Below are 55,771 nucleotides of genomic sequence, written 5' to 3'. Positions count from 1 at the left end.
GTGGACGTGGTCGTGCTGTCCGACCAGCCCGCCGACGTGCGGGCTCTCGTCCCGGCGTTCGCCGGAGAGGCACTTGGAGGAACCCATGGCTGAGCAGCGCGTGATGTCGAGCGGCGGGGCCAAGCGCCCCGGCGGCGCCGGGAGCGGCGGCGGCAAGGACGACGCCGGGGACGACGCCGGTGCGAAGAAGGGCGGGAAGAAGAAGCTGCTGCTCGTCGTCGCGGCGGTGCTCGTCGCGGCCGGTGCGGCGTGGTTCTTCCTCAAGCCCGCGCCGGCCGAGGCCGAGGCCGAGCCGGAGCCCGTGCCGGGGGAGGTGCTGGCCCTGGAGCCGGTGAGCATCAACCTCGCCGACGGGCACTACCTCAAGCTCGGGCTCGCCCTGCAGCTGGTCGAGGGCGCGGGCGCCCACGCCCCGATCGACGGCAGCAAGGCGCTCGACAGCGCGATCACGCTCTTCAGCGGCCGCAGCGTCGAGGAGCTGGCGGACCCGGTGCACCGCGAGGAGCTCAAGACCGAGCTGGGCCACACCCTCGAGGAGGCGTACCACCACGAGGTCATCGACGTGTACCTCACGGAGTACGTGACGCAGTAGCCGCCCCCCTCCCTCTCCGCCTCCCCCGTGGTGATCTTGCACGTCCGGTCGGACGTCGCGACCGGACGTGCAAGATCACGCGGGAGGCGAGGACGCACCTCGCGCCGGACGTGCAAGATCACCGCGGGGAGGGGGGTGAGGGGCGCGGCGCCGGGCGCGACACGCCCGGGCCACCCGATCGGCTCAACCCGCAGGGCCGTCGTGCCGATGGCCTCCTCGTGACCGTCCAGACCTCCGCCCCGCCGGCGCCGCGCAAGCGCCGCCGCGGTGTCGTCACGCCCTACGACTTCCGGCGCCCCACCGCGCTGGCGCGCGAGCACACGCGCGCCCTGGAGGTCGCCTTCGAGACCTTCGCGCGCCAGTGGTCCACGCTGCTGCTGACCCGGCTGCGCACCCCGTGCCAGGTCACCCTCTCGGGCGTGACCTCCCGCACGTACGACGAGTACGTGCGCTCCCTGCCGGGCCACTCCGTGCTGGTCACGTTCACCCCCGCCGAGGGCTCCGGGCCCGGGCTGGTGCAGCTGGACACCGGCACCGCCCTGGACTGCGTCGACTTCATGCTGGGCGGCCGCGGCGGCGGCGCGCACCCCGAGCGCGAGCTGACCGAGATCGAGTTCCGCCTGCTGCGCGACCTCGTCACCCGCAGCCTCGCCGACATGGCCTACGCCCTCGCCGGCGTGCTGCCGCTCGAGCCCGCCGTGACGGGCATCGACTACAACCCCCAGTTCCTGCAGGCCGCCGCGGCCGCCGACGTCGTCGTCATCGCCACCCTCGGCATCGCCCTCGGCGAGGACGCCGAGGCGGTGGAGGCGACGATCATGCTGCCGACCGGGCAGCTGCTCGCCCGCCTGCGCGACGCGGGGGACCGCGCGCGCTCGGTCGAGCAGCTGCGCAAGGAGCGCCAGGCCGCCGACGTCCTCTCCCGCGCCGTGCCGGAGCTGCCCGTGGAGGTCTCCGCCCGCTTCGCCGCGATGACCACCCGCCCCGCCGAGGTGCTCGCCCTCTCCGTCGGCGACGTCCTGCGCCTGCCGCACCCCACCACCCGACCCCTGGACGTCGTCACGGCTGACGTCGTCCTCGCCCGCGCCGTCGCCGGCACGAGCGGACACCGCCTGGCCTGCCTGGTGGTCAGCCCCGAGGAGGAGAAGTCCCGATGACCGCTGCCGTGAACGCCGCCACGACCGCCGCCGCGACCGCCACCGACGCCGCCGGGGCGGCCCCGACCGACCTCCTCGTCGCCGCCGCCTCCGCGGCCGCGGCCCTGCTGCCCTCTCCGTCGCCCCTCGTGCCGGGCCCGACGCAGACGCCGCTGCCGCCGGAGTCCGCGGCCACCGTCGTCCTCGCCGAGTTCACCGGCGACGTCTCCGGCGCCGTCGCGGTCGTCGTCGACCCGGCGCTCGAGGCCGCCCTGGCCGGCGCCCAGGGCGGGCCGCTGCCCGTCGAGGCCGCCGTCGCCCCCGCCCTGGAGGCGGCCGTCGCCGCCCTGGGCGTCGCCGTCCTGTCCCCGGCGCGCACGAGCACCGTCGCCGAGCTGCTCACCGTGCCCGAGCTGCACCTGGTGCCGCTCGTCGCCGACGGGGAGGTCGCCGCCTGGGTCGGCCTGCGCCTGCGCGCCGCCGACGGCAGCCCCGTGCGGGCCGCCGCGCCGGCCGGGGCGCCCGCCCGCCCGCTCGGCGCCGGCTCCGGCCTGCACCTGCTGCGCGACGTGGAGATGACGCTGACCGTCGAGCTCGGCCGCGCCCGCCTGTCGGTGCGCGAGCTGCTCGGGCTCACCCCCGGCTCGGTCGTCGAGCTCGACCGCGCCGCCGGCGCGCCCGCCGACCTGATGGTCAACGGCCGCCTGCTCGCCCGCGGCGAGGTCGTCGTCGTGGACGAGGACTACGGCATCCGCATCACCGAGATCGTCGAGCCCGGCGGGGAGGGCTGACCCGCCGTGGGCACCGGTCTCGACGTCGCGGACCTCCTGCTGCGCGTGGCGGTCTCCCTCGCCGCCGTGCTCGGCCTGGTGTGGCTGCTCGCCCGCGGCGCCCGCCGCACCGGCGCCGGCCGCGTCGCTCCCGCCAGTCGCTTCGCGGTGGTCGGGCGCCAGTCCCTCGGGCGCAGCGCCGGCGTGGCCGTCGTCCGGGTCGGGGACCGCGCGCTCGTGCTCGGCGTCACCGAGCAGTCCGTGCGCCTGCTGGCCGAGACCGACCTGTCCGCCGTGCTCGAGCCCGCCGCGGCGCCCGAGCAGCGCACCGAGGTGGACCTGACCGCCGCCACCACCGCCGCCGTGCGCACCGCCGCGCCCGCGCCCCGCTCGCCGCTGCAGGGCTCGGCGCTCTCGCCGCAGACCTGGAGCCGGGCCCTGGAGGCCCTGCGGGAGAGGACCACCCGAGGATGACCCCCTCCGCCTCCCCGCCCCGGCGCCGTCCCGGCGCCGCGGCGGCGGCCGCCCCTGCCCTCGCGGCCCTCGTGCTCGCCCTCGGCGCGCTGCTCGCCGGCGCTCCCGCGGCGCCCGCCGCCGCGGCGGCCCTGCCGGCGGCGGCCCTGCCGGCGGCCATGCTCACCACCGGCACCGCGCCGGGGCCGACCGCCCCGGTGCCCCCGGCGGCGCCCGACGCCTCCGCCCCGGCGGTCAGCGTCGACGTCAACGGCGTCGACGGGACGCCGAGCTCGGCGGTGACCCTCATCATCGCCGTCACGCTGCTCGCGGTGGCCCCCGCGCTGCTGCTCATGACGACCGCGTTCACCAAGATCATCGTGGTGCTGAGCATCACCCGCAACGCGCTCGGCCTGACCTCGATGCCGCCGAACCAGGTGCTCGCCGGCCTGGCCCTCTTCCTCACCCTCTTCGTCATGGCCCCGGTGATCTCGGAGGTCAACGAGGGCGCCGTGCAGCCCTACCTGGCCGGGGCGATGACCTCGGGCCAGGCGTTCGAGGTGGGCGTGCAGCCGGTGCGCGAGTTCATGCTCGGCCAGACCCGCGGGGAGGACCTGGCGCTGATATCCCGCGCCGCCGACCGGCCCAACCCGGCCAGCCGCGAGGACGTGCCGCTGCTGACCCTCGTGCCGGCCTTCGTCCTCTCCGAGCTGCGCGCCGCGTTCATCATCGGCTTCGTCATCTTCGTGCCGTTCCTCGTCATCGACGTCGTCGTCTCCGCGGCGCTGATGGCGATGGGCATGATGATGCTGCCGCCGGTGACCGTCGCCCTGCCCTTCAAGCTCCTCCTGTTCGTGCTCGTCAACGGCTGGGGCCTGATCATCACCGCCCTCGTGGGGAGCTACGGCTCGTGAGCGACGCCGCCGTCCTCGACATCGGCCTGCAGGCGCTGCTCGTGGCCGCCAAGCTGTCCGCCCCCGTGCTGGTGACCGCCCTCGTGGTCGGCTTCGCGATCTCGCTGCTGCAGTCGGTCACGCAGATCCAGGAGGTCACGCTCAGCTTCGTGCCCAAGGCCCTCGCGGTCGGCGTGGCGCTGCTGGTGACGGGCAACTGGATGCTGCACGAGTGGGTCTCCTTCACCACCGCGCTCTTCGGCCGCATCCCCGACCTGCTCGCCGCCGGCTGAGCCGCCGTGAGCCTGCCCGCGCCGGCGCCCCTGTCGTTCGGGGTGCCCCTGGAGACCGTCGTCGCCACGCTGCTCGCGGTGCTGCGCATCACCACCTGGCTGGTCCTCGCGCCGCCCTTCGCGCACCGCGCGATCCCCGCGCGCGTCAAGGCGCTGCTCGCCCTCGCCCTCGGCCTGGCCGTCGCGCCCGGGCTCGACCTGCCGCCGGCCACCCTGCAGGCGGGCGCGCTCGTCGTCGCCGCCGCGCAGCAGGTGCTGATCGGGGGCGCCCTCGGCTTCGCCTGCTACCTCGTCTTCGCCGCCGTGCAGGCCGCCGGCGACCTGATCGACCTCTTCGGCGGCTTCCAGCTCGCGCAGGCCTTCGACCCGCAGACGCAGAGCGGCTCGTCGATCTTCGGGCGCTTCTACCACTTCACGGCGATCGTGCTGCTGTTCGCCAGCGACGGGCACCTGGTGGTCCTGCACGGGCTGCACCGCAGCTTCGACGTCCTCGGCGTCGACGAGGGCCTGTCGCTGGACGTCGTCGCCCGCGTCGTCACGGACGGCGCCGCGCAGCTGTTCCTCGCCGCGCTGCAGATCGCCGGCCCGCTCATCGCCGTCCTCTTCCTCACCGACGTCGGCCTGGGGCTGCTCACGCGCGTGGCGCCGGCGCTGAACGCGTTCTCCCTCGGCTTCCCGCTGAAGATCTTCATCACCCTCAGCGTCGCCGTCCTCGCCGTCGCCGTCCTGCCCTCCCTCGTCGACTCCCTGGCGCAGGACGCCGTCCGGACCACCACGACGATCGCGCGGGGCGGGAGCGGGTCGTGAGCGGGGGCGAGGACAAGACCGAGAAGCCCACCGCCAAGAAGCTGAAGGAGGCCCGCCAGCAGGGCCAGGTCGCGCGCTCGCCCGACCTCGGCGCCTGGCTCGGGCTCGGCGCGGCCGCGGCGGTGCTCCCGGTGGTGATCGCCGAGGGCCGCGAGCGCACCGAGCGCATGCTCGCCGGGGTCGCCGACGTCGCCCGCGACCCCGAGCCCGCGATGGTGCTCGCCGCCCTCGGGCAGGGCGCCGGGGCGCTGCTGCCCGTGCTGGGGCCGCTGCTGGCCGTCACGGTCGTCGTGGCGATCGCCGCGTCCGCCGGGCAGGGCGGCATCCACGTCGCCACCAAGGCCGCCAAGCCCAGCGCGAAGAACCTGCACCTGCTCAAGGGCCTCAAGCGCCTGTTCGGGCCGGCCGCGTGGTGGCAGGGCGCCAAGGCGCTGCTGAAGACGGTCGCGGTCGCGTTCGTGCTGCAGCTGACGATCCGGGAGCTCGCGCCGCTGCTGCTGACCGCCGGGTCGATGCCGCTGTCGAGCACCCTGGAGGCGGTCTCGGGCGGCACGGCGTCCATGCTGCGCACGGCCGTGGCGGTGGGCCTGGTGCTCGCCGCTGCCGACTACGCCGTCACCCGCCGCCGGATCACCAAGCAGCTGCGGATGACGCGCAAGGAGGTCCAGGACGAGCACAAGCAGTCCGAGGGCGACCCGCAGCTGAAGGGCGCGATCCGCTCCAAGCAGATGGCGATGAGCCGCAACCGCATGATGGCCGAGGTGCAGAAGGCCGACGTCGTGCTCGTCAACCCCACGCACGTCGCCGTGGCGCTGCGCTACGACAAGGACCGCGGGGCCCCGCGCGTGGTGGCCAAGGGCGCCGGGCACGTGGCCGCCCGCATCCGCGAGAGGGCCACCGAGCACCGCGTGCCGATGGTGGCCGACGTCCCGCTGGCGCGCGCCCTGCACGCCGCGTGCGAGCTGGACCAGGAGATCCCGCCGCACCTGTACGCCGCGGTCGCCCGCGTGCTGGCGTTCGTGATGGCGCTGCGCCGGCGCGGCTCGGCCGCCGGCGTGCACCGCGCGCCGTCCGGCAGCGCCCTGCCGGCCTGACCTTCGCGCCGCCCCCTCTCCGCGCTGCTGTTGTGCGCCCAGGTGCGGTTCCAGGCACGCCGTAGGCGCTGTTGTGCGCCCAGTTGCGGTTTCAGGCGGGCCGCGGGCGCTGTTGTGCGCCCAGGTGCGGTCGAGGGGGTCGCTGGGCCGGTCGGGCGACCCGGGCGTCCAGGAGCGCCCGAGAGGGTCCACGGGCGTCCAGCGCGGCGCCGCGGCGGCCGATGTGCCGGGGGAGGAAGGAGATCCCCATGTCCATCGGACCCGTTCCCGCCGTCCCCGCGAGCGGCAGCGGCAGCGCCCGCGACGTCCCGCTCGCCGCGCCCGCCGGCCGCCCCGGCGCGATCGAGCACGCCGCGGCCCGGGTCGGGCTCACCCGCCGCGAGCTGGTCGGCCACCTGACCCCGGACGACGTGCGCGTGGTCGAGGCCGCCTCGGGCGCGGGCGACGCGAGCGCGGTCGCGGCGGTCCTGGCCACGGAGCGCTACCTCGGCCGCCTGGTGAGCGACCTCGGCGTCGACCAGGCGCAGACGCTCTACGAGCGCCACCAGCGCGCGCCGCACCCCATCGAGCCCGCGCACCTGGCCGGGATCATCACCTACCTCGAGGGACGGCGGCACGCGCGCGACGTCGCCGCCCAGACCTCCCCGCGCCCGGCGGTCGCGCGCGTGGACCGCGTCGTCTGAGAGGCCCTCCCCGGGAGCCGCCCCCGGCCGGCCCCCGGGGCCCCGGCTCAAGGTCGCGGCCGCCGCGGCCGATGACACCCGTGCCAGGACGGCGCCGCACGGCCAGGGACGGGCCGCGACCAACGGGGGAGACCCCGGAACAGGACGGACGTTGGGCCCTCGTCGCTGGAGCCAGCTCGCCATGCCGGTCGGCGTGGTCGGCACCGTGCTGCTGCTCGTCATCCCGCTGCCGGCGCTGCTGCTGGATCTGCTGATCGCCGTGAACATCAGCGGCGCGCTGCTGATCCTCATGACCAGCATGTACGTCAAGCGGCCGCTGGACTTCTCCATCTTCCCGTCGCTGCTGCTCGTGGCGACCCTCTTCCGCCTCGGCCTCAACGTCGCCTCCACGCGCCTGGTGCTCGCCGACGGCTACGCCGGCAAGGTCATCGACGCCTTCGGGCACTTCGTCGTCGACGGCTCCCTCGTCATCGGCCTCGTGATCTTCCTGATCCTCGTGGTGATCCAGTTCGTCGTCATCACCAACGGCGCCGGCCGCGTCGCCGAGGTCGGCGCCCGCTTCACCCTCGACGCGATGCCCGGCAAGCAGATGGCGATCGACGCCGACCTCAACGCCGGCCTCATCGACGAGGACGTCGCGCGCACCCGCCGCGCCGAGGTCACCGCCGAGGCCGACTTCTACGGCGCGATGGACGGCGGCTCGAAGTTCGTCAAGGGCGACGCCATCGCCGGCATCATCATCACGCTGATCAACCTCGTCGGCGGGTTCGTGATCGGCGTGGCCCAGCGCGGCATGGCCCCCGGGGAGGCGCTGGCCACCTACAGCCTGCTCACCATCGGCGACGGCCTCGTCACCCAGGTGCCCGCGCTGCTGATGTCCGTGGCGACCGGCCTCATCGTCACCCGCGCCACCACGCAGGGCGACCTCGGCAGCGACGCCGCCTCCCAGCTGCTGCGCTCGCAGCCGGCCCTGCGCATCGCCGGCGCCGGCGCGATCGCCATCGCGCTCATCCCCGGCCTGCCCAAGCTGCCGTTCGTGCTCATCGGCGCCGCGATGATCCTGCTCGCGCAGCGCCTGCCCGCCGAGGCCGACGAGGCCGCCGCCGAGGAGGCCCCCAGCGCCCTCACCGCGCTGCCCGAGACGCCCGAGGCGCTGATGCAGCAGATGCGCGTGGACCCCCTCGAGATCGTCCTGGCGCCCGACCTCGTCGACCTCGTCGACGCCTCCTCCGGCGGCGACCTGCTCGACCGGGTGCGATCCCTGCGCCGCAAGGTGGCCCTCGAGCTGGGGGTCGTCGTCCCGCCGGTGCGCACCCGCGACTCCATCGACCTGCCGCTGTCCACCTACGCCGTGCGGATCTCCGGGGTCCAGGTCGGCGCCGGCCAGGCGCCGTCCGGCAAGGTGCTCGCCCTCGGCGACGCGCTCGACGGCCTGCCCGGGCAGGTGACCACCGAGCCGGTGTTCGGGCTGTCGGGCAAGTGGATCCCCGCCGAGATGCGCCACCAGGCGGAGATGACCGGCGCCACCGTCGTCGACCGCGCGTCCGTGCTCATCACGCACCTGGCCGAGATCGTGCGCACCAACGCCGCGCGACTGCTCTCCCGCGAGGACGTGCGCACCCTCACCGACGCCCTCAAGCAGTCCGACCCCGCCGTGGTCGAGGAGCTCGTGCCCAACCTGCTCTCCCTGGGGGAGGTGCAGCGGGTCCTGCAGGCCCTGCTCGAGGAGGGCGTGGCGATCCGCGACCTCGCGCGCATCTACGAGGGCCTGTCCCTGCGCGCCAAGGGCGGCGCGGACGTCGACGCCCTCGTCGAGGCCGCCCGCACCGCGCTGGGGCCGGCGGTCGCGGCCGCGCACGTGCAGGACGGCGTGCTGCGCGTGCTGACCCTCGACCCCCTCCTGGAGCACCAGCTCGTGGAGTCCCTGCGTGTCACGGACGCCGGCACGCAGGTCGGCATGGATCCTTCCAGGGTCGAGCGACTCGTGGACGAGGTCGGACGCCGCCTGGCGGCCGCCGAGGAGCTCGGGTGGGCTCCGGTGCTCGTGTGCGCCCCGGCGCTGCGCGCCCCGCTGCGCCGCCTGGTGGCGATGGCGGTGCCGCGGGTGACCGCGCTGTCCTACGCCGAGGTCTCCGGGCCCGGCCTGATGATCGAGACCGTGGGGGTGGTGAGCGGTGCTGACGCAGTTGCTGCTTGAGGGTCCGGCCATCGAGCCGCTCCTGCAGCGGGTGCGGGCCGAGCACGGCCCCGCTGCGCGCATCGTCAAGGCCGAGCGCGTGCGCGTCGGCGGCGTCGGCGGGTTCTTCGCCCGCCAGCGCTACGAGGTCACCGTCGAGGTCGACCTGACCGCGTCGGTGCCCACGGTCGTCCTCCCCGCCGTGGCGCCCGGCGTGGTGGCGCCCGGCGTGCCCGCCGACGCCACCGGGCTCGAGGCCCTGCTGGCGGCCGCGGAGAGCGCCGAGGAGCGCACCGAGCAGGTCGTCCTCTCCGGGTCCGCGCCGGCTGCCGCCCCCGTCCGGGCTCCCGTCCGGGCTCCCGTCCAGGTCTCCGTCCCCGCCCCCCGCGTCCCCGTCGTGACCGCCGCTGCCGCGGCTCCTCCGGCGCCCCCGGCCCCTCCGGCGCCCTTGGCACCCCCGGCCCCTCCGGCGCCCGCCGCGGAGGCGCCGGCGCCCGTCTTCGTGCCCGCCGTCCTCCCCGCCGTCCTGCCCAGCGCGACCGCCACCGCGGCCCCGGCGGCCGCGGCGCCCGCGGCCCCGGCGCCGCACCCGCCCACCGCACCGGCCTTCCCCGACGGGCCGCCGCTGTCGACCTACAGCGCGGACTTCGCCGAGCTGCTGGCCGGCGTCCGCCGCGCGCTGCTCGACCCGGCCGCGCCCGCGCCCGCGCCCGCGCCCGCGCCCGCGCCCGTGCCCGCGCCGCAGCCCCGACCCGTCCCCGACCCGGCGCCCGTGCCCGACCCGGCGCCGGTGCCAGCACCGGCGCCCGTGCCCGACCCCGCGCCGGTGCCCCAGCCGGAGCCCGTGGACGCCGTCCCGCCGCCGGCTCGACCGGGCCCGCGGGAGACGGCGCTCGAGCGCCACCGCCTCGCCCGCAGCGCCTCCCGCGTCCGGGTGCCCTCGGTCTCGGAGATCCTGGCCGGCGTCCCCTCCCTGCACGGGGTGCGCCTGCCGGCCGAGCAGGCCCTCCCGGCCACCCCGCCCGCCCCCGCCGCGGCACCCGCCGCGCCCGCTCCTGAGCGGGCGCCCGCCGGCGGCATGCAGGAGCGCCTCGCCGCCCTCGGCCTGCCCGCCGCCCTGCGCGCGGGCCTCCCCGACGACCTGGAGTCCGCCATGCCCGTCCTCGCCACCCGCCTCGCCGCGCTGCCGCAGGCGCCCGACCTGCCCGCCGGCCCGGGCGCCGTCGTCGCCGTCGTCGGCGCCGCCGCCGCGGCCGTCGAGGTCGCCGAGCGCCTGGCCGCCGACCTCGGCCTCGCCGCCCAGGACGTCGTGGTCGTCGGCTGCTTCGGGCACGGCTTGCCCACCTCCCGCCGCCTGCGCGACCAGCAGGCCGCCGCCCGCGCCGCCGCCCGCACCCGCGCCGGCGGCGGCACCCTCGTCGTCGCCGTCGAGGGTGGCGTCGGCGAGGGCACCGTGCTCGCGACGTCCGCGCTCGACGCGCTGGGCGCCGACCAGGTCTGGGCCGTCGTCGACGCCACCTGCAAGACCGCGGACGCCGCCCGGTGGCTGCGCCGCGTCGCGCCGGAGACGGGGGTCGACGCCCTCGCCGTGCGCGCCGTCGACGGCACCGCCGACCCGGCCACCGTCCTGGACCTGCCCGTGCCCGTCGGCCGGCTCGACGGCCGCCGCGCCGACGCCGCCGCCTGGACCGCGCTGGTCGGCCAGCGCCTCGTGACCCAGGTCGTCGACGGCTCCGCCGCCGCGCCCGCCCGGGACGCCGCGTGAGCGCCTCCGCGGCCCGCCCGCACCTGCCGCACCTGCACGACGCCGTCAGCGTCGTCGACGCCGCCGGCCGCACCCGACCCAGCCGGGTCGAGGCTCTGCACGAGGGCTGGCTCGCCGTCGCCGCGCCCGGTTTTCCCGGGGGCGGCGAGCCCGCCGCGCCCGGTGAGGCCTTCGACCTCGTCTGGCCGACCGCGGGCGGCGCGCTCGTGGTCCAGGTGCTGCTGCGCCAGCGCGTCCTCGGCGCCGTGCCCGTGTGGTGGGTGCAGCCCGTGGGCGACGTCGTCGTCCACCAGCGCCGCTCCTTCGTGCGCGCCCCCGCCGTGGTGGCGCGCACGACCCTGACCTGGCTGGTGCCCTTCGAGGGCACCGCGCAGGGCGACGTGCTGGACCTGTCCGAGGGCGGCATGCTCGCCCTCGTGACGGGCTGGGGCGGCGGCGTCGGCAGCGCCGTCGTCGCGGACGTCGTCGTCGGCGGCGAGCGCCAGGGCGACTTCGCCCTCACCGGCACCGTGCTGCGCGCCACCGAGCGGGGCCTGGCCGCCGAGCTCGCCGTCCAGTTCCACCAGCCGGTGCCGGGCGCCGACGAGATCCGCGGCCACGTCTTCGCGTGGGAGCGCCGCTACCGTCGCCGGGCGTGAGCGCGGGGCTGCGCCGCAGCACCGCCTGCTCCTGCTCGTGAGGGGCCCGCCGCGGCGCGGCGGGCCCCTCGGGACGTCCTGCGTCCACTCGGCCCGCGGCGACCTGCGGGCCCGTATCGTGGAGGGATGCTGGTCCTGACGCGCCGTGCCGGAGAGAGCGTCGTGATCGGGTCCGACGTGGTGGTCACGATCGTCGAGGTCCGCGGCGACGTCGTGCGGGTCGGCATCGACGCCCCCCGCGAGGTGCAGGTCCACCGCGAGGAGGTCTTCCGCGCCGTGCGCGAGGCCAACCTCGCCGCGGCGGCCGCCCCGGCGACGCCCGCGGCCCTCGACGCCCTGCGGCAGGGCCTCGCCGGCCGGGGCGCGTCCGCGCGCCCCGGCCGCCGGACGCCGTCCGCCTGAGCCGGCACCGGAACCGCCGCCCGGAACGACCGCCCGGAACGACCGCCCGGAACGACCGCCCGGAACGACCGCCCGCGCCGGGCCGTCCTCAGCCCTCGCGCATCTCCGCGACCAGGCTGTCCACCACCGCCCGCAGGTCACCGCCGTGCGCCGCCGCGACGGCGCGCTGGCGCTGGTAGCTGGCCCCCCGGCGCGGGATCTCCGCCACGCTCGCCAGCTCCTTCGAGCACCCCAGGCGCGCGGCCGTGGGCGCGAGGCGCTCGAGCAGGTCCGCCAGGTCGTCCGTGACGAGGCGCTCGCGGCCCGCGGCGTCGAGGATGACCTCGGCGTCCAGGCCGTAGCGCGCCGAGCGCCACTTGTTCTCCTGCACGTGCCACGGCGGCATGGTCGGCAGCTGCTCGCCGGCCTCCAGGCGGGCGTCGAGGTCGACGACGAGGCACTGCACGAGCGCCGTCAGGGCCGTCAGCTCCCGCAGCGTCGGGATGCCGTCGCACACGCGCACCTCGATGGTGCCGTTGGCGGGGGAGGGGCGGACGTCCCAGCGGATGTCCTTGAACGAGTCGACGACGCCCGTGACGAGCATGTCGTCGACGTAGGACTCCAGCTGAGCCCAGGTGTCGAACTGGAACGGCAGCCCGGCCGTGGGCAGCTGCTGGAACATCAGCGCCCGGTTGCTGGCGTACCCGGTGTCGGTGCCCGCCCAGTACGGCGAGGACGCCGAGAGGGCCTGCAGGTGCGGGAAGGTGTTGAGCAGGGAGTTGAGGATCGGCAGCACCTTGTGCACCGAGGAGACGCCCACGTGCACGTGCACGCCCCAGATCAGCATCTGCCGGCCCCACCACTGCGTGCGCTCGATGAGCTCGGCGTAGCGCGGGCCCTCGGTGACCTGCTGGGCGCTCCACTGGGCGAACGGGTGCGTGCCGGAGCTGACCAGCTCGATGCCGAGCGGCTCCGCGGCCCTGCGCACCAGCTCGCGCGTGGCCCGCAGGTCCTCCACCGCCTCGGCGACGGTCTCGCACACCCCGGTGACGACCTCGACGGTGTTGCGCAGCAGCTCCTTGGTCACGCGGGCCTCGTCGCACCCGCCCTCGTGGACGGCGCGCAGCACCTCGCCCGCGCTGCTGCACAGGTCGCCGGTGCGGCGGTCCACCAGCGCCATCTCCCACTCCACGCCCAGCGTGGGCCGGGGCGAGGGGGTGAAGGGGACGGGCACCGGCGGCTCAGAGGCGGGCGACGAAGAAGGCCAGGATCCCGGCCGCGAACAGCGCGGCGATCATGATCCCGATGATCGCGTTGGTGCGCAGGCTCGGCACCTTCGGCTCCGGCGCCGAGAGCCCGCTCGTCGAGCCGGCTGCCGGCGGGGTGTCCCCGGGCGCGACGCCACCGCCCGGCTCCAGGCCCGGGGTGTTGGCCGGGTCGGCGTTCTGCGGCACGTGGGCCTGGGGGTCGTTGCTCTCACGGCTCATGCCACCACTGTGAGCCGCCCGGCACGGTCCTGCCAGGGGAACGCCGCTGACCAGCCGCCGACCGGTCGTCGATCAGCCGCCGCAGACCTGGGAGGTCTCCACCGCCTGGTTCGGGTCCACCGGGGCCGGCGTCGCGCCGTCCGCGGGCACCGGGGCGCTCGAGGCGCTGGGGGAGGCGCCGGGGGACGGCGCCGCGCTCGGAGCGGGCGGCGGCGGCGGGGCGAGGGCCTCGTCGACGAGCTGGTGGATGCGGTCGTAGTCCGGGTCGCCGGTGTCGATGTTGGCGCTGGTGAAGGACAGGGACCGCAGCGAGGCGTCCTTGACCTTCAGGCCCAGCTCGACGAAGGCGTTCAGCTCGCTGGCGCTGATGTCGGTCTCGACGTTGCGCTCGGCGGAGGCGGCCAGGGCGGGGAAGGCGCGGGCGAGCTGGACGACGTCGAACTGGTGGACAGCGGCGCTGATGACGCAGCGCTGGCGGTCCATGCGCTCGTCGTTGCTCGACCCCTCGCGCGAGCGGGCGAACCACAGGGCCTCGTAGCCGTTGAGGCGGCGGTCCTGGCCCGCCTCGATGTACCCGGTGATCGGGTACTTGCGGCCGGTGGCGAGGTTCGTGCCGCCGCCGATCGGGATGTCGCGCGGGACGTCGAGCACGATGCCGCCCATGGCGTTGACGAGGTCCTCGAACCCCTTCATGTCCACGACGGCCACGTAGTCGATCTGCAGGTCGAGCACCGCCGAGACCGCCGCGCGGGTGGCGGCCAGGCCCGGGTCGGGGGCGCCGGGGAACAGCTCCGGGCGCTGCTCGCCGAACAGCCAGGTGGCGTTGAGCATGCAGCCGCCCTCGCCGTTCTCCTCGCAGGCCTGCGGCCACGCGCTCGCGGCCGGGGAGCCGGCGGGGAACGGGACCTCCTCGAGCTGGCGCGGCAGGTTCAGCAGCACGCTGTCGCCCGTCGCCGTGTCGATGCTCGCCACGATGATCGTGTCGGGGCGGGTGCCCTCGCGGTCCTCCCCGGAGTCCCCGCCGAGCAGGAGCACGTTGATGCGCGGCACGCCGGCCCACGGGTCGGAGCCGGCGGTCGGGGCGGCCAGCCCCTCGCGGCCGCCGGACTCGTCGAAGATGTTCGTCAGCAGCGAGCGCTGCGTCAGCGAGTAGCGCACGGCGGTCGCGGACGGCACGCCCACCACGCCCACGAGGGCGACGACCAGCACGGCGGCGAGGAGGTTCTGGCTCCACGTCAGCCGCTCCCGGCGCAGCGCCAGGTGGCTGACGAGGATGACCAGGCACCACAGCAGCCCCACCCCTGCCGCGACCGCGGCGAGGACCGTCATCGCGGTCGGGCTCGTGGCCAGGCGCAGGCCCAGGTCGAGCGCGCGGCCGCTGGCGAGCAGGGCCGCGGCGGCGGCGACCACGACGACGTCCAGGGCGATCAGGGCCCAGCCGGTGCGGCGGCGTCCGGCCGCCACCAGCCCCGCGCCCGGAACCAGCGCCCCGAGCACGGTCATGCCCATCAGCCGCCCGAAGAAGTCGCCCCGCCCGCTCGCGTGGTGCCCGCGCGAGGCGCCGCCGGGAGCCCCCGCCGGGCCGCCCGCACCGGCGTCCTCGGAGCGCACGTCGACGCGCCCGCCGGAGCGGGCGTCGCGACGGCTCCGGTAGGTCGCCGGCTCAGCGGCCATCAGGGCGTCCTCCTGCCTCGTGCTGGTGGTCGGTGCGGGCCTGGTGCTGGGCGTCGCGCCGGGAGTCGTGCCGGGATGACCATTGCACCACTCCTGCGGACCCGGTAGCGCACACTCGGGCCAGGTGGCGCGATATCCTCGGAGCTGCGCTCTCGATGGCACGGTCCTGCCAGGCCCGACGGAGCGCAGGGGAGGCGTCGCCTAGTCCGGTCTATGGCGCCCGCCTGCTAAGCGGGTTTGGGGCTACAACCCCATCGCGGGTTCAAATCCCGCCGCCTCCGCGCCGAGCGCGCACGGGCCCGGTCGGCCTCGCCCGACCGGGCCCGTGCGCGTGCCTGGATAGCATCGCCGGTCGTCCCCGCCCAGCCGCCCGAGCCGCCCCAGCCGAGAGGTCGCCGCGATGCCCGCAGCACCCGACAGCGCCCGTCGCGCGGCGGAGGCCGTGGCCGCCTTCGCCCGCGGGGAGCTGGTGCTCGTGCAGGACGACGAGGACCGCGAGGACGAGGGCGACCTCGTCTGCGCCGCCGAGACGGTCACGCCCGAGCAGGTGGCCTTCGTCGTGCGGTGGACCACCGGGATCGTCTGCGTCCCGATGACCGGGGCGGACCTCGACCGCCTGGCGCTGCCGCAGATGGTCGAGCAGAACGCCGAGAGCCTGCGCACGGCGTTCGCGGTGTCCGTCGACGCCGCCGCGGGGATCACCACGGGCGTCTCGGCCGCCGAGCGGGCCCTGACGATCCGCACCCTGGCCGACCCGGACACCACCGCCGCCGACCTCGTCCGGCCCGGGCACGTCTTCCCCCTGCGCTACCGCGAGGGCGGCCTGCGGGTGCGCCGCGGCCACACCGAGGCGACCGTCGACCTCGCGCTGGCGGCCGGACGCCGGCCGGTCGGTGTCCTCGCCGAGCTCGTCGCCGAGGACGGCTCGATGATGCGAGGGCCGCAGCTGCGGGCCTTCGCCTCCCGGCACCGCCTGCCGCACGTGACGGTGGGGGAGCTGGCCGAGCATCTGCCACCGCTCGCGGGGGCCGCAGCCGGGTCCGCTCGCGGCGCCGACGTCCGGTAGTGTGCTCCCCGGCGATCGCGCCGAGCGCCCGTAGCTCAACGGATAGAGCATCTGACTACGGATCAGAAGGTTGCAGGTTCGAGTCCTGCCGGGCGCGCTCGTCGAGACAGCGACGACGAAGGCCCCTGACCAGCAGACGTGCTGGCGGGGGTCTTCGGCGTGAGAGCTGCCAGCGACCGGCTGCGGCCCCTCGGAGGCCGACGTGCCACAGATGTGTCACAGGCGTCGACGCGCTGCCGTGGAGCTCGGCGCGCTGACCGCCGGAGGTCACCGGGTGGTCCCGCTCGGTGCGGCACGAGGTCCCTCGTCGACGAGCAGGGCCGCGTGGTGGTCACCGACGGCGGCGACTCCGCCCGCTGCTGCGGGTCCAGGAGCTGACGAGCCGGGTCGGCTCTGCGCGCCCCCTCTAGGTTGGTCGGCGTGGGCAGCCTCCTGGCGACCGCGCTCGGCCTGGGCGTGGCCGGCGTCGATCCCGCCGGCGCGCTGATCGCCGTCGCCGCCCTGGCCGCCGGTGCCCGCGACCGCGTGGTGCTGGGCTACGGCGCGGTGGTGCTGGTCGGGACCGCCGTCCTCGGCGCGGTGCTGTCCCTCACCGTCGGCAGCACCGTGGCCGAGGTCGACTGGTCGGTGCTCGTGCCGAGCGGTCGCGGCGGCGCGGTGCTCGAGCTCGTCGTGGGCGCGCTCGTGCTCGCGTGGGGGATGGTGCGCCTGGTGCGCCGCGGCGCGCGCACGCCGAGGCCGCGCCGCACCGCCACGGGCGCTGCGCGCCTGCTCGGCGTCGGTGCCGTGTTCGCGCTCAGCGCGGTCCTCGACCCCACCTTCCTCGCCCTGACCGTGCTGGCCGGACGAGGACAGGACGTGGTGGCGGTGGTGCTCGCGCACCTGCTGTGGGCCGTGGTCAGCCAGGCACCTCTGGTGCTGCTCCTCGTGGCCGTCGCGCGCGGTGGGCACCAGCGGGCCGTCGAGCGGTTCCGGACCTGGTGGGCGCGCGCCCAGCCGGGCCTGCGCCGCGTCGGGACCGCGGCGCTGCTCCTGATCGGCGCCGTGCTGGTCCTCGACGCCGCGTGGTGGTTCGCCACCGGCGGCTTCCTGCTGCCGGAGCCGTGACCCGGCAGCTGCCCACCGGTCGGGGTGGAGGAGCAGCGGATGAGCCTCGAAGCTGCCTCGACATTCCGTCGAGGGGCTGGTCCTCCTCGGTGCGGTCGCGCTCCTGGCGCACCGCGCCGGCACCTGGCTGCGCCGTCCCCGCGTCTCGCGGAGCCTGGACGGGGTGTGCGCCGCGGTCTTCCTCGGCTTCAGCGCCCGCCTGGCCCTGACCCGCTGACGGACCAGGAGGTTGCGAGTCCGGGTCCTGCCGGTCACGCTCGTCCGGACGGCGGCGCGACGGGCCCCGGTCGCCGACGGCGGCCGGCCGCCCACCTCTGGAGGAGTGCTGTGACGGGAGCCCAGGTCCGGGACGGCGCGGACGGCGCGGACGGCGCGGACGGCGCGGACGGCGCGGACGGCGCCGCGATCCGGACCCGGGTCGAGGAGCTGCTGTCGGCGATGACGCTGGAGGAGAAGGCCGGCCAGCTGACCCAGTACTTCTCCTTCGGCCTGCACGAGGACGACGCGGCGGTCGGGCCGTCGCCGCAGCGGCCGGGCGAGGTCGAGGACGCGCTGGCGCGCGGCGGGGCCGGGTCGCTGCTGTTCGTGACCGACCCGGCCGAGACCAACCGGCTGCAGCGGCGGGCGGTCGAGGGCAGCCGTCACGGGATCCCGCTGCTGTTCGGGTTCGACGTCATCCACGGGCTGCGCACGATCTTCCCGGTGCCGATCGCGATGGCGGCGTCGTGGGACCCCGCGACGATGGAGCGCGGGCAGGCGGTCGCGGCGCGCGAGGCCCGGGCGGTCGGCATCCACTGGACGTTCGCGCCGATGGTGGACGTCGCCCGCGACCCGCGGTGGGGGCGCATCGTGGAGGGGGCGGGGGAGGACCCCCACCTCGGTGCCGCGGTGGCCGCGGCCCAGGTGCGGGGCTTCCAGGGCGAGCGCCTCGGCGCCCCCGAGCGGATCATCGCCGGCCCCAAGCACTTCGCCGGGTACGGCGCCGCCCTGGGCGGGCGCGACTACGACGAGGTCGACCTGTCGGACGCGCAGCTGTGGAACGTCTACCTCCCGCCCTTCGAGGCCGCGGTCGCCGCGGGCGCCGGCAACGTGATGACGGCGTACATGCCCCTCAACGGCGTCCCCGCCACCGCCAACCGCTGGCTGCTCGTCGAGGTCCTCCGCGAGCAGTGGGGGTTCGAGGGGTTCCTCGTCAGCGACGCCAACGCCGTGCGCAACCTGGTCACCCACGGCTTCGCGGCCGACCCGACCGACGCCGCGGCGCGCGCGGCGGGCGCCGGTCTCGACCTCGAGATGGCCATGACGGACCCCGCCTACGCGCACCTGCCCGAGGCCGTGGCGAGCGGCGCGGTCAGCGTCGAGGCGGTCGACGCGTGCGTGCGGCGCGTCCTGGAGGCCAAGCTGCGCCTCGGCCTGTTCGAGTCCCCCTACGTCGACGAGGAGCGGGCCCGCGCCGTCCTGGCCGACCCCGCGCACCGCGAGGCGGCGCGGGAGGCGGCGCAGCGCTCGGCGGTGCTGCTGCGCAACGAGGCGGTGGCCGGCGCCCCGCTGCTGCCCCTGGACCCCGCGCGCCTGGGCTCGGTCGCGGTGCTCGGGCCGCTGGCGGACTCCAGGCGCGACACCCTCGGCCCGTGGGTGTTCGACGTCGACCTCGACGAGACCGTCACGGTGCTGCAGGGCCTGCGGACCAGGCTCGGGGAGGCCGTGCAGGTCCGCTGCGCGCCGGGCGTCCGTCCCGCGCAGCGGCTCTTCCCCTCCATCTTCGACGCGTTCCCCGGCAACACGCCCCCCGACCCCGAGGGCTTCGACGACGAGGCCGAGCTGGCCCGGGCCGTCGACCTGGCCCGCGAGGCCGACGTGGCCGTGGTGGTGCTCGGCGAGTGGCAGCACATGATCGGGGAGGCGGCCTCGCGGTCCTCCCTGGAGCTGCCCGGCCGCCAGCTGGAGCTGCTGCAGGCCGTCGTCGCCACCGGCACGCCCGTCGTGCTGCTGCTCCTGAACGGGCGGCCGCTGGACCTGCGCTGGGCGGTCGAGCACGTGCCGGCGATCCTCGACGTCTGGTACCCGGGCACCCAGGGCGGCACCGCGGTCGCGGACCTGCTGCTCGGGGACGTCTCGCCCGGCGGGAAGCTGCCGTTCTCCTGGCCGCGCTCCGTCGGGCAGGTGCCGGTGGTGCACTCCCACACCGCCTCGCACGAGCCGGAGAACCAGGCGAAGCGCTACTGGGACGAGGCGAGCACGCCCCTGTTCCCCTTCGGCTTCGGCCTGAGCTACGCCCGGTTCGACCACGCCGACCTGACCCTGGACCGGCAGTCGCTGCCCGTGGGCGAGAGCCTCACCGCCTCGGTCACCGTCACCAACGCCGGCGACCGGGACGCCGACGAGGTCGTCCAGCTCTACCTGCACCAGCGGCACGGGACGGCGGCGCGCCCGGTGCGCGAGCTGAAGGGCTTCCAGCGGGTGCACCTGCGGGCCGGCGAGTCGCGGACCGTGGCCTTCACCGTCGGGCCGGAGCACCGGCGCTACTGGAACGCCGCCGTCCGGGACGTCGTCCTCGAGGCCTCTCCCTTCGACGTGTGGGTGGGCGGGGACTCCACCGCGCAGCTGACGGCGACCTTCACCACGACGGACGGGCAGGCCTCCTAGCACGCGCGGTCCGCTCGCCGCGCGTCATCGACGAAAGGCGCACGGCGAGGGGACGGCGTCCCTACCCTGGCCGCCGTGGAGACCCCCGGAACCCGCCCGCTGCCGCGCGAGGGCCGCAGCGCGCTCGCCGCCGCGGCCCTGACCGACCTGACCGCCCTGTCCGCCCTGGCGGCGGCCGCCGCGGCCGGCGCCCCGCCCGCCGACGCCCGGGCCTGACGTCCGCGCCCGCCGGCGCAGCGGTGGCTCAGCCGAGGCTGGCGATCAGGTCGCGGCAGGCCTGCTCGCAGCGGCGGCACGCCTCGGCGCACACGCGGCAGTGCTCGTGCATCTCGGCGTGCTCGGCGCAGTCGTCCCCGCAGGCCCTGCACGCGGCGGCGCAGGCCTGCAGCACGGCGCGGGTGAGGTTCGCGTCGTAGCCGGTGTGCCGCGAGAGCACGCGGCCGGTGGTGACGCAGACGTCGGCGCAGTCGAGGTCGGTGCGGATGCACGTCGTCAGCTCCGCGACCATGTCCTCGCTCAGGCAGGCGTCGGCGCACGCGGTGCAGACCTGGGCGCACTCGAAGCAGGCGTCGATGCAGGCGCGCAGCTTCTCCTGGTCGACGCCGCCGAGGTCCTTGGGGTGGGCCTGCAGCATCCGGGCGGTGGTCGTGCTCATGGGGGTCGGCCTCCGGGCGCCGGGCGGGGAGCGGCGCGCTGCCGCTCGCGGGAACCGCCGACGCCGGTGCCCCTACCCGCGCGAGGAGCGTCCTGCACACCCCCGGCGGCGGCAGCGGGGCGGCGTGGTCTCAAGCCCGCGCGCGCCGCGGCCGATGCAGTGCGGGTGAGGCAGCGGCGGTGCGCGTGGACGGCCTAGCCGGGGTGACGGCGCGGATCGCGGAGATCCAGGGCCGGATCGCCTCCCTGACCTCCTCGAGCGCGACGGGCGCGCCGGCCTTCGCCGGCGCGCTGGACGGTGCGCTGGCGGCGACGGCGCCCCCTGCTGCCCCTGCCGGCAGCACCGCAGCCGTCGCCCTGGGCGCCGAGGACCAGCTGGCGGCGCTGCGCCTGGAGCGCGCGAGCCGCACCTCGACGGCCATGACCGCCGACGGCGTGCCCGTGGCCCTGGCCGGCTACGGCAACGGGCGCGTGCCCGAGCCGGCGCTCGCGCCGATCGGCCGCGGGGACCACCGGCTGTGGGCGCCGGCCGCCGACGCCTTCTCGAGCCTCGCCGCGGCCGCGGCGCGCGACGGCGTGCAGATCGGCGTCACGGACTCCTACCGCTCCTACGAGCAGCAGGTCGACCTCGCCCGCCGCAAGGGCCTGTACTCCCAGGGCGGCCTGGCGGCCGAGCCCGGCACGAGCGACCACGGCTGGGGCCGCAGCCTCGACCTCGACCTGGACGCGACGGCGCTGGCGTGGATGCGCGAGCACGGCGGCGAGTTCGGGTTCGCCGAGGACGTGCCGCGCGAGCCCTGGCACTGGACCTACTCCCCGCCGGGCTGATCCTCCGCGCTCCTGCCACCTCCTGCCACCTCCTGCAGCGCACCCTCCGGATGCGCGCCGCGCCGCCCGCCGGTTAGCGTCTGGCTCCTCCTCTGGGTCGCTTCTCGCCAGCGGTGGTCCGACGTCGTCCCGAACGCTGCGCGCTGGAGGCCCCATGACACCGCCGTGCTCCCTCCTGCCCCGGGCGGTGCCGGCGTGAGCGCCGTGCTCGAGGCCCGGGGCGTGGTGAAGTCCTTCGGGCACGTGCAGGTGCTGCGCGAGGTCGACTTCGTCGCGCACGCCGGCGAGGTCACCGCCCTCATCGGCGACAACGGCGCCGGCAAGTCCACCCTGATCAAGATCCTGTCCGGCGCCCTGCAGCGCGACGCCGGCGAGGTGCTCCTGGACGGCGAGCCGGTGCGGATGACCTCCCCGACCCACGCGCGGGAGCTGGGGATCGAGACCGTCTACCAGGACCTCGCGCTCGCGCCCGAGCTCGGCCCGGCCGAGAACGCCTTCGCCGGCCGCGAGCTGCTGCGCCCGGGCCTGCTCGGCCGCCTCGGGCTGCTGGACAAGCGCACGATGCGCGCCCGCGCGGCCGAGGCGTTCACCTCCATGGGCACGGACGTGAAGGACCTCGACGCCCCGGTCGGCGCGCTCTCCGGCGGGCAGCGCCAGAGCGTGGCGATCTGCCGCGCGGTGATGTGGGCCCGCCGGGTCGTCATCATGGACGAGCCGACCGCGGCCCTGGGCGTCCGGCAGACCGGCCGGGTGCTCGACCTCGTGCGCCGCGTCGCCGGCACCGGCGTCGCCGTGGTCCTCATCAGCCACAACATGCCGGAGGTGCTCCAGGTGGCCGACCGCGTGCAGGTGCTGCGCCTGGGGCGGCGGGTCGCGGACCTGCCCGCCCGCGGCGCCACCGTCGAGCAGCTCGTCGGCGCGATGACCGGGGCGCTGGACGCGCAGGCCGGCCGCCCCGCTCCCACCCCGGTCGCCGGTCCGGTTCCCGGCTCGGTCGCCGGCTCGGTTCCCAGCTCGTCCGCGGAGGTGGCCCGGTGAGCGCCGTCGACTCCTCTCGCACCGCCACCGGCACGGCCGAGCCGCCGCCCCCGGCGGCCCCGTCGTCGGCGAGCCTGCCGCCGTGGCGGCGGGCGCTGGGCTCCTCGGCGGCCTACATGGCCGGCGTCCTGCTCGTGCTGGTGCTCGTCTTCTCCTTCGCGCAGCCGGACTCGTTCCCGACGCTGAACACCGGGCGCAACATCCTCATGGACATGGCCGTGCTGCTCGTGATGGCGGTCGGCATGACGTTCGTGCTGGTCGCGGCGGGCTTCGACATCTCCATCGGGTCCGTGCTGGTCTTCTCCGGCGTGTGCGCGGCCAAGGTCATGGAGGCCACCGGCGGGCAGGGCGCCGGCACGGTCGTGCTCGGCCTGCTCGTCGCGCTGGCCGCCGGCACGGCCTGGGGGGCGGTCAACGGCTGGGTGATCGCCCGGCTGCGCGTGCCGGCCCTGATCACCACGCTGGGGTCCATGGGCGCCGCCCTCGGCGCCGCGCTGCTCATCAGCGACGGCACCGACGTGCGCACCGTGCCGCGGGCGCTCATCGCCGTCTCCGCCGACCGCCCGCTCGGCGTCAGCTGGCTGGTGTGGGTGGCGGCCGTGGTGGCGGTGGTCGGCGGCGTGGTGCTCTCCCAGACCCGCTTCGGCCGCCACACCCAGCTCATCGGCTCCAACGCGGAGTCCGCCCGCCGCTCCGGCATCGACGTCGACCGGCACACCTTCGTCCTCTACACCGTCAACGGCGCGCTCGCCGGGCTGGCCGGGATGCTCTCCCTGACCCGCTTCGCCACCACGACCGTCTCCGGGCACACCACCGACGGCCTCGAGGTGATCACCGGCGTCGTCCTCGGCGGCACGAGCCTGTTCGGCGGCATCGGCACCGTCCTGGGCACCACCATCGGCATGGCGATCCCGGCGGTGCTCAACAACGGCTTCGTGCAGATGAACGTGCAGCCGTTCTGGCAGGAGGTCGCCATCGGCGTCGTCCTCGTCGTCGCCGTCTACCTCGACCAGCTCAAGCGCCGCCGCCGCGAGCGGGTCTGAGCGCCGCCGCACCCCGCTCACCCCGCGCTCCCGACCCCGCGCCCTCCCGACTCCCGAAGGAGCTCCTCCCGTGCGTCCTCCCGCTTCCCGCGCCCGCCTGGCCCTCGCCCTGTCCGCCTCCGCCCTCCTCCTCGCCTCCTGCGGGGGCGGGGAGGAGGAGGCCGCGGGCTCGGGCGAGGAGGCGCTGTCCGTCGTCTACGTGCCGGGACTGACCGGCAACCCCTTCTACAACACGGTCGGGTGCGGAGCCCGCGACAAGGCCGAGGAGCTGGGCGTGGAGTTCGCCGTCCAGGGCTCCTCGGAGTTCGACGTCGCCGAGCAGACCTCGATCGTCAACGCCGTGGTCTCCGACGCCCCCGACGCGCTGATGATCTCCGTCACGGACGCCACCGCGATGCAGGTGCCGCTGCTGCAGGCCAAGGAGGCCGGCGTCGACGTCATCACCATCGACGGCGACCTGGAGGACAAGAGCATCGCCAGCTCGAACATCCAGTCCGACAACGAGGCCGGCGGGGCGCTGGCCGCCGAGCAGCTGGCGCAGATGGTCGGCGAGCAGGGGGAGGTCCTGGCGATCAACCAGTCCCCCGGCAACCCCATCGGCGAGGCCCGCGAGCGCGGCTTCCGCGAGAAGCTGGCCGAGTACCCGGGCATCACCTACCTGGGGGAGCAGTACGCGGAGAACCAGACCGCGCGGGCGGCGTCCATCGCGTCCTCGGCCGCCTCGTCCAACCCGAACCTCGTCGGCATCTACACGATGAGCACCAACAACACCGAGGGCGCCATCACGGGCGTGCGCGAGGCGGGGCGCACCGGCGAGGTGAAGGTCGTCGGCTACGACACCTCCGAGCCGATCCTGCAGGCCCTGGAGGACGGGAACGTCGACGGCATCGTCGTGCAGTACCCCTACGGCGAGGGCGCCCTGGGCGTGGAGACCGCCGTGGCGCTGGCGGACGGCGAGGAGGTCGAGCGCGAGCAGACCGTGCCGTTCGTCTTCGCCACGCCGGAGAACCAGGCCTCGGAGGAGGTGCAGCAGTACGTCTACCGCACCGACTGCTGAGCACGGGCGCGAGCCCGGGCCCGCAGCCGGGGGTGCGCTGCCCTGGTGGCGCACCGCGGTGGTCTACCAGGTCTTCCTGCGCAGCTTCGCCGACGCCGACGGCGACGGGGTGGGGGACGTCGCGGGCCTGCGCTCGCGCCTGCCGTTCCTCGCCGCCCTCGGCGTCGACGCGGTGTGGGTCAACCCCTGGTACCCCTCGCCCTGGGTGGACGCCGGGTACGACGTGGCGGACTACCGCGACGTCGACCCGGCCCTGGGCACCCTCGCCGAGGCCGAGGCGCTCGTCGAGCAGGCGCACGCCCTGGGGATGAGGGTGCTGCTGGACCTGGTGCCCAACCACACCTCCGCCGACCACGCGTGGTTCCGGGCCGCGCTGGCCGGGGACGCCGACGCCCGGGCCCGCTACCTGTTCCGGCCCGGGCGCGGCGAGCGCGGGCAGCTGCCGCCGAACGACTGGGAGAGCTGCTTCCGCGGCCCGGCGTGGACCCGCACGAGCGCGGACGACGGCACGCCGGGGGAGTGGTACCTGCACCTGTTCGCCCCCGAGCAGCCGGACCTGGACTGGTCCAGCCCGGCCGTGCGCGCGGAGCTCGTCGACGTCCTGCGGTTCTGGTTCGACCGCGGCGTCGACGGCTTCCGCATCGACGTCGCCCACGGCCTGGTCAAGGCGCCGGGGCTGCCCGACGCGCACGGGGCGGACCGCCGCGCCGAGGAGCACCCGGCCTGGGACCAGGACGAGGTGCACGAGGTCTACCGCGAGTGGCGCGCGGTCGCCGACTCCTACGACCCGCCGCGCGTCTTCGTCGCCGAGGCGTGGGTGGCCCGCCCGGAGCGGCTGCCGCTGTACCTGCGACCCGACGAGCTGCACGCGGCCTTCGAGTTCGAGCCGCTGCACGCGGCCTGGCGCGAGGGCCCGTGGCGGCGCGTCGTCGAGCGCAGCCTGGCCGCCGCGGAGGTGTCCGGGGCGCCGAGCTCCTGGGTGCTCACCAACCACGACGTCGTGCGCCAGGTCACCCGCTACGCCCGCTCCCAGCCGGAGGAGAAGGGCTCGAACGAGTCCGAGCGGGCCCGCTGGCCCACGCAGGCACCGGACCTGGCGCTCGGCCGGGCCCGCGCCCGCGCCGCCGCGGTGCTCGTGGCGGCGCTGCCCGGCGTCCTCTACCTCTACCAGGGCGAGGAGCTGGGGCTGGAGGAGGTCGAGGACATCCCCTCGCACCGGCGGGTGGACCCCATCCACGCGCGCTCCGGCGGCACCGACCCCGGACGCGACGGGTCGCGGGTGCCGCTGCCGTGGTCCGGGGACGCCCCGCCCTACGGCTTCTCGCCCCCGGGCTCCGCGCCGCCGTGGCTGCCGCAGCCGGCCGGGTGGGGGCCGCTGACCGTCGAGGCGCAGGAGCACGACCCGGACTCCACGCTGAACCTGTACCGGCGCGTGCTCGCCCTGCGCCGCGAGCTGATGACGGGGCCCGAGCCGCTGCAGTGGGAGGACGCCCCGGCCGGGGTGCTGGCGTTCCGGCGCGGGAGCACCCGGGTCTGGGTGGCCTTCGGCCCCGACGACGTCGCGCTGCCGCCCGGTGCGCGCGTCCTCGTCGCCTCCCGGCCCGGGGTGGCGTCGGTGCTGCCGGCGGACACCGCGGTGTGGTGGGCGCCGACCGACGGCGCCCAGGAGGAGGACGCAGGGTGAGGATCGTCTGGAACAGCTTCAACGGCCGGTGCTCGGACAGCCCCCTCGCCCTGTGCGAGGCGCTGCTGGCGCGCGGGGACCGCGCCGAGCACGTGTGGCTGGCCGACCCCCGCTGGGGCGGGGCCTTCCCCGACGGGGTGCGCACGGTGCGCATCGGCAGCGACGAGGCCGTGGCGGCGCTGGAGTCCGCGGACGTGCTCGTCTCCAACACCCACATCCAGCTCGACGAGTGGCGCAAGGCCCCCGGCACCACCTACCTGCAGACCTGGCACGGCACCCCGCTCAAGCGCATCCACCGCGACGCCGCGCACCTGCCCGAGGCGGCGGTCCTGGCGACCCTCGACGAGGACATCGCCCGCTGGGACCACCTCGTCTCCCCCAGCGCGGAGGCGACCCGGCTGCTGCGCGCGGCCTTCCGCTACGACGGGGACGTGCTGGAGACCGGCTACCCCCGCAACGACGTCCTCAACGCACCCGACCGCGACGCCCGGCGGGCCCGGGTGCGCGCCGAGCTCGGCGTCCCCGACGGCACCACCGCCGTCCTGTACGCCCCGACGTGGCGCGACGACGAGGCGACCGGGGACGACGACGTCCCCCTCGGCCTGGACGTCCCCGCGCTCGCGGACCGCCTCGGCGACGGGCACGTGCTGCTGCTGCGCCTGCACCACTACATGCACCACCAGCGCCGGCCCGCCGAGTCGACGACCGTGCGGGACGTCTCCGCGCACCCGGACATCTCCGCCCTGTACCTGGCCGCCGACGTCCTCGTCACCGACTACTCCTCGGCGGTGTTCGACTTCGCGGTCACCGGCAAGCCGGTGGTGCTGTTCACCTACGACCTGGAGCACTACCGCGACTGCCTGCGCGGCTTCTACCTCGACCTGCAGGCCGAGGCGCCCGGGCCGCTCGTGCCCACCCAGGAGGAGCTGGCGGCGGCGCTGCTCGACCTGCCCGCGGTGGCCGCCGCGCACGCGGACCGCTACGCCCGCTTCGTCGACCGGTACTGCCACCTGGACGACGGCCGGGCCAGCGAGCGGGTGCTGGCGGCGGTGTGGCCGCGGTGAGCGGGCAGACTGCCCGCCCATGAGCGCGCTGCACCAGGCCGGCTCCTGCGGCCCCTCCCGTGTCGCGGACGCCGTGCGGAGCGTGGAGGCGGCCATGGACGCCCTCGACCGCGTCCGCTCCGGCACCGCGGCGGCGAACACCCACGGCGGCGACCCGGGCCTGCACCGCAACCGCACCTCGCTGCTGCGCCACTGCGTCAACTACCTCGTCGCCGCGGCGGCCACGGGCGACGTCGAGGCGCCGGGGCCCGTCGTCGACGTCGGCGCCGGCACCGGGTCCTTCTCCGGGCTGCTGCGCGAGCGCCTCGGCCGCCCGCTGACCCTGGTCGATCCCGATGAGCAGCACGCGGCCCTGGCGGCGGCCGCCTTCCCCGACGTCGTCGTCCGGGCCGACCTGGCGGCCGCTCCCGCCGCCGCCGTCGTGGCCGCGATGGAGGTCGTCGAGCACCTGCGCCCGGCCGAGCAGCAGGGGTTCGTCGCCGCCCTCGCCGAGCGGGTGCGCCCCGGCGGCGCGCTCGTGCTCTCCACCCCCGACGAGTCCGGCTACCTCGGCGGCTGGTCGGGCTACGCCCCGCACGTCGGGCCCCTGGACGCCGCGGCGCTGCTGCGCGTGGTGGTCGCGGGCACGGGCGGGTGGCCGGTGCGGGTGCTGCGGATCGACGGGCCGGCCTTCCGGCTCACCCGCCTCGGCGCGGTGCTGCAGCCCGTGGGCAACCGGGCCTGGACGGCCGCCAGCCGCCTCGTCGGTGGCCTGGAGCCGCTGGCCGTGCGCGCGGTGCACCGGATCACCCGCGACCGGCCCGCGGCCGCGGTGCCCCCGGACGGCGCCTGGAGCGTCGCGGACGTGCTCGCGCAGCCGGCGGCGCCCGGCACCGGGCTGCTCGCCGTCGCGCGCCGCCCCGCCTGACGCGCACCCGCGTCCTGGGGCGGGTGCCGTGGGCCCGCCCTCAGGCCATCGACCGGCCCTGCCGGATCACCCGGGCACCGAGGAGCGGTCCATCAGCCGCTGGGCACCGTCGACGGGCTGGTCGATCGCGGCCCGGCGAGAGCGGTTCGGAGCGCGGCGAGCGTCGACCTCCCGCCGGGTCTGACGGGTGCTCAGCGCGGGACGAGGGCGGCGCCGAAGGCGGTGAAGAGGCCGCCGGTGACGGCGTCGATGCCCCGGCGCGCCCGCTGGTAGGCGCGCACGGCGGGTGGGGTGCTGGCGGCCAGCGCGACGGCGGAGAACCAGGTCGAGGCGATGGTGAGCATGGCGACCAGGATCACGGCTCGTCGCCCGGGGCTGGTGCCGACCGGCAGCAGGCTGGCGAACAGGGCGCCGAAGAAGACCAGGGCCTTGGGGTTGGCCAGGTTGGTCACCAGCCCGATGCGCCAGGCGTCCAGCCCGCTGCGCCGATCCACCACCGAGCCTTCGCCGGGCGAGCCGGCAGCACCGGCGCCTGCCTCCCCGGGGGTGCCGGTGGGACCGCGCCAGGCGCCGGCCAGGGTGGTCACGCCGAATCCGATCAGGACCACGGCCCCCAGCAGACGCAGGGCGGTGTACAGGTCCTCGTGGCGCTCCAGCAGGGCGCTGATGCCGACCAGGGCCGCGACCGCCCAGCACGCGATGCCGGTGACCACGCCGAGCCCGGCGAGCAGGCCGGCGGCGCGGGAGCGGGTCGAGGCGGTGCGCAGCACCACCAGGAAGTCCGGGCCCGGGCTGACCACCGCGAGGATCCACGCTGCGAGCAGGGGTGCGGCGGCGGCCAGGGACATCGCGGGCTCCTCAGGGACGGGAGGGGTGAGCGGTCAGGGCGGTGGGGGGTGCGGGTCGGTCGAGGACCGGAGCGGTGATCACCACGGTGACGTCGACGTCCACCTCGCCGGTGCGGTACTCGTGCGCGCTGTCGCCGGCGAAGGCGAGCAGGTCACCAGGACCCAGGGCGCGCAGGGCCCCGCTCGGCCCGGCGCTCAGGTGGCCGGCGGCGACCAGCAGGTGCTCGACGGTGCCCGGAGCGTGCGGCACCCCGTGCAGATGGGTGCGGGCTGGCATGCGCAGGCGCCACAGCTCCAGGCTGTGCCCGCTGCTGATCCGGCGCAGCAGCTCCCGGGTCGGCCCGTCGGTGTTCGGCGGGGTGGCTGGGACGAGCACCGGTCCGGCGCTGGTGGGCCGGGCCAGCAGGTCGGTCAGCGGGATGCTCAGCGCGACCGCGATCGCGTCCAGGGTGTCGATCGTGGGATTGCCGCTCCCGGCCTCCAGCCCGGAGAGGGTGGCTTTGCTGATCCCAGCGCGCCGGGCCAGCTCGGCCGCGCTCATCCCGCGCTGCTCGCGCCGGCGCCGGATCTGAGCGCCCACCGCCGTCGAGGCGGCGCTGGACGCCGGGCCGGTGCGGCGTGCGCGCCGTCCAGCCTCACCGTCCGCCACCCGAGGAGGATCGGTCCGGTCACTCACGAGAGCGGCCGGTGCCCGGCGGTGCAGGCGACGCGGAAGCGTCCCTCTCGACGCTCACCTCCTGCTCGACCCGCAGCTGCCAGGCGCCCGGGCCGTCGGCCGCCTCAGCGACCACGGGCTCGCCGGCGTCGACACGCCGCGGGACCAGCGAGCGGCTCGGCAGGCACCTGACGTCGGCGATGAACCATGTGTTCACTGTACCGAACAGCGACCGGCAGGCTCGCGGTCAGCGCCGCGGTGGGCCGATCCGCCGCGCGCGGACGACGACGTCGTCGAGCGGAACGGCGCCTGCGCCGTCGGGTCGCTGGACCACGTGCGTCCTGGGCTCCGCGACGAGGACCTCCCACTCGTCCTCGGGCAGACCGGCCGTGACCTGCTCCGCCCGGATCCGCGCGCCGGGCGGGTGCGCGTGCCCGTGACCACCGTGCCCGTGACTGCCGTGCCCGTGGTCGCCGGCTCCGGTGCCCGGTCCGCCGTCGTGGCCGACGACGAGCAGCGTGCCCCCGGGCGCGACCCAGGACGCGAGCCGGGCGAACAGGTCCTCCGCGGGCCCGGGCACGTGGACGTAGGAGGAGGTGACGAGGTCGAACCGGCGCTCGCCGGGGCTCCAGGCGGTCAGGTCGGCACGGACCCGCTCGATCCGGTCCGCGACGTCCTGCCCGGCGGCGCGGGCGGCGTCCTGCGCGTGCGCCAGCGCGGCGGCGGAGACGTCGACGGCGGTGACGCGCCAGCCGCGGGAGGCGAGCCAGACCGCGTCGGCGCCGCGTCCGCAGCCCGCGTCCAGGGCCAGCCCCGGCGCGAGCGGGCCGGCCTCCGCGACCAGCGACGGGCTCGGGCCGTGCGTGCTCGTGGGCTCGCCGCGGCGGTACCGCTCCTCCCAGTACTCGGCGCCGAACTCACCGGAGGCCGGGCGGTCATCGCCGGTGGCGTCGTCGTCCTGCTCGTGCTCGCTCATGTCGCACCTCCTGCCGACGAGCATCGGCACCGCGACCCGTGCCTGCAAGCGCCCTCGCGATGCTGGCAAGCCGGCAGGTCAGGGAGCGTCCAGGTGGGCGCGTTCGCCGTGGCCGTCGAGGATCGTGAGGATCTCCGCGGGCCCGCCGACGCCGACGACGCAGTGCGGGGTCATGGTGCTGAACGACGCCGCCTCGCCCGCCGCGACGACGTGCTCGCGCCCACCCAGGACGAGCCGGACCGTGCCGGTGAGGACGTAGAACCAGTCGCGGCCGGGGTGGACCCTGCGCTCGGGCTCGGCGCTCGTGCTCGCGGGCACGCGCAGCTTGGCGACGACGCGGCCCGACGGGTCGTCGTGCCGGGTGAGCATCCACACCGCGCCACCGTCCCCGGACGGCGTCGGGCGGATCACCACGTCGTCGCCGTCGTCGTCGGCGAGCAGCTCGTCGACGGTGACGTCGAGCGCCCGGGCCAGCGTGACGAGCTGGTCGACGGCGAGCCGGCGCTGCCCGGTCTCGATCCGGCTGATCGTCGACGCGCCGAGGTGCGCGCGGGCCGCCAGGTCGTCCAGGGTCCACCCCCGGGCCTGCCGCAGCGTGCGCAGCCGCCGTCGGGCGGTCTCCTCCAGCTCGACGCCCTCACCCACGGCCGGACCCTACGGCGCCGGCCGGCCTGGGGACGACCGACGCGGGGACGACCGACGCGGGGACGACCGACGGGGCGGCCGCCGGCCGTCGGCGGGGATCAGCCCAGGACGGCGCGGGCGGCCTCGCGGGCCGAGGCCGGGTCCTCGCACGCGAGGACGGCGCGCGCGGCCTCCTCGCAGGCCCCGCGGTCGACCGCGGCGAGGCGGGCGCCGACGCCGGCGACCGCGGCGGCGGCCGCGGACAGCGACGTCACCCCGAGCCCGACGAGGACGCAGCCGAGCAGCGGGTCGGCCGCGGCCTCCCCGCACACCCCGACGGGCTTGCCGGCGGCGCGGCCGGCGGCGGCCGTGCGGGCGACGAGGTCGAGGACGGCCGGCTGCCACGGGTCGGTCAGGGTCGCGAGCTCGGCGGAGAGCCGGTCGGCGGCCATCGTGTACTGGGACAGGTCGTTGGTGCCCAGGGACAGGAAGTCCACGGAGCGCAGCAGCTGCTCGGCGCGCAGGGCCGCCGCGGGCACCTCGACCATGACCCCGGGCACCAGGTCGCGCGTGCGGGCGCGCTCGGCGAAGAACGCCGCCTCCGCGGGGGTGGCGACCATGGGCGCCATCACCCACGGTCGCTGGCCCGTGCGCTCGGCGGCCAGCGCGACGCCGTCGAGCTGGCGGTCGAGGATGCCCGGGTCGTCGAGGGCGATGCGCAGCCCGCGCACCCCCAGGGCGGGGTTGGGCTCGTCGTGCGCGCCGGCGAAGGCGAGCGGCTTGTCCGAGCCCGCGTCGAGGGTGCGCAGCACGACCTTGCGCCCGGCGAAGGCCTCGAGCACGCCCGCGTAGGCCTGCGCCTGCTCCTCCACGGTGGGCTCGGTCTCGCGGTCGAGGAAGGCCAGCTCGGTGCGGAAGAGCCCGACGCCCTCGGCCGGGCCCGACGCCGCGGCGCGGGCACCCGCGCCGTCCTGGACGTTGGCGAGCACCTCCACCCGGTGCCCGTCGGCGGTGCGGCCCGGCCCGCGCCAGGACTCCACGGCCCGGCGCCGCGCGGCCGCGGCCTCGGTGCGCTCGGCCGCCGCGGCGGGGTCGGGGCCGACGACGACCTCGCCCGTGCCGCCGTCCACGAGCACGCGCGTGCCGGCCGCGACGGCGTCCAGGCCGGGGACGGCGACGACGCAGGGGATGCCCAGCTGGCGAGCGATGATCGCCGTGTGGCTGGTCGGCCCGCCGAGGCGCGTGGCGAGGGCCACGACGCGGGTGGGGTCGAGCCCGGCGGTGTCGGCGGGCGCGAGGTCGTCCGCGAGCAGCACCGAGGGCTCCTCGGGGCTGGGCACGCCCGGCTCGGGCTCGCCGGCCATCTCGGCCAGCAGCCGGTCGCGCAGGTCGTGCAGGTCGGTGACGCGCTCGGCCATGACGCCCCCGAGCTGCGCGAACAGCGCCGCGAACTGCTCCACGGCCGCCACGGCGGCCTGCGGCGCCGGCGAGCCGGCGGCGATCGCCTGCTCCACCGCGCCGAGCAGGCCGCGGTCGCGGGCGAGGCCGGCGGTGGCCGCCAGCACCTCGGCGGCGGCGCCGGTGGCGCCCGCCGCCCGGGCCGCGAGCCGGTCGGCGACGGCCGCCGACGCCGCGGTGAAGCGCTCGCGCTCGGCCGCGCGGCCGGCCTCGGGGACGTCGCCGGCGGGGGCCGGCAGGGCGGGGCGGGGAGCGGGGCGCACGACGGGGCCGGTGCCGACGCCGGGGACGACCGGCGTCCCCGTGAGCACGCCTTGCGGTGCGGGTCGGGTCTGCAGCGTCACGTCGTCCTCCGCGGTGAGGTCGGGCCGGGTGCCGTCGACGACGAGGTTACGGGCACGGGCCCTTGACATGTCAAGACGTCCGGGCATAGAACAATGCAGAACCACAACGGGTTCCACACATCCCCACCCCCGACGGCGGAGGTCCGGTGTACGCAGCGGAGCGTCAGGAGGCGATCGCCGGCCTGGTGCGCTCGCGCGGCCGCGTCGCCGTCAGCGACGTCGCGGTCTCCTTCGGGGTGACGACAGAGACCGTCCGGCGCGACCTGGGGCTGCTGGAGCGCACGGGCCTGGTGCGCCGCGTGCACGGCGGGGCGGTGGCGACGTCGGCGCTGAGCGTGCTCGAGCCCGGCGTGCTCGAGCGCGAGTCCACGGCCGCCGAGGCCAAGGAGCGCATCGCCGCCCGCGCCGTGGAGCTCGTGCCGCCGCGCGGCAGCGTGCTGCTGGACGCCGGCACGACGACCGCGCGCCTGGCCGGGCTGCTGCCGACCGACCGCGACCTGCTGGTGGTGACCAACGCCGTGCCGGTGGCCGCGCGCCTGGCCGGCGCGCGCGGCGTGCGGCTGCACCTGCTCGGGGGCCGGGTGCGCGGGCGCACGCAGGCGGCCGTGGGCGAGGAGGCCCTGCGGGCGCTGGCCGACCTGCGCGTCGACGTCGCGTTCGTGGGCACCAACGCGCTCAGCCTGCGCTTCGGCCTGAGCACGCCGGACCACGACGAGGCCGCCGTCAAGCGCGCGGCGGTGGCCGCGGCGCAGCGCGTCATCGTGCTCGCCGACTCCTCGAAGGTCGGGCGCGAGCAGCTGGTGCGCTTCGCCGACCTCGACGCCGTCGACGTCCTCGTCACCGACGACGGGATCGACCCCCGTGACGTGGCGGACCTCCGGGCCCGCGAGGTGGAGGTGCTCATCGCATGATCGTCACCCTGACCGCCAACCCCAGCCTCGACCGCACGGTGGAGCTGGGCGGGGCGCTGCGGCGCGGGGAGGTGCTGCGGGCGACCTCGGCGACCGCCGAGCCGGGCGGCAAGGGCGTCAACGTGGTGCGGGCCGTCACCGCCGCGGGCCGCCTCGCGGTCGCCGTGCTCCCCGCCGGGCACGACGACCCCGTGGTGCTGGCGCTGCGCGAGCTGGGGATCCCGCACCGCGCGGTGCCCGTGCCGCTGCCCTCGCGCACGAACCTGACCGTCACCGAGCCGGACGGCACCACCACGAAGATCAACGAGCCGGGGCAGCCGCTGGGCCCGGACGTGCTGGACGGCCTGGCGCAGGCGCTGCTGCGCGAGGCCGCCGGCGCCCGCTGGGCCGTGCTGTCCGGCTCGCTGCCGCCCGGCCCGCCGCCCGGCTGGTACGCCGAGCTCGTCGCGGCCCTGCGCGCCACCGCCTGCTCGGTCGCCGTCGACACCTCCGGCGCCCCGCTGGCCGCGCTGCTGGCCGCCGGCCCGCGCTCCGCGCCCGACCTGCTCAAGCCCAACGCCGAGGAGCTCGCCGAGGCCGTCGGCGCCGACCCCGCCGACCTGGACGGCGACCCGGCCGCGACGGCCGCGGCCGCCGCCGAGCTCGTGCGCCGCGGCACGGGCGCCGTCCTGGCCACGCTCGGCGCGCAGGGCGCCGTCCTCGTGACCGCCGACGGCGCCTGGCGGGCCTCGCCGCCGCCGGTGACGGCCCGCAGCACCGTCGGCGCGGGCGACTCGGCGCTCTCCGGCTACCTGCTCGCCGACCTGGCCGGCGCCGACGAGGCCGAGCGGCTGCGCCTCGCCGTCGCCTACGGCTCAGCCGCCGCGGCCCTGCCCGGCTCGCAGCTGCCGACCCCGCAGGACGCCCGCCCCGCCGACGTCGCCGTCGACGTCCTCGCCGCCCCGCCCGCCTCGAACCTCCCGCACCCGCAGCCCGACCGGCACCGCCCGCACGACCCGAACGGCGCCCGCACCCCCCTCCGCCCGCTCGGCTGACACCCACGGAAGGACGGCCATGCCCCAGCTCATCACCGCCGACCTGGTCGCGCTCGACGCGGACCTCGGCGCCGCCAAGGAGGAGGTCATCCGCTCGCTCGCGCGGCGGGTGGCCACCGCCGGCAGGTCCGGCGACCCGGACGGCCTGCTCGCCGACGCCATGGCCCGCGAGGCCCAGTCGGCCACCGGCCTGCCCGGCGGCATCGCCATCCCGCACTGCCGCAGCGAGCACGTGACCGAGGCCTCGCTCGCCTTCGCCCGCCTGCGCCCGCGGGTCGACTTCGGCGCCCCCGACGCCCCGGCCGACCTCGTCTTCCTCATCGCCGCGCCCGCCGGCGGCGGCGCCGAGCACCTGACGCTGCTGGCGTCCCTGGCGAGGGCGCTGGTGCGGCCCGACTTCACCGCCGCCCTGCGGGCCGCGGCCACGCCCGCGGACGTCGTCGCCCTCGTCGGGGACGTCGTCCAGCCCGCCCCCGCCGCGGCGCCGGCCGGGGCCCGCGCCGCGGGCGCCACCCCGGCGGGCGCGGCGGGGGCGACGGCCGGATCGACGGCCGGGCCGACGGCGGCAGCGGCCGCCGCGGGCGGGGCCACCGCCGGCGCGGCCACCGCGAGCGCGGCGGCGACGGCCGTGGCCACCACCCCGGCCGGCACCCAGGACGGGCGCCCCACCGGCGCCGTCGCGGGCACGGCGACGGTGCCCGCCCAGGGCCGCCGGATCGTCGCGGTGACCGCGTGCCCGACCGGCATCGCGCACACCTACATGGCGGCCGACTCCCTCGTGGCCGCCGGCGAGCGCGCCGGCGTCACCGTGACCGTGGAGACGCAGGGCTCGGCCGGCTCCACGCCGTTGCCCCCGGACACCATCTCCGGCGCGGACGCCGTGATCTTCGCCACCGACGTCGGCGTGCGCGACCGCACCCGCTTCGCCGGCAAGCCGGTGGTCTCCTCCGGCGTCAAGCGGGCCATCAACGACCCCGACGGCATGGTCCGCGAGGCGCTGCGCGCGGCCGACGACCCCGCCTCCACCCGGGTGGAGGGGGCCGTGAGCACGCCCGGCGGCACCGCGGCGGCGGGCGGCGCGGCGGGCGGCGCCGCGAGCCAGGTCGGCTTCGGCACCCGCCTGCGCCAGTGGCTGCTCACCGGCGTCAGCTACATGATCCCCTTCGTCGCCGCCGGCGGCCTGCTGATCGCCCTCGGCTTCCTCTTCGGCGGGTACGACATCGCCCTCGCGGGCGAGGACGGCGTCTCGGCGGCCGACCGGATCGTCGGGGAGAACTCCCTGACGAACCTGCCCGCGGGCGGCCTGCTCGAGTACCTCGGCGCCGTCCTGTTCAGCCTCGGCGCCCTCGCCTTCGGCTTCCTGGTGCCGGCGCTGGCCGGCTACATCTCCTACGCCATCGCCGACCGGCCCGGCATCGCGCCCGGGTTCGCCGCCGGCGCGGTCGCGAACGCCGTGGGCGCCGGTTTCATCGGCGGCCTCGTCGGCGGGCTGATCGCCGGCGCCGCGGCGCTGGCCATCAGCCGCATCTCGGTGCCCCGCTGGGGCCGCGGCCTCATGCCGGTGGTGATCATCCCGCTGTTCGCGACGCTGATCGCGGGCGGGCTGATGTTCCTCGTCCTGGGCCGGCCCCTCGCCGCCGCGACCACCGGGCTGGGGAACTGGCTGAGCGGGCTGTCCGGCACCTCCTCGGTCGTGCTCGGCATCGTCATCGGCCTGATGATGGCCTTCGACATGGGCGGGCCGGTCAACAAGGCCGCCTACGCCTTCGGCGCGGCCGGCCTGTCCGCCGCGACGGCCGCCAACGAGGGCCCGCTCGTCATCATGGCCACCGTCATGGCCGCCGGCATGGTGCCGCCGCTGGCGCTCGCGCTGGCCGTGGCCCTGCGCCCGAAGACCTTCAGCCCCGCCGAGCGCGAGAACGGCAGGACCAACTGGCTGTTGGGCGCCTCGTTCATCACCGAGGGCGCCATCCCGTTCGCCGCGGCGGACCCGCTGCGCGTGATCCCCTCGATCATGGTGGGATCGGCCGTGACCGGCGCCGTCGTCGCCGCCAGCGGCGTCACGCTCCGCGCTCCGCACGGCGGGATCTTCGTGCTCTTCGCCATCGACGGGGTCCTGGTGTTCCTGCTGGCCCTCGTCGCCGGCACCGTGGTGGGCGCGCTCGCCGTGCTCGTCACCAAGCGGCTGGGCCGGCGCACGGCCGAGCTGGACGCCTGACCGACCGCCGTCCCCGCCCCACCCCCTGAGGAGGACCCGTGCCCAGCACCACCGTCACCGTCGGATCGTCCGTCGGCCTGCACGCCCGCCCCGCCGGCCTGATCGCCCAGGCCGCCACGGCGGCCGGCGCGCCCGTCACCCTCGCCGTCGCCGGCGGCCAGCCGGTGGACGCCGGCTCGGCGCTGATGATCATGACGCTGGGCGCCCGGCAGGGCGACCAGGTCGTCGTCACCAGCGAGGACGACGCGGCCCTGAAGACCGTCGCCGACCTCGTCGCCGCCGACCTGGACGCCTGACGCCTCAGCGCCCGGTCACCGCCCGGTCACCGCCCGATCGTCGTCCGGTCACCGACCGGCGCCCCCGCCCCCCTCCCCGCCGCGCGCGGGAGCGGGGGCGTGCGCGTCGAGGAACTGGTAGACGGCCGTGGAGTCCACGCCCGCGCAGGAGTCCGCCGGCAGCGTCGCCAGCAGGCTCGCGGGGGTGCGGGCGTTCGCCCACGAGCGGCCCTGCCAGCGCGAGGCCGCGCGCGCCGGTGGCGTGCGGCAGCACGTCGGGTCCGGGCAGCGCGACGAGCCGCGCTCGGGGGTCTCGCGCCCCCGGAACCAGCGCACGTGCGCGTACGGCACCCCGACGGCGACCGAGTGCTCCTGCCCGCCGGAGGTCTGCGTGCGCGCGGTGCACCAGAACGTGCCCGAGACGGTGTCGGTGTACTGGTAGTACGGGCTGAGCTGGTCGGGGATGTCGAAGACGACCCGCGCCGTCCAGCGCCGGCACACCGGCTGCCCCTCCACGGCGCCGAGGGCGTCGGCCGGGAAGCGGACGCCGTCGTTCTCGTAGGCCTTGTGGATGGTGCCGGCCCGGTCGACCTTCATGAAGTGCACCGGGACGTCCAGGTGCCGGGTGGCCAGGTTGGTGAAGCGGTGCGCCGCGGTCTCGTAGGGCACCGCGAACGCGTCGCGCAGGTCCTCGATCGACAGGGCCCGGGCGGCCTTGGCCCGCGTCAGGAAGTCCACGGCGCTGTCCTCGGGCACCATCATCGCCGCCGAGAGGTAGTTCGACTCCACCCGCTGGCGCAGCAGGTCGCTGTAGCTGGTGGGCTCCGAGTGGCCGAGCACGTGGCTGGACAGCGCCTGCAGCAGCAGCGAGCGCGGGTCCCCCGAGCCGGCGGTGCGCTGGTGCGGCAGGTAGATGCGCCCGTGCGCGAGGTCCGTGACCGAGCGCGTGGAGTGCGGCAGGTCCGTGACGTAGTGCAGCGAGAAGCCGAGGTGGGCGGCGATGTCGGCGGCGGCCCGCTGCGACAGCGGCCCGCCGGGGTGCCCGATCGCGGCGAGGATGCGCCGGGCGTGCTCCTCCATCTCGGGGAAGTGGTTGTCCTGCTCGCGCATGGTGCGCCGCAGCTCGGCGTTCGCCCGGCGCGCCTCCTCCGGGGTCGCCGCGCGCTCCTCGTGCAGGCGCAGGATCTCCTCCTGCAGCCCGACGATCAGCTCCAGGGCGTCGGTGGGCAGCGACCTGCCCACCCTGACCGGCGGCAGGCCGAGGGGCTCGAAGACGCCGGCGCGCTGGTGGCGCTCGAGGGCGATCTCCAGGGAGTCCCGGCGGCTGGGCGGCGCGGCGTCCAGCAGCTCCGACAGCGGCGCTCCCAGCGCGGCCGCCACGGACTGCAGCAGCGACAGCCTCGGCTCCCGCTTGCCGTTCTCCAGCACCGAGATCTGGGACGGCGCGCGCCCCACGGACGCCGCGAGCGCCTCGAGGGTCATCCCGCGGGCGGTGCGCAGGTGGCGCACGCGGCGTCCGATGGTCAGGGGGTCCACGGGGCGGGTCGGCGGCGTGGGCGGCGCGGTGGTCACCGGTGCGACCCTGGCACACGGCGCCGCTTCTCACCAGCAGAAGATCTGCGGATCTTTCCCCTCGACCGGGTTGAGCGGGCCGGAAACCGGCGGTGATGGTGGTGGTGCGGCGAGGACTGCCGCGGCTTTCCGATCCAGGAGGAACCATGACCGCCACCACCGAGCGCCCGCGCTCCACCTCGACCGCCCTGCCGGGCGCCCAGACCGAGACCGCGGCGGACCTCGCCCGCGCCTGGCAGGAGGACCCGCGCTGGACGGGTGTGATGCGCGACTACAGCGCCGAGGACGTGGTGGCGCTGCGCGCCAGCGTGCGGATCGAGCACACCCTGGCCCGGCGCGGCGCCGCGCGGCTGTGGGAGCTGCTGCACACCCGCGAGTGGGTCCCGGCCCTGGGCGCCTTCACCGGCAACCAGGCCGTCCAGCAGGTGCGCGCCGGACTGGAGGCGATCTACCTCTCCGGCTGGCAGGTCGCCGCGGACGCCAACCTGTCCGGGCAGACCTACCCGGACCAGTCCCTCTACCCGGCCAACTCCGTGCCCGCCGTCGTCCGGCGCATCAACAACGCCCTGCTGCGCGCCGACCAGGTCGAGCGCACCGACGCCAGGGGGGACGGCGCCGGCCGCGACTGGATGGTGCCGGTCGTCGCGGACGCCGAGGCGGGCTTCGGCGGTCCGCTGAACGCCTACGAGCTGATGCAGGGGATGGTCGAGGCCGGCGCGGCCGGGGTGCACTGGGAGGACCAGCTGGCGTCGGAGAAGAAGTGCGGCCACCTGGGCGGCAAGGTCCTGATCCCGACCAGCCAGCACGTGCGCACGCTGAACGCCGCGCGGCTCGCCGCCGACGTGGCCGGCGTCCCGACCGTCCTCATCGCCCGCACCGACTCCCTGGCGGCGGACCTGCTGACCTCCGACGTGGACCCCCGCGACCAGGAGTTCGCCACCGGGGAGCGCACCCCCGAGGGCTTCTTCCGCGTCCGCCCCGGCATCGAGACCGCGATCATGCGCGGCCGGGCGTACGCGCCCTACGCCGACCTGCTGTGGATGGAGACCTCCGAGCCCGACCTGGACGCCGCCCGCCGCTACGCGGAGGCGATCAAGGCGGACTTCCCGGACCAGATGCTCGCGTACAACTGCTCGCCGTCCTTCAACTGGAAGCGGCACCTGGACGACGCGACGATCGCGCGCTTCCAGAAGGAGCTGGCCTCCTACGGCTACGCCTTCCAGTTCATCACCCTGGCCGGCTTCCACGCGGTGAACCACTCCATGTTCACCCTCGCCAGGGGCTACCGGGAGAGCGCGATGAGCGCCTACGTGCAGCTGCAGGAGGCCGAGTTCGCCGCCGAGGCCGACGGCTACACCGCCACGCGCCACCAGCGCGAGGTCGGCACCGGCTACTTCGACCGCGTCTCCACCGTCCTCAACCCCTCGGGCAGCACGCTCGCCCTGGCGGGGTCCACCGAGACCGCCCAGTTCTCCTGACCGGCCCCCGACCCCGCCCGCCCCGACCCCAGGAGACCGCCGTGGCGCTGACCGCCGACCGCACCTGGACCATCACCCTGCCCCCGACCCCGCCCTCCGCCGCCCCCGCCCCCGCCGAGCCGACCGGACGCCGGCCCCTGCTGCAGGTGCTCGGGCCCATGAGCCCCCGGTACGCCGACGTGCTCACCCCCGAGGCGCTGGAGTTCCTCAGCGCCCTGCACACCCGCTTCGCCGGCGCCCGCCACGAGCTGCTCGTGCGCCGCCAGGAGCGGCGGGCGGGCATCACCGAGGGCGCCGACCCGTGCTTCCTGCCCGAGACCGCCGCCGTGCGCGCCGACCCGACGTGGCAGGTGGCCGGCGCCGGCCCGGGCCTGGAGGACCGCCGCGTGCAGATCGCCGGGCCGACGGACCCGAGGACGGCGGTCGACGCGCTGGGCTCCGGCGCCTCGGTGTGGCTGGCCGACCTCGAGGACGCCACCTCGCCGACGTGGGAGAACGTCATGGGCGGCCAGCTGGTGCTGCGCGACGCCGTGCGCGGGCGCCTGAGCTGCACCGACGCCGACGGGCGCGAGCACCACGCGGACCCGCGCTCCGGGCGCACCCCGACGATCGTCGTCCGCCCCCGCGGGTGGCAGCTGACCGAGAAGCACCTGTGCTACGTCGACCGCGCCGGGCACCGCAGCCCGGCGTCCGCCTCGCTCGTCGACGTCGGGCTGCACCTGTTCCACAACGCGCGCGAGCTCATCGCCTGCGGTGCCGGGCCGTACTTCTCCCTGCCCAAGCTGGAGGGCCACCTCGAGGCGCGGCTGTGGAACGAGGTGTTCGTCGCCGCGCAGCAGGAGCTCGGCCTCCCGCGCGGGACGATCCGGGCGACCGTCCTGATCGAGACGGTGACCGCGGCGTTCGAGATGGAGGAGATCCTCCACGAGCTGCGCGAGCACTGCGCCGGGCTGGACGCCGGCCGCTGGGACTACCTGTTCTCCCTGGTCAAGGGCTTCCGCGACCGCGGTCCGGAGTTCGTCCTGCCCGACCGGGAGGCGATCTGCACGACCGCGCCTCCGCTGCGGACCTTCGCGGAGCTGCTGGTCGAGACCTGCCACCGCCGCGGCGCGCACGCCCTCGGCGGCATGAGCGCCGTCGCTCCGCAGCCGCAGGACCCGGCGGCGACGGCGCGGGCGCTCGCCGAGGTCGCCGCCGACGAGCGGCGCGAGGCGGCCGCCGGCTTCGACGGCACCTGGGTGGCGCACCCCGCGCTGGTCGCGGTGGCGCGCGCGCAGTTCGACGCCGTCCTCGGCGAGCGGCCGCACCAGGTCGTGCGCCCGGCGAGCGGGCGGCGCGAGGAGGCCGCCACCGCCGCGCAGCTGCTGGACGTCGGGGCCCTCGGCGGGCGGGTCACGGACGCCGGGCTGCGGCGGGCCACGGCGACCGCCGTCCGGTACCTGGACGCCTGGCTGCGCGGGCGCGGCGCGCTGCTCCTCGACGGGCTCGTCGAGGACGCCGCGACCGCGGAGATCTCCCGCTCCCTGGTGTGGCAGTGGGTGCGTCACGAGGTGACGACCGCGGAGGGCGCGCGCGTCACGCGCGAGCACGCCGAGGCGGTGCTGGCGCAGGTGCTCGCGGAGCTGCCGCGCACCCCGGGGGACCGGGTCGACGAGGCGGCGGAGGTCTTCCGCGAGGTGGCGCTGGGGGAGGAGTTCCCGACGTTCCTCACCGTCGCGGCCTACGGCCGCCACCTGGTGCAGCAGCGCGAGCCGCTCGCCTGACCCCCGGAGCGCGTCAGCACCACGGCGACGAGGAGGTCGCCGTGGTGCTGACGCCCAGTGCGCTGACCCGCGGTGCGCTGACCCGCGGTGCCGGCGCGCGGGGCTCAGCAGGTGCCCGTGGTCACCGCGGCCGGCGCCGAGGGCGCGGAGCTCCACGCGCCGCGGGTGCCGAGGACGCGGTAGGTGTACTGCGTGAAGTTGAAGACGCTGGTGTCGCGGTAGCTGGTCGCGCCGGCCGCGGCGGTGCCGACCGCCGTCCAGGTGGTGGAGCTGCCCGTGCGCCGCTCCACGCGGTACCCGGCGCGGTCGTCCGCGGCGCCGGTCCACCGCACGTCGATCCCGACGATGGTCAGCACGCAGCTGTTGCGCACCGACACCGAGGTCGGAGCGACCAGCACGGCGGTGCGCACCGCGTGGCCGCGGCTGGCCGACGCGGCGAAGCGGGCGGCGGCGGGACCCGCCGTGACGGCCAGGACCACCACCACCGTCGCCCCGGCCGTCGCGGCCAGGCCGGCGCGGCGCAGCCCGCGGCGGTGCCCGGTGCTGTGGGCGGCGGCGCGCGCCAGCGGCCGGCGCGGCGCCGGGCGGCGCGCGGGACGGCGGGGGCCGGGCGCCCGCCAGATCCACCGCAGCGCCGCGGCGGCGAGGAGCGCCGGAGCGAGCACGGACGTCGCCGCCCACGGCGGTCCGGACCGCAGCGCCCCCAGCGCGCGCCCGAGGTGCGGCGCGGAGGCGACCACGACCCAGACGCCGTCGCTGAGCAGCTCGGCGTCCCACGGGTCGCGCCCCGGGTTGGCGTCGCCCTGGGTCTGCACCCGCGTGACGCCGTCGGTGTGCGCCACCTCGACGACGCGGTGCGTGAGCACGCGCGCCGCCTCGGTCGGCTCGTGGAAGGTGATGACGTCGCCCGCGCGCAGCGAGCCGGTGGGGCGCAGCTCCTCCAGGAGCAGGCTGCCCGCCGGCATCGCGGGCGCCATGGAGCCGGTCCACACCGCGACCAGCCGGTACCCGGAGCGCCCCGCCACCAGGGTCAGGACCAGCACGGCGAGGGCCAGGACCAGCAGTCCCGTGCTCGCGTGCCGCAGGGCGGGGCGCCGGTCGGTCACGACGCGTCGAAGGTGTACGTGATCGAGGTCATCTGGTTCTCGAACGCGTTGCCCGCCGTGCTGGGCAGGCGCAGCGTCAGCAGCACGTGGTCGGTGCCGCCCGGAGCGGTCGAGGCCATGCCGGCCAGCGCCGCCGGAGGGCTGATGCTGATGGGGCGCTCGGACAGGACCTCGGTGACCGCGCCCGCGCCGCCAGCGCCGTCGGAGCACGTGTAGGAGAGGTCCGGGCTCGTGCCCGACTCCACCCACGGGCCCGAGCAGCGCTCGAGCCTGGCCTGCAGGCCGTTGACGGCGTCGGTGTCGAGCAGCGAGCTGCTGATGACCGTCGTGCGCACCGTGTAGGCGGAGAAGGTGCTCCTCCCCGCGTTCGTGATGTCGAAGGCGCGGCGGACCACCGCGCCCGGCTGGACGTCCAGGGCGTCGAGGCCCAGCCGGTTCGTGGCCGCGCCCGTGGCCCCCAGCACGAGCTCCGAGACGCTGGTGCTCACCGTGTGGCCGCGGCTGACGCTCGCGGTGAAGCTCGCGTGGGTGCCGGTCACCGCCAGCACCCCCGCTGCGCCGAGCGCGGCGGTGCTCAGCGCCACCTTGCGGCCCGTGCCGACCCCGGGTGCGCGGGCCCGGCCCGCCGTCGTCTCCTCGCCCATCGCGGGCACCCCCTTCTGCCGGGTCGTGGCGGGGGCGGAGCCCCCGCGTCCGCAGTCCTCATCGGCAGCGGGCGCAGCGGTCTTGACGGTCGTGCGCGACCGCTCCGGGTGCGCGCTCACGAGCCGTTGAAGGTGTAGGTGATCGCGCTCATCTGGTTCTGGAAGGAGTTGTCCGCCGTCGCCGGCAGGGTCACCGTCAGCAGCATGTGGTCGGTGCCCCCGGGGGCGGCCGAGAGCATCCCGGACAGCGGCACGGCCGTCATCGCCACGCGCCGCGCGGGCAGCGCGAGCGCCGTCGTGCCCGGGCAGGTGTAGGCCAGGGCCGGGCCGGTCCCGGTCTCGGTCCACGGCGCGGAGCAGCGCTCCAGCTTCACCTGCAGCCCGTTCGTGCCGTCCGTGTCGAGCAGCGAGCTGGTGGTCGCGGTCGTGGAGACGGTGTAGGCCGCGAAGGCGGCGGTGCCGCTGTTGGTGACGTCGAAGGCGCGGCGGTAGACGTCGCCCGGCGCGAGGGCGAGGGCGTCGACGCCCAGCCGGTTCGCCGCCGTCCCCGTCGCGCCCAGCTCCAGCAGCGGCACGGCGGTGGTCACGGTGTGCCCGCGGCTGACGCTGGCGGTGAAGCTCGCGTAGGTGCCGCTCACCGCCAGAGCGCCGGAGGTCCCGAGGACCGCGGTGCTGAGCAGCAGCTTGCGCCGCTCGCCCAGCCTCCGGTGCCGCCTGGTGCCTCGTGCGTGCCGCGCCGCGTGGTCCACGTCTCCCCCGTCGTCCGTGCCGGCGCACCGGTCCGCGCCGTTCCCCCGGACGGGTGTCGACAGGACGGGCGGTGCGCTTCACCCCCGCCCCGTCGGCCGTCCGGCCGAGGGAGTGCTCGACAGGCTGTCGACATCTGCATACAGTCGCATCCACGACGCCCGCTCGGGGCGGGGACGAGGACGGCGGTGCGGTGGACGCGCAGGGCGAGGAGCAGGTCGACGACGTGGTCGACGTCGTGGTCGTCGGCGGGGGCAACGCCGGCTTCAGCGCCGCCTCCGCAGCGGCGGGGCGCGGGCGCCGCGTGCTGCTGCTGGAGAAGGGCCGGGCCGAGGAGGCCGGCGGCAACACCTACTACACCGCCGGCGCCTTCCGCACCGTGCACGACGGCCTCGACGACGTCGCCGACCTCCTCGACGACGACGAGCGCCTGCCCGTCACGGACCTGCCGCCGTACCCGGCGCAGGCCTTCTCCGAGGACATGGCGAAGGTCACCTCCGGGCGCAACGACCCCGTCCTGACCGCCGCCCTGGTGGAGGACAGCCAGGACGTCCTGCGCTGGCTGCACGGGCTCGGGCTGCGCTTCCGGCTCATGTACGAGCGCCAGGCCTACCTCGACGAGGCCACGGGCCGCTACGTCTTCTGGGGCGGCCTGGCGATCGGCAGCACCGGCGGTGGCAAGGGCCTGGTGGCCCAGCACGCCGCCGCCGCCGAGGCCGGAGGCGTGGAGGTCCGCTACGGCGTGCGCGGCCGGGACCTCGTCGTCGAGGACGGCCGCGTGCGCGGCGTGCGCTGGGCGGACGACGCGGGGCGCACCGGCGTCGTGCGCGCCGGCTCCGTCGTCCTGGCGGCCGGCGGCTTCGAGGCCGACCCGGCGATGCGCCGCGAGCACCTGGGGCGCGGCTGGGAGCTCGCGAAGGTGCGCGGCACCCCGCTGAACACCGGCGACATGCTGCGCGCCGCCCTGGCGGTCGGCGCCGCGCCGCACGGGGACTGGGGCTCGTGCCACAGCGTCGCCTGGGACGCCCGCCACCCGCACAACGAGAGCAACCGGGAGCTGACCAACCGGCTCACCCGCGGCGGCTACCCCCTCGGCGTCGTCGTCAACCGCCTCGGCCGGCGCTTCCTGGACGAGGGCGCCGACTACCGCAACTACACGTACGCGAAGTACGGGGCGCGGATCCTCGAGCAGCCCGGCGGCCTGGCCTTCCAGCTCTTCGACGCGAGCACCCGGCGCCGGCTGCGCGCCGAGGAGTACGACGTGCCGGGCGCCTCGGTGGTCGTCGCCGACACCCTCGAGGAGCTCGCCGAGGGGATGGGCGTCGACGCGGCGGCCCTGCGGGCGACGGTGGAGGAGTTCAACGCCGGCGTCGACCGCGACGTCCCGTTCGACCCCTCCGTCAAGGACGGCCGCGCCTCGCGCGTGCAGCCGCCGAAGAGCAACTGGGCGCTGCCCCTGGAGACGGCGCCGTTCTACGCCTTCCCGGTCACGTGCGGCATCACCTTCACCTTCGGCGGCCTGCGCGCCGACGCCGACGCGCGGGTGCTGGACCGGGACGGGCACCCCGTGCCGGGCCTGTTCGTGTGCGGGGAGATGCTCGGGGGCCTGTTCAGCGGCAACTACCCCGGAGGCACCGGCCTGACGTCGGGCGCGGTCTTCGGCCGGCGCGCCGGGAGGGCGGCCTGAGCGTGCAGCGGCCGGGCGTGCAGCGGCCGGAGGTGCAGCGGCCGGACGTGCAGGGCATCTACGACGTCCTGCGCGCGGAGATCGTCGCCGGCGCCATCCCGGGCGGGAGCCCGGTGCGGGAGGTCGCCCTGGCGACGCGCTTCGGGGTCTCGCGCACGCCCGTGCGCGAGGCGCTGCGCCGGCTGCAGCACGACCGGCTGCTCGTGCCGGGCGTGCGGGGGCTGGCCGTGCGCACCATCGAGCCCGAGGAGGTCGTGCAGGTCTACGACGTGCGGATCCTGCTGGAGGCCGAGGCCGCGCGGTCCGCGGCCCGGGCGCGCACGGCGGTCGACCTCGCGGTGCTCGAGGGGCTGCTCGCCCGCGACCGCGCGCTGGTGGCCCCGGACGACGAGACCCGCGCGGCGACCAACCTCGAGTTCCACGCCGCGGTGTGGCAGGCCGGGCACAACGCCGTGCTGCAGGACCTGCTGCAGCGCCTGACCGCGCACCTGGTGCGCGCGCCGCGCTCCACGCTCTCGCGGGACGAGCGCTGGCGGGAGGCGCTGGAGGAGCACGCGGCCCTGGTGGACGCCGTCGCGGCGGGCGACGCCGAGCGGGCCGCGGCGGTGGCGGCCGCGCACATGCGCACGGCGCGCGAGATCCGCCTCGCGCTGCTGCGCGAGGCGACCGCCGAGCAGGGCCACCGCGTATCCTGACCGGCCGGACGGCGCCCCGCGGCCGCGGGCCCGGCCGCAACCGGATCGCAACCTCGGCGGGGGCGCGACGGCCTTGACCGCACCGCACGCGCCCACCATGCTGGCGCCGATCGCATACCACTGCATACAACGGGATGCAGGCTCGACGGAGAGCGAGGGGACCACCGGTGGCACAGCAGCGAGCAGGTCAGGGACACGGGGTGCAGCACGGGGTGCAGCACGGGCAGCGGCGCGGCCGCGGGTGGCGCGGGGCGGCGGCGGTCGCCGTGGCCGGCGGCCTGCTCGTGACGGCCTGTGCCCCGCAGGGCGACGGCGGCGGGAGCGCGCAGAGCGAGGGCGGGGACGCCGCGGCGGCGTGGCCGACCGGCGACGTGCAGATCATGGCGCCGGCGGACCCGGGCGGCGGCTGGGACCAGACCTCCCGCGCGATCCAGGAGGTCCTCGACCCGATGGTCGACCCGTCGGTGGAGGTCTACAACGTCGGCGGCGCCGGCGGCACGGTCGGCATCGCGCAGTTCGTGCAGAACGAGGGCGACCCGGACCAGCTGATGACGATGGGCTCGATCATGGTCGGCGCCATCGAGACCAACGACTCGCCGGTCACGCTCGAGCAGGTGACGCCGCTGGTGCGCCTGCTCGGCGAGTACGAGGTGGTCGTGGCGCCGCAGAGCTCGCCGTACCAGAGCATCGAGGACCTCGTCGCCGCCATGCAGGCCGACGTCGGCTCCGTGGCCATCGCGGGCGGCTCCGCCGGCGGCATCGAGCAGGTCCTGGCCGGCCTGCTCGCCCAGGAGATCGGCGCCGACCCGTCGGCGGTCAACTACATCCCCCACAGCGGCGGCGGCGAGGCGCTCGCGACGATCCTGTCCGGCAGCGTGCAGGCCGGCATCTCCGGCATCGGCGAGCTGCAGGAGCAGATCGACTCCGGGCAGGTGCGCGCCCTCGCGGTCTCCTCGCCCGAGCGGATCGAGGGCATCGACGCCCCGACGCTGACCGAGGCCGGCCTCGACATCGAGCTCGCCAACTGGCGCGGGATGGTCGCCCCTCCGGGCATCACGCCCGAGCAGGAGGAGGCGATCGAGGCCACCCTGACCGAGATGGCCCAGGGCGAGGAGTGGCAGCAGGTGCTCGCCGACCGCGGCTGGGACGACCAGTTCCTCGCCGGCGAGGAGTTCGAGCAGTTCCTCGCCGAGGAGCAGGAGCGCACGCGCGGCGTGCTCGAGGACCTGGGCCTGGTCGGTCAGTGAGCACCCCCGCCTCGGGCGCGGCCCCGGGCCCGGCCTCGGGGTCGGGCGCCGCGGGGGCGCCGGGAGGAGCGGGTCGGCGCGGGAGGTCCCGCGCCGACCTGCCCTCCCTCGTCCTCGCCGCGGTGCTGCTCGTCCTCGGGGTCGTGCTCGCCGTCGACGCCAGCACCATCGAGGCCCCGCGCGGCAGCGGGGTCGTGGGCCCGGCCGCCTTCCCGTGGGCCGTGGCGGTGCTCCTGCTCGCCCTCGGCGTCGCCCTCGGCCTGGTCGCCACGCGCGGGCGCCCCGACGAGGAGCTGGCCTCGACCCACCACCTCCTCGACGAGGACCTCGACGAGCAGCTGCGGGCCGCCGCGCGCGGGGAGCAGGACGACGCGGAGGCGGTCGTGCCGGCCGTGCCCGTGGGCGAGGAGCGCCCGCCGGTGCTGCGCACGGGCCGGCTCGGGCGCGTCGCCGTCTTCGCCGCCGGGCTGCTCGCCCACGCGCTGCTCATCAGCACCGCGGGCTACGTGGTGGCCGCGCTCGTGCTCTTCGTGGCCGTCGCGCTCGCCTTCGGCGCCCCCCGCCTCGGCCGCGTGCTCGTCGGCGGCCTCGTCCTGACGCTGGTGGTCTTCTACTCCTTCACGCTCGGGCTGGGCCTGTCCCTGCCCAACCTCGGCGGCCGGTGATGGGAGGCCTCGAGGAGCTCCTCGCCGGCTTCGCCGCCGCGATCACCCCGGTCAACCTGCTGTGGGCGCTCGTGGGGGTGACCCTGGGCACCGCGGTCGGCGTCCTGCCCGGCATCGGCCCGGCCCTGACCGTGGCGCTGCTGCTGCCGCTGACGTTCGACCTCGACATCACCAGCGCTCTGATCATGTTCGCGGGCATCTACTACGGCGGCATGTACGGCGGGTCGACGACGTCGATCCTGCTCAACACGCCCGGCGAGAGCGCCTCGATCATCTCGGCGCTCGAGGGCAACAAGATGGCGCGCAGCGGGCGGGGCGCCGCCGCGCTCGCCACGGCCGCGCTCGGCTCCTTCGTCGCCGGCACCATCGCCACCGCCGGCCTGACGTTCGTCGCCCCGTTCATGGTCGACATCGCGCTGAGCTTCGGGCCGGCCGAGTACTTCGCGCTCATGGTCGTCGCCTTCACCACCGTCTCCGCCGTCCTCGGCGCGTCGGTCCTGCGCGGCCTGATCGGGCTGGTCCTCGGCGTCGCGATCGGCCTGGTCGGCATCGACGTCCAGACCGGGCAGGCGCGCCTGACCCTCGGCGTGCCGCAGCTGCTCGACGGCATCGACGTCGTCATCGTCGTCGTCGGCCTCTTCGCCATCGGCGAGGCCCTGTCGGTGCTGGCCAGCGGGGAGCGGCGCAGCACGGTCACGCCCCTGCGGGAGCGCGCGTGGCTCTCGCGCGGCGACTTCCGGCGCAGCTGGCCGGCGTGGCTGCGCGGGACGGCCCTCGGCTTCCCGATCGGCGTGCTGCCGGCGGGCGGCGCGGAGATCCCCACCTTCCTCAGCTACAGCGCCGAGCGGCGGCTGACGAAGCACCCGGAGCAGTTCGGGCACGGCGCCATCGAGGGCGTGGCCGGGCCCGAGGCGGCCAACAACGCCGCCGCGGCCGGCGTCCTCGTGCCGCTGCTGGCCCTGGGCCTGCCGACGTCGGCGACCGCCGCCGTCATCCTCGCCGCGTTCCAGAACTACGGCGTGCAGCCGGGCCCCACGCTCTTCAGCTCGGACGACGCGCTGGTGTGGACGCTCATCGCGAGCCTGTACATCGGCAACGCCATGCTGCTGCTGCTGAACCTGCCGCTGGCCGGCGTGTGGGTGCGCCTGCTGCAGATCCCGCCGTACTACCTGTACGCGGGCATCGCCGTCTTCGCCGCCCTGGGCACCTACGCGGTCGGCGGCAGCACGGTCGACCTGTTCGTGCTCTACGCCGTCGGGGCGCTCGGGTTCCTGCTGCGCGCCGCCGACGTGCCCGTCGCACCGGCTGTCGTCGGCCTGATCCTCGGGCCCCTGGCCGAGGAGCAGCTGCGGCGCTCGCTGGCGATCTCCCAGGGCGACCCCGCGGCGCTGGTCTCCTCGCCCCTGGCGGTCGTGCTCTACGTCATCGCGGTGGCCGCCGTGGTGCTGCCGCCGCTCCTGCGCATCGCGGCGCTGAGGAGGGCCGCGCGGGGACGCCGGGGGTGAGGCCGGGCGAGCCCGCCCCGCTGCCCGGGTGGCTGTGGGCGGGGCTCGTGCTGGGCGGGGTGTGCAGCCAGACCGTGGTCGGGCTCGGCCGCCCGATGGCCTCCTACCGCGCCCTGGAGCTGGACGTCGGCCCGGCCCTGCTCGGCGTCGTCGGCGCCAGCTACGCCCTGCTGCCGCTGGTCGGCGCCCTGCCGGCCGGTCGGCGCGCCGACAGGTGGGGCGGCGCGCCGGTGGCCCGGGCCGGTCTCGTCGTCGAGCTCGCCGGCGCCTGCTGGCTGCCCTTCGCCGGCTCGCTGGCCACCCTGCTGGCCGCCACCGCCCTGCTGGGCCTCGGCCACCTGCTCGCGCTCGTCGGCATGCAGGCGGTGATCGCCCAGAGCGGTCGGGACAGCGCCCTGGACCGCTACTACGGCTGGTTCTCCATGACGGCGTCTGCCGGGCAGCTGATCGGCCCGGCGCTGGCCGGCGCGCTCGCCGGGGCCGGCGGCCCGGCGGGCACCACGCGCGCCCTGCTCGCCGGGGCGGTCGTCTCGGCGCTGTCCCTGCTCTCCCTGCCCCTCCTGCGCGCGCCGGGCCGCCGTGCGGGCGGCCGTGCGGGCGGCCGTGCGGGCGGGGCGCCGCAGCGCTCCGGGAGGGGCGGCGCGGACGCTGCGGCGGCTCCCGCGGTGCCGGTGGCGTCGATCCTGCGCGCGCCCGGCGTGGGCCCGGCCATGCTCACGAGCCTGGCGGTGCTGGCCGCCACCGACGTCCTCACCGTGTACCTGCCGGCGCTCGGGGCGGAGCGCGGCTGGTCCCCGCAGGCCGTGGGAGCGCTGCTGTCGCTGCGGGCGGCGGGTGCGATCGCCTCGCGGCTGGTCCTGGGCCGCATGGCCGAGCGCGCCGGGCGCGACCGGCTGCTGCTGGGCAGCACGCTGGTGGCCGCCGCCGCGGTGGTCTGCCTCGCGCTCGCCGACGCCCTGGCGCCGGCCGCGGTCGCCGTCGTCGTGGCGGGCTTCGCGCTCGGGATCGGCCAGCCCCTGTCGATGGCCGTGGTCGCCGCGCTGGCGCCGCCGAGCGCGCGGGCGACGGCGCTGTCGGTGCGGCTGATGGCCAACCGGCTCGGCCAGGTGCTCGTGCCCGCCCTCGCGGGCGCGGTGGCGGCGGCGACGGCGACCACCGGCGTCCTGGTCACCGCCGGCGCGGTGGTGGCCGCCTCGGCCGCCGGCGCCGCGCCGGGCGGGTTCCGCAGGCGTCCGCGCCCGTGACGGCGATCGGCCGGGCGCTACGCGGAGGCGGCGGCGGGCGCGGCGGCGGGCAGCGCCATCGGGGCGTCGTGCGCGTCCGAGACCGGGGGCCCGCCGCTGCCGTGCGGCAGGTGCACCCGGAACAGCGAGCGCGGGTCCTGCAGCACCGCGGGCCGGTGCACCGCCGCGCGGGGCACGACGTCGCGCCAGCGCACGGGCCGGCGGTGGCAGACGGGGGAGTCCGCGGCGAAGGCGTAGTCCCCGGCCACCTCGCCCAGCAGCAGGGCGCGCCCGCCCTGCACGGGCACCGCGACCTCGTCACCGGGCGCGACCTCGCCCAGCAGCACCTGCAGCTGGCGCAGCGCCTTGCCGGGCCGGCGCTTCTCCCCGCGCTCGGCCGAGCGCTCGGCGAGCAGCGCGCGCAGCCCGGCGCCGTCGCGGCCGGAGGCGTCGACGTCGACGCCGCTGCTGGCGTCGAGGCCCACGAGGCCGTCGCCGACGAAGACGCCGAGCGCGCTGGCGTCCGGGGGCCGCGCGACCCACAGGTGCCGCCCCGGCGGCAGGACCCGCTCGGGCACGTCGTCGGCCGGCGGCCACACGTACGGCAGGTCCTCGGGGACGTCGCCGAAGAGCGGCCGGTAGTGCGCCGGGTCCTTGCGCACGAGCGCCGAGCGGTGGCTCAGGTGCAGCGCGCCGTCCCCCAGCCAGCTCGGCATCAGGCCCTCGGCGGTCAGCTCCTCCTGGGTGCGCCCGACCACCTCGGGGGCGAACTCGCCGATCAGCTCCTCGGTGGAGTCGGCGTGGCCGAGCGCGCGCCAGGCGCGCACGCACGCCAGCCCGTACGCCACGAGGGCCGGGGTGCGCCCGCGCCACATCGTCACCACGGGGTGGCTGTGCCAGCCGTACTCGGGCAGCTCCAGCGCCCGCAGCACCTGCAGGGTCTCCACGCGCTGCTTGCCCAGCCTCGGCATGTCGAGCACGCGCGCGGACCGGTCGAAGTCGCGGTGGGGCAGGAAGGTCTGCACGCACCCATCTTCGCCGCGCGGCGCTGCGCTGGCGCGCGGCGGCACCGGCCGCTAGGCATGGGCGGTGCTCACCCGACGGCGCTCCGTGCCCGCCCCGCCCGCCGCCGTGTGGTCGGTGCTGGCCGACGGCTGGACCTACCCGACGTTCGTGGTGGGCGCCTCCCGCATGCGCGACGTCGACCCGGGCTGGCCGGCGCCCGGCACGCGCCTGCACCACTCCGCGGGGGTGTGGCCGCTGGTGATCGACGACACCACGTCGTCCGTGGTCGCGGAGCCGGAGCGCCGCCTGGAGCTGGTCGCCCGCGGCTGGCCGGCGGGGGAGGCCACCGTGGTCTTCGAGCTGGAGCCCCAGGACGGCGGCACGCTCGTCAGCCTCTCCGAGGACGCCCGCAGCGGCCCGGGCCTGCTCGTGCCCCGCCCGCTGCGCGAGCTGGCGCTGCTCCCGCGCAACGACGAGACGCTGCGCCGCCTCGACCACCTGGCCCGCGGCCGCGCGCGGCAGCTGCCGCCGCCGGCCCGCGGCTGAGCCGCCCTCCGGCGGCATCGACCGACCGGTGACGGGTACGGGAGCGCCATGAGGGACACGGACGCGCGCCTGCACCGCACCGCCGACCGGCTGGACCCGCAGGAGCCGGCTGCAGGTGGCGCGGACGGCGCGGACGGTGCGGACGGGTCCTCGGCGGGGCGCGCCGGGCGCAGCGCCCTCGCGCGCGCCGGGCGCTGGTACTCGCGGGTGCGCGACGAGTACCAGCACGGCGGCGGCCAGGACGACGAGCGGCCGCTGACCGGGTACGCGCTGCTGTCCACCGGTTACCTGGCGGCGACCGGCGTCGCGGTGGGCGCCGTCGCGCGCCGCCGCCGCGGCGCGGCGCCGCTGCCCGGCCCCGCGGACATGGCCCTGCTGGCGGTCGCCGTGGCGCGCACCACGCGCACCGTCAGCAAGGACGCCGTCCTGTCGCACCTGCGGGCGCCGTTCACGGTCTTCGTCGGCTCCCAGGGCTCCGGCGAGGTGCTCGAGCAGCCGCGCCCGGGCGCCGTCCGGCACGCCGTCGGGGAGCTCGTGACGTGCCCGTTCTGCCTCGGGCAGTGGGTGGGCACCGCGGCGCTCGTCTCCTACGCCACCGCGCCGCGCGCCACCCGGTGGGCCGCGACGCTGATGACGCTGGTCGCCGCCTCCGACGCCCTGCAGTTCGGCTACGCCGCCCTGGAGAAGACCACCGAGTGACGCGAGCGCCCGCCCTCTCGCACGGAGGGGCGGGCGCTCGGCGTCCGGCGGCAGAGCTGGTGAGGGCCCGGTCAGGGCCCGTCGGGGGACTGGACCGGGTGGCTGTCGTCCTGGGGCGCGTGCGGGTCGACCGCCGGCTGCAGCTCCCCCTCCATCCCCATCACCTGGTCCGTCTCGTCGCGGAAGGTGGTGTGGGTGCGCACCTCGTCCGGCACGGAGTTCACGGACATCGCCCGCATGATCTCCTCCTCGGTGACGCCGCGGTGCTCGTCCTGCTCGCTCATGCCTGCTCCTCTCGTCGTGGCTTCGGGTGGTGGCTTGGGTGGTGCGGCTGGCCCGGGGGAGGCCGCCGCGCTCGGGCAGCGCCCTCAGGCGGTGCCGGGAGGCCGCTCGCTCGACCAGCGCAGGCGCGCGCCCACGCCGTCGGGCAGCACGGCCTGCTCCAGCTCGACCAGCTGCACCTGCGCGCCGGTCAGCGCGGCGGGCACCAGCAGCAGCTCCTCGACCTGGCCCGCGCGCACGGCGTCCACGGTGGAGAACAGGTCGGCCGTGCTGCGGTCGCGCGTGCTCTCGTCGTCGTGCACGGCGCGCCAGCGCTGCACCGCCTCGTCCTCGGTGCGCGCGGCGCGCTCGTCGAGCCCGCGCGCCACGGCGAGGTCGACGGGCACCTGCGAGGCGCCGTCCGCGCGCCGGTCGCCCTCGACCTGCACCACGGGCGCGCCGGGGGGCAGCAGCTCGCGCAGCTGCTCGGCGACCAGCTGGCGGGCCCGCACGTCGCCGCTGAGGACGACCGCGGACGCCGCGTGCTCGCGGTAGAGCCGGGCGACCTCGGCCCCGGCCTGCTCGGCGTCGCCCTGCCAGAGGTTCTCGCTGCGCCGCTGGAACTGCGGGTGCGCCCAGTCGCCGACCTTCACCTTGCGGATGTGCAGCGTGGACCCCTGGGTGCTCGCGGTCTCCACGGGAGGCGCGCCCGCGGCGGTGACGACCTCGGCGTCGGCGCCCTCGCGGTCCGCGCGCACCACCACGACGGGCGCGTGGCGCTGCTCGTAGCGCAGGAGGGGCACGAGGTCGACGATCGGGGCCACGGTGCCGCTGCCGACGCCGTCGCGCTGGCCCTCGACGAGCACCTCCTCCAGCAGCACCCGGCCGCCGCGCGCGGCGACGTAGCGGCTGACCGCGCCGCCCACGCCCGGAGGGGCGGTGACGACCTCGTCGACGGCCGCGAGGTCCTCGGCCGGGGCGCCGTCGGCGGCGAGGCGGCCGCGCAGGTCCTGCCAGCGCAGGCGCACCTCATCCGGCGCCCTCTCCTCCGCGGCCGTGAGGTCCACGACCACCGTGGTGGCGGGCGCGCACGGCTCCAGCACCTCGGTCAGCGGGGTCACGTCCACGGGTCCTCCTCGGTCGCTCCCTCGGGCGCTGCGGCGCGTCACCACGCCCGGCCGCGCCCGGCGGTGCCTGGCGGTGCCTGGCGCGGTGGCCGGCCGGCGCTGCTCGACCGCTACCCGTGGCGCGCGGGGGCAAACACGGCCCGGGCGCGCTGCGCGGTGCCGTCTCAGTGGCGGCCGCCGACGTCCCCGTTGCCGGCTACGCCCGGGCCGATGCCGAGGTCGCGCTCGCGGAAGGCCACGACGTGCCGGCCCTCGACGATCTCGGACGCCGTGGCCTCCACCCACGTGGCCGGCTGCCGCGACAGGCCCGCGCGGGCGATCCCCGCCTCCAGCGCCGCCATCACCGCTCGCTTCTCGCCGCTGTGCGAGGCGGTCACGTCGTCGACCACCCGCTGCAGGCGGATCTGCTGGGCGCGCTGGACGTCGGGGTCCTGTTCCTGCGGCATGGGCCCTTGCTACCACCGCGCGCCCCCCGCCGCACGGTCGGCGCGCCCGGGGTCCGGCGGCGCGCGCGCCCGGGGT

Annotated in this window: 56 protein-coding genes and 2 tRNA genes (1 of these 58 only partly in view); 41 read left to right on the top strand and 17 right to left on the bottom strand. The window is 76.8% G+C overall.

The features are described from left to right. The 14 genes from BLS82_RS05185 to csrA all read left to right on the top strand — a co-directional run. Positions 1 to 93, top strand: the end of a protein-coding gene (locus BLS82_RS05185; RefSeq protein WP_092862085.1) for an OmpA/MotB family protein. 810 nt of this gene lie to the left of the window's left edge; only the last 93 of its 903 coding nucleotides appear in the window; the start codon falls outside the window, past its left edge; its stop codon occupies positions 91 to 93. Further along, entirely contained in the window at positions 86 to 592 is a 507-nt protein-coding gene (fliL, locus tag BLS82_RS05180) for a flagellar basal body-associated FliL family protein (protein WP_092862083.1), read from the top strand. Before BLS82_RS05185 ends, fliL begins: the two co-directional genes overlap by 8 nt. 218 nt (positions 593 to 810) lie before the next feature. Beyond that, on the top strand, positions 811 to 1,749 hold the full coding sequence (locus tag BLS82_RS05175; protein ID WP_092862081.1) for a flagellar motor switch protein FliM: 939 nt from the start codon (positions 811 to 813) through the stop codon (positions 1,747 to 1,749). After that, on the top strand, positions 1,746 to 2,519 hold the full coding sequence (gene fliN, locus BLS82_RS05170) for a flagellar motor switch protein FliN (RefSeq protein ID WP_092862079.1): 774 nt from the start codon (positions 1,746 to 1,748) through the stop codon (positions 2,517 to 2,519). Before BLS82_RS05175 ends, fliN begins: the two co-directional genes overlap by 4 nt. 6 nt (positions 2,520 to 2,525) lie before the next feature. Beyond that, positions 2,526 to 2,972 (top strand): flagellar biosynthetic protein FliO, encoded by a 447-nt coding sequence (fliO, locus tag BLS82_RS05165; protein WP_092862077.1) that lies wholly within the window; start codon positions 2,526 to 2,528, stop codon positions 2,970 to 2,972. Further along, the gene (gene fliP / locus BLS82_RS05160) at positions 2,969 to 3,865 is read left to right on the top strand and encodes a flagellar type III secretion system pore protein FliP (protein ID WP_092862075.1); all 897 of its coding nucleotides are present in this window, start codon (positions 2,969 to 2,971) and stop codon (positions 3,863 to 3,865) included. The genes fliO and fliP overlap by 4 nt, the downstream gene beginning before the upstream one ends. Continuing rightward, on the top strand, positions 3,862 to 4,137 hold the full coding sequence (gene fliQ, locus BLS82_RS05155) for a flagellar biosynthesis protein FliQ (protein ID WP_092862073.1): 276 nt from the start codon (positions 3,862 to 3,864) through the stop codon (positions 4,135 to 4,137). Before fliP ends, fliQ begins: the two co-directional genes overlap by 4 nt. Positions 4,138 to 4,143: 6 nt before the next feature. Next, entirely contained in the window at positions 4,144 to 4,944 is an 801-nt protein-coding gene (gene fliR, locus BLS82_RS05150) for a flagellar biosynthetic protein FliR (RefSeq protein WP_218123577.1), read from the top strand. Then, positions 4,941 to 6,038 carry an EscU/YscU/HrcU family type III secretion system export apparatus switch protein gene (locus BLS82_RS05145; RefSeq protein WP_092862071.1) on the top strand — a complete coding sequence of 366 codons (1,098 nt, stop codon included), beginning with the start codon at positions 4,941 to 4,943 and terminating at the stop codon, positions 6,036 to 6,038. Before fliR ends, BLS82_RS05145 begins: the two co-directional genes overlap by 4 nt. Positions 6,039 to 6,286: 248 nt before the next feature. Further along, the gene (locus BLS82_RS05140) at positions 6,287 to 6,721 is read left to right on the top strand and encodes a hypothetical protein (RefSeq protein WP_092862069.1); all 435 of its coding nucleotides are present in this window, start codon (positions 6,287 to 6,289) and stop codon (positions 6,719 to 6,721) included. A gap of 181 nt (positions 6,722 to 6,902) precedes the next feature. Next, positions 6,903 to 8,918 (top strand): flagellar biosynthesis protein FlhA, encoded by a 2,016-nt coding sequence (locus BLS82_RS05135; RefSeq protein ID WP_218123575.1) that lies wholly within the window; start codon positions 6,903 to 6,905, stop codon positions 8,916 to 8,918. Next, positions 8,896 to 10,662 carry a hypothetical protein gene (locus BLS82_RS05130; protein ID WP_092862065.1) on the top strand — a complete coding sequence of 589 codons (1,767 nt, stop codon included), beginning with the start codon at positions 8,896 to 8,898 and terminating at the stop codon, positions 10,660 to 10,662. The genes BLS82_RS05135 and BLS82_RS05130 overlap by 23 nt, the downstream gene beginning before the upstream one ends. Continuing rightward, positions 10,659 to 11,300: a PilZ domain-containing protein gene (locus BLS82_RS05125; protein ID WP_092862063.1), complete on the top strand. Its 642-nt coding sequence runs from the start codon at positions 10,659 to 10,661 to the stop codon at positions 11,298 to 11,300. Before BLS82_RS05130 ends, BLS82_RS05125 begins: the two co-directional genes overlap by 4 nt. A gap of 126 nt (positions 11,301 to 11,426) precedes the next feature. Further along, positions 11,427 to 11,702, top strand: coding sequence for a carbon storage regulator CsrA (gene csrA / locus BLS82_RS05120; RefSeq protein ID WP_092862061.1), 276 nt, complete (start codon positions 11,427 to 11,429; stop codon positions 11,700 to 11,702). 88 nt (positions 11,703 to 11,790) lie between these two features. On the opposite strand, the gene BLS82_RS05115 is transcribed toward csrA, so the two are convergent. The 3 genes from BLS82_RS05115 to BLS82_RS05105 form a co-directional block, all read right to left on the bottom strand. After that, positions 11,791 to 12,915, bottom strand: a complete 1,125-nt coding sequence (locus tag BLS82_RS05115) for a glutamate--cysteine ligase (protein ID WP_092862059.1) — start codon at positions 12,913 to 12,915, stop codon at positions 11,791 to 11,793. A gap of 7 nt (positions 12,916 to 12,922) precedes the next feature. Further along, positions 12,923 to 13,168: a DUF6480 family protein gene (locus tag BLS82_RS05110; protein ID WP_092862057.1), complete on the bottom strand. Its 246-nt coding sequence runs from the start codon at positions 13,166 to 13,168 to the stop codon at positions 12,923 to 12,925. A gap of 72 nt (positions 13,169 to 13,240) precedes the next feature. Next, on the bottom strand, positions 13,241 to 14,842 hold the full coding sequence (locus BLS82_RS05105; RefSeq protein WP_092862055.1) for an LCP family protein: 1,602 nt from the start codon (positions 14,840 to 14,842) through the stop codon (positions 13,241 to 13,243). A 190-nt stretch (positions 14,843 to 15,032) separates the two neighbouring features. Here BLS82_RS05105 and BLS82_RS05100 point away from each other — a divergent pair. The 6 genes from BLS82_RS05100 to BLS82_RS15590 all read left to right on the top strand — a co-directional run bounded on the left by BLS82_RS05100 (position 15,033) and on the right by BLS82_RS15590 (position 19,877). Further along, a tRNA-Ser gene (locus BLS82_RS05100) sits at positions 15,033 to 15,123 on the top strand. Between the two features lie 119 nt (positions 15,124 to 15,242). Continuing rightward, positions 15,243 to 15,908 (top strand): 3,4-dihydroxy-2-butanone-4-phosphate synthase, encoded by a 666-nt coding sequence (ribB, locus tag BLS82_RS05095; RefSeq protein ID WP_092862053.1) that lies wholly within the window; start codon positions 15,243 to 15,245, stop codon positions 15,906 to 15,908. 24 nt (positions 15,909 to 15,932) lie between these two features. Further along, positions 15,933 to 16,005, top strand: a tRNA-Arg gene (locus BLS82_RS05090). A gap of 323 nt (positions 16,006 to 16,328) precedes the next feature. Further along, positions 16,329 to 17,015: a hypothetical protein gene (locus BLS82_RS05085; protein ID WP_092862051.1), complete on the top strand. Its 687-nt coding sequence runs from the start codon at positions 16,329 to 16,331 to the stop codon at positions 17,013 to 17,015. A 405-nt stretch (positions 17,016 to 17,420) separates the two neighbouring features. After that, positions 17,421 to 19,661 (top strand): beta-glucosidase BglX, encoded by a 2,241-nt coding sequence (bglX, locus tag BLS82_RS05080; protein ID WP_369811045.1) that lies wholly within the window; start codon positions 17,421 to 17,423, stop codon positions 19,659 to 19,661. A 75-nt stretch (positions 19,662 to 19,736) separates the two neighbouring features. Further along, the gene (locus BLS82_RS15590) at positions 19,737 to 19,877 is read left to right on the top strand and encodes a hypothetical protein (protein ID WP_176818930.1); all 141 of its coding nucleotides are present in this window, start codon (positions 19,737 to 19,739) and stop codon (positions 19,875 to 19,877) included. A 28-nt stretch (positions 19,878 to 19,905) separates the two neighbouring features. Here the strand turns inward: BLS82_RS15590 and BLS82_RS05075 are convergent, their stop codons facing one another. Next, complete coding sequence (locus BLS82_RS05075; protein WP_092862047.1) at positions 19,906 to 20,316, bottom strand: four-helix bundle copper-binding protein; 411 nt, start codon at positions 20,314 to 20,316, stop codon at positions 19,906 to 19,908. A 185-nt stretch (positions 20,317 to 20,501) separates the two neighbouring features. Between BLS82_RS05075 and BLS82_RS05070 the strand changes: the two genes are divergently transcribed. From BLS82_RS05070 to BLS82_RS05035, 7 genes are all read left to right on the top strand, one after another. Beyond that, on the top strand, positions 20,502 to 21,143 hold the full coding sequence (locus tag BLS82_RS05070; RefSeq protein WP_092862806.1) for a M15 family metallopeptidase: 642 nt from the start codon (positions 20,502 to 20,504) through the stop codon (positions 21,141 to 21,143). A gap of 195 nt (positions 21,144 to 21,338) precedes the next feature. Continuing rightward, positions 21,339 to 22,181: an ATP-binding cassette domain-containing protein gene (locus tag BLS82_RS05060; RefSeq protein ID WP_092862805.1), complete on the top strand. Its 843-nt coding sequence runs from the start codon at positions 21,339 to 21,341 to the stop codon at positions 22,179 to 22,181. Further along, positions 22,178 to 23,224 (top strand): ABC transporter permease, encoded by a 1,047-nt coding sequence (locus BLS82_RS05055; protein WP_218123572.1) that lies wholly within the window; start codon positions 22,178 to 22,180, stop codon positions 23,222 to 23,224. The genes BLS82_RS05060 and BLS82_RS05055 overlap by 4 nt, the downstream gene beginning before the upstream one ends. A 70-nt stretch (positions 23,225 to 23,294) precedes the next feature. Next, the gene (locus tag BLS82_RS05050; protein WP_218123571.1) at positions 23,295 to 24,281 is read left to right on the top strand and encodes an ABC transporter substrate-binding protein; all 987 of its coding nucleotides are present in this window, start codon (positions 23,295 to 23,297) and stop codon (positions 24,279 to 24,281) included. Between the two features lie 58 nt (positions 24,282 to 24,339). Further along, positions 24,340 to 25,965: a glycoside hydrolase family 13 protein gene (locus BLS82_RS05045; RefSeq protein ID WP_255378118.1), complete on the top strand. Its 1,626-nt coding sequence runs from the start codon at positions 24,340 to 24,342 to the stop codon at positions 25,963 to 25,965. Further along, a complete protein-coding gene (locus tag BLS82_RS05040; RefSeq protein WP_092862041.1) occupies positions 25,962 to 27,029 on the top strand; it encodes a CDP-glycerol glycerophosphotransferase family protein in 1,068 nt (355 codons plus the stop codon). Before BLS82_RS05045 ends, BLS82_RS05040 begins: the two co-directional genes overlap by 4 nt. A 19-nt stretch (positions 27,030 to 27,048) precedes the next feature. Further along, positions 27,049 to 27,936: a methyltransferase domain-containing protein gene (locus BLS82_RS05035; RefSeq protein ID WP_092862039.1), complete on the top strand. Its 888-nt coding sequence runs from the start codon at positions 27,049 to 27,051 to the stop codon at positions 27,934 to 27,936. A 191-nt stretch (positions 27,937 to 28,127) separates the two neighbouring features. On the opposite strand, the gene BLS82_RS05030 is transcribed toward BLS82_RS05035, so the two are convergent. The 5 genes from BLS82_RS05030 to BLS82_RS05005 form a co-directional block, all read right to left on the bottom strand. Continuing rightward, the gene (locus tag BLS82_RS05030) at positions 28,128 to 28,784 is read right to left on the bottom strand and encodes a LysE family translocator (RefSeq protein WP_092862037.1); all 657 of its coding nucleotides are present in this window, start codon (positions 28,782 to 28,784) and stop codon (positions 28,128 to 28,130) included. A 10-nt stretch (positions 28,785 to 28,794) separates the two neighbouring features. Further along, a complete protein-coding gene (locus BLS82_RS05025; protein ID WP_255378155.1) occupies positions 28,795 to 29,364 on the bottom strand; it encodes a helix-turn-helix domain-containing protein in 570 nt (189 codons plus the stop codon). 322 nt (positions 29,365 to 29,686) lie between these two features. Then, positions 29,687 to 30,415 carry a class I SAM-dependent methyltransferase gene (locus BLS82_RS05015; RefSeq protein ID WP_092862031.1) on the bottom strand — a complete coding sequence of 243 codons (729 nt, stop codon included), beginning with the start codon at positions 30,413 to 30,415 and terminating at the stop codon, positions 29,687 to 29,689. A 78-nt stretch (positions 30,416 to 30,493) separates the two neighbouring features. Further along, positions 30,494 to 31,060, bottom strand: a complete 567-nt coding sequence (locus BLS82_RS05010; RefSeq protein WP_092862029.1) for a helix-turn-helix domain-containing protein — start codon at positions 31,058 to 31,060, stop codon at positions 30,494 to 30,496. Positions 31,061 to 31,158: 98 nt separating this feature from the next. Further along, entirely contained in the window at positions 31,159 to 32,910 is a 1,752-nt protein-coding gene (locus BLS82_RS05005) for a putative PEP-binding protein (protein ID WP_092862027.1), read from the bottom strand. A gap of 77 nt (positions 32,911 to 32,987) precedes the next feature. Between BLS82_RS05005 and BLS82_RS05000 the strand changes: the two genes are divergently transcribed. From BLS82_RS05000 to BLS82_RS04985, 4 genes are read left to right on the top strand one after another with little or no spacing between them, the layout of a single operon-like run. Next, complete coding sequence (locus BLS82_RS05000) at positions 32,988 to 33,752, top strand: DeoR/GlpR family DNA-binding transcription regulator (protein ID WP_092862025.1); 765 nt, start codon at positions 32,988 to 32,990, stop codon at positions 33,750 to 33,752. Beyond that, positions 33,749 to 34,786 (top strand): 1-phosphofructokinase family hexose kinase, encoded by a 1,038-nt coding sequence (locus BLS82_RS04995; RefSeq protein ID WP_092862023.1) that lies wholly within the window; start codon positions 33,749 to 33,751, stop codon positions 34,784 to 34,786. The genes BLS82_RS05000 and BLS82_RS04995 overlap by 4 nt, the downstream gene beginning before the upstream one ends. Before the next feature lie 19 nt (positions 34,787 to 34,805). Next, the gene (locus BLS82_RS04990) at positions 34,806 to 37,004 is read left to right on the top strand and encodes a PTS fructose transporter subunit IIABC (protein ID WP_092862021.1); all 2,199 of its coding nucleotides are present in this window, start codon (positions 34,806 to 34,808) and stop codon (positions 37,002 to 37,004) included. A 38-nt stretch (positions 37,005 to 37,042) separates the two neighbouring features. Further along, entirely contained in the window at positions 37,043 to 37,300 is a 258-nt protein-coding gene (locus tag BLS82_RS04985) for an HPr family phosphocarrier protein (RefSeq protein ID WP_092862019.1), read from the top strand. A gap of 48 nt (positions 37,301 to 37,348) precedes the next feature. Here BLS82_RS04985 and BLS82_RS04980 read toward each other — a convergent pair whose 3' ends face one another. Next, positions 37,349 to 38,851, bottom strand: a complete 1,503-nt coding sequence (locus BLS82_RS04980) for a helix-turn-helix transcriptional regulator (RefSeq protein WP_255378116.1) — start codon at positions 38,849 to 38,851, stop codon at positions 37,349 to 37,351. A 146-nt stretch (positions 38,852 to 38,997) separates the two neighbouring features. Here BLS82_RS04980 and aceA point away from each other — a divergent pair, with 146 nt between their 5' ends. Together aceA and aceB are read left to right on the top strand one after the other, a co-directional pair. Further along, positions 38,998 to 40,329 carry an isocitrate lyase gene (gene aceA / locus BLS82_RS04975; protein ID WP_092862017.1) on the top strand — a complete coding sequence of 444 codons (1,332 nt, stop codon included), beginning with the start codon at positions 38,998 to 39,000 and terminating at the stop codon, positions 40,327 to 40,329. A 41-nt stretch (positions 40,330 to 40,370) separates the two neighbouring features. Beyond that, a complete protein-coding gene (gene aceB, locus BLS82_RS04970) occupies positions 40,371 to 42,092 on the top strand; it encodes a malate synthase A (protein WP_218123570.1) in 1,722 nt (573 codons plus the stop codon). A gap of 104 nt (positions 42,093 to 42,196) precedes the next feature. On the opposite strand, the gene BLS82_RS04965 is transcribed toward aceB, so the two are convergent. From BLS82_RS04965 to BLS82_RS04960, 3 genes are read right to left on the bottom strand one after another with little or no spacing between them, the layout of a single operon-like run. Next, complete coding sequence (locus tag BLS82_RS04965) at positions 42,197 to 43,198, bottom strand: signal peptidase I (protein WP_143028744.1); 1,002 nt, start codon at positions 43,196 to 43,198, stop codon at positions 42,197 to 42,199. Further along, positions 43,195 to 43,962 (bottom strand): hypothetical protein, encoded by a 768-nt coding sequence (locus tag BLS82_RS15220; protein ID WP_143028743.1) that lies wholly within the window; start codon positions 43,960 to 43,962, stop codon positions 43,195 to 43,197. The genes BLS82_RS04965 and BLS82_RS15220 overlap by 4 nt, the downstream gene beginning before the upstream one ends. Further along, the gene (locus BLS82_RS04960) at positions 43,959 to 44,480 is read right to left on the bottom strand and encodes a hypothetical protein (RefSeq protein WP_143028742.1); all 522 of its coding nucleotides are present in this window, start codon (positions 44,478 to 44,480) and stop codon (positions 43,959 to 43,961) included. Before BLS82_RS04960 ends, BLS82_RS15220 begins: the two co-directional genes overlap by 4 nt. A gap of 302 nt (positions 44,481 to 44,782) precedes the next feature. On the opposite strand from BLS82_RS04960, the gene tcuA reads away from it, so the two are divergent. From tcuA to BLS82_RS04930, 6 genes are all read left to right on the top strand, one after another. Further along, positions 44,783 to 46,276, top strand: coding sequence for an FAD-dependent tricarballylate dehydrogenase TcuA (gene tcuA, locus BLS82_RS04955; RefSeq protein ID WP_218123569.1), 1,494 nt, complete (start codon positions 44,783 to 44,785; stop codon positions 46,274 to 46,276). Between the two features lie 17 nt (positions 46,277 to 46,293). Continuing rightward, positions 46,294 to 46,971 (top strand): GntR family transcriptional regulator, encoded by a 678-nt coding sequence (locus BLS82_RS04950; RefSeq protein ID WP_218123568.1) that lies wholly within the window; start codon positions 46,294 to 46,296, stop codon positions 46,969 to 46,971. A gap of 284 nt (positions 46,972 to 47,255) precedes the next feature. Then, the gene (locus BLS82_RS04945; RefSeq protein ID WP_369811044.1) at positions 47,256 to 48,218 is read left to right on the top strand and encodes a Bug family tripartite tricarboxylate transporter substrate binding protein; all 963 of its coding nucleotides are present in this window, start codon (positions 47,256 to 47,258) and stop codon (positions 48,216 to 48,218) included. Beyond that, positions 48,215 to 48,883 (top strand): tripartite tricarboxylate transporter TctB family protein, encoded by a 669-nt coding sequence (locus BLS82_RS04940; protein ID WP_176818929.1) that lies wholly within the window; start codon positions 48,215 to 48,217, stop codon positions 48,881 to 48,883. The genes BLS82_RS04945 and BLS82_RS04940 overlap by 4 nt, the downstream gene beginning before the upstream one ends. Continuing rightward, positions 48,883 to 50,388, top strand: a complete 1,506-nt coding sequence (locus tag BLS82_RS04935; RefSeq protein ID WP_092862798.1) for a tripartite tricarboxylate transporter permease — start codon at positions 48,883 to 48,885, stop codon at positions 50,386 to 50,388. Before BLS82_RS04940 ends, BLS82_RS04935 begins: the two co-directional genes overlap by 1 nt. Then, positions 50,385 to 51,632: an MFS transporter gene (locus BLS82_RS04930; protein ID WP_092862007.1), complete on the top strand. Its 1,248-nt coding sequence runs from the start codon at positions 50,385 to 50,387 to the stop codon at positions 51,630 to 51,632. The genes BLS82_RS04935 and BLS82_RS04930 overlap by 4 nt, the downstream gene beginning before the upstream one ends. A gap of 17 nt (positions 51,633 to 51,649) precedes the next feature. On the opposite strand, the gene BLS82_RS04925 is transcribed toward BLS82_RS04930, so the two are convergent. After that, entirely contained in the window at positions 51,650 to 52,636 is a 987-nt protein-coding gene (locus tag BLS82_RS04925; RefSeq protein WP_176818928.1) for an MSMEG_6728 family protein, read from the bottom strand. Positions 52,637 to 52,700: 64 nt separating this feature from the next. Here BLS82_RS04925 and BLS82_RS04920 point away from each other — a divergent pair, with 64 nt between their 5' ends. After that, positions 52,701 to 53,162: an SRPBCC family protein gene (locus BLS82_RS04920; RefSeq protein WP_092862005.1), complete on the top strand. Its 462-nt coding sequence runs from the start codon at positions 52,701 to 52,703 to the stop codon at positions 53,160 to 53,162. 48 nt (positions 53,163 to 53,210) lie between these two features. Further along, the gene (locus BLS82_RS15215) at positions 53,211 to 53,861 is read left to right on the top strand and encodes a DUF1360 domain-containing protein (protein ID WP_143028741.1); all 651 of its coding nucleotides are present in this window, start codon (positions 53,211 to 53,213) and stop codon (positions 53,859 to 53,861) included. 71 nt (positions 53,862 to 53,932) lie between these two features. Here the strand turns inward: BLS82_RS15215 and BLS82_RS04910 are convergent, their stop codons facing one another. From BLS82_RS04910 to BLS82_RS04900, 3 genes are all read right to left on the bottom strand, one after another. Beyond that, positions 53,933 to 54,145, bottom strand: coding sequence for a hypothetical protein (locus BLS82_RS04910; protein WP_092862003.1), 213 nt, complete (start codon positions 54,143 to 54,145; stop codon positions 53,933 to 53,935). 84 nt (positions 54,146 to 54,229) lie between these two features. Then, the gene (locus tag BLS82_RS04905) at positions 54,230 to 55,249 is read right to left on the bottom strand and encodes a baeRF2 domain-containing protein (RefSeq protein WP_092862001.1); all 1,020 of its coding nucleotides are present in this window, start codon (positions 55,247 to 55,249) and stop codon (positions 54,230 to 54,232) included. Positions 55,250 to 55,413: 164 nt separating this feature from the next. Continuing rightward, positions 55,414 to 55,695 carry a hypothetical protein gene (locus tag BLS82_RS04900; RefSeq protein ID WP_092861999.1) on the bottom strand — a complete coding sequence of 94 codons (282 nt, stop codon included), beginning with the start codon at positions 55,693 to 55,695 and terminating at the stop codon, positions 55,414 to 55,416. Positions 55,696 to 55,771 lie beyond the last annotated feature (76 nt).

Origin of the sequence: Quadrisphaera sp. DSM 44207 (genome assembly GCF_900101335.1) — a bacterium.
Taxonomy (GTDB): domain Bacteria; phylum Actinomycetota; class Actinomycetes; order Actinomycetales; family Quadrisphaeraceae; genus DSM-44207.
The sequence above is the reverse complement of the archived record's forward strand: the minus strand, read 5'-3'. Positions and strand labels throughout refer to the sequence as shown.

What these genes read in the sequence shown, in the direction of transcription:
- BLS82_RS04900 (WP_092861999.1), bottom strand. Translation starts at nt 55,695, where the DNA reads ATGCCGCAGGAACAGGACCCCGACGTCCAGCGCGCCCAGCAGATCCGC.
- BLS82_RS04990 (WP_092862021.1), top strand. Translation starts at nt 34,806, where the DNA reads ATGCCCCAGCTCATCACCGCCGACCTGGTCGCGCTCGACGCGGACCTC.
- BLS82_RS05030 (WP_092862037.1), bottom strand. Translation starts at nt 28,784, where the DNA reads ATGTCCCTGGCCGCCGCCGCACCCCTGCTCGCAGCGTGGATCCTCGCG.
- BLS82_RS04935 (WP_092862798.1), top strand. Translation starts at nt 48,883, where the DNA reads ATGGGAGGCCTCGAGGAGCTCCTCGCCGGCTTCGCCGCCGCGATCACC.
- BLS82_RS05105 (WP_092862055.1), bottom strand. Translation starts at nt 14,842, where the DNA reads ATGGCCGCTGAGCCGGCGACCTACCGGAGCCGTCGCGACGCCCGCTCC.
- BLS82_RS04910 (WP_092862003.1), bottom strand. Translation starts at nt 54,145, where the DNA reads ATGAGCGAGCAGGACGAGCACCGCGGCGTCACCGAGGAGGAGATCATG.
- BLS82_RS05005 (WP_092862027.1), bottom strand. Translation starts at nt 32,910, where the DNA reads ATGTCAAGGGCCCGTGCCCGTAACCTCGTCGTCGACGGCACCCGGCCC.
- BLS82_RS04995 (WP_092862023.1), top strand. Translation starts at nt 33,749, where the DNA reads ATGATCGTCACCCTGACCGCCAACCCCAGCCTCGACCGCACGGTGGAG.
- fliN (WP_092862079.1), top strand. Translation starts at nt 1,746, where the DNA reads ATGACCGCTGCCGTGAACGCCGCCACGACCGCCGCCGCGACCGCCACC.
- BLS82_RS05035 (WP_092862039.1), top strand. Translation starts at nt 27,049, where the DNA reads ATGAGCGCGCTGCACCAGGCCGGCTCCTGCGGCCCCTCCCGTGTCGCG.
- csrA (WP_092862061.1), top strand. Translation starts at nt 11,427, where the DNA reads ATGCTGGTCCTGACGCGCCGTGCCGGAGAGAGCGTCGTGATCGGGTCC.
- BLS82_RS05075 (WP_092862047.1), bottom strand. Translation starts at nt 20,316, where the DNA reads ATGAGCACGACCACCGCCCGGATGCTGCAGGCCCACCCCAAGGACCTC.
- fliL (WP_092862083.1), top strand. Translation starts at nt 86, where the DNA reads ATGGCTGAGCAGCGCGTGATGTCGAGCGGCGGGGCCAAGCGCCCCGGC.
- BLS82_RS05135 (WP_218123575.1), top strand. Translation starts at nt 6,903, where the DNA reads ATGCCGGTCGGCGTGGTCGGCACCGTGCTGCTGCTCGTCATCCCGCTG.
- BLS82_RS05015 (WP_092862031.1), bottom strand. Translation starts at nt 30,415, where the DNA reads ATGAGCGAGCACGAGCAGGACGACGACGCCACCGGCGATGACCGCCCG.
- BLS82_RS15215 (WP_143028741.1), top strand. Translation starts at nt 53,211, where the DNA reads ATGAGGGACACGGACGCGCGCCTGCACCGCACCGCCGACCGGCTGGAC.
- aceA (WP_092862017.1), top strand. Translation starts at nt 38,998, where the DNA reads ATGACCGCCACCACCGAGCGCCCGCGCTCCACCTCGACCGCCCTGCCG.
- BLS82_RS05110 (WP_092862057.1), bottom strand. Translation starts at nt 13,168, where the DNA reads ATGAGCCGTGAGAGCAACGACCCCCAGGCCCACGTGCCGCAGAACGCC.
- fliP (WP_092862075.1), top strand. Translation starts at nt 2,969, where the DNA reads ATGACCCCCTCCGCCTCCCCGCCCCGGCGCCGTCCCGGCGCCGCGGCG.
- BLS82_RS05140 (WP_092862069.1), top strand. Translation starts at nt 6,287, where the DNA reads ATGTCCATCGGACCCGTTCCCGCCGTCCCCGCGAGCGGCAGCGGCAGC.
- ribB (WP_092862053.1), top strand. Translation starts at nt 15,243, where the DNA reads ATGCCCGCAGCACCCGACAGCGCCCGTCGCGCGGCGGAGGCCGTGGCC.